Here is a 56,020-nt window from a genome sequence, read left to right on the forward strand (position 1 = left end):
TCCCGCAATGCCTCTCTTGCCGTCATCCTCCCGCAGGAATCCCCTACTACCCTGTCATACGGGGCCGGCGCACAATCCTTCCAGCAAGGCTGATGCATGCCCCCGTCCATCACGAGACCTCAAGGAGACAACTCATGGCAGGCAAGAAAATCCTGATGATTTGCGGCGATTATTGCGAAGACTACGAAACCATGGTGCCGTTCCAGACACTGCTGGCGGTGGGCCATGAGGTGCTTGCCGCCTGCCCCGGCAAGAAGGCGGGCGAGCAGATCAAGACGGCGATCCACGATTTCGAAGGCGCGCAAACCTATAGCGAAAAACCCGGCCACAATTTCACGCTCAATGGCAGCTTCGATAGCCTGGATCCCGCTGATTTCGATGCCCTGGTGATTCCCGGCGGCCGCGGCCCCGAGTATCTGCGCCTGAATGCCAAGGTGATCGCTGCCGTGCGCCATTTCTTCGAGGCCGACAAGCCGGTGGCGGCGGTCTGCCACGGCGCGCAATTGCTGGCCGGCGCTGGCGTGCTGAAAGGTCGTTCGTGCTCCGCCTACCCGGCCTGCCAACCGGATGTGGAAACGGCCGGCGGCACCTATATGAATATTCCGGTAGACCAGGCCCACACCGACGGCAATCTGGTGACGGCCCCCGCCTGGCCGGCACACCCGGCCTGGATGGCACAATTCCTGAAGGTGCTGGGCACGCGCATCAGCCACGACTGACTGCAACGCTGACCTGCAGGGCCGGGCGCATGCGCCCGGCACGCATGACGCGCCTGGCTCTACAATTGCGCCATGAATACCGTCAGCAAAACCCCAACTCCCATTCAGTATCGTATCGAACCCTTCGACCCGGCCGGGCACCGTTTCCGCGTGCACCTGAAGGTCGAGCAGCCGGATGCCGGTGGCCAGTGCTTTGCGCTGCCCGCCTGGATTCCCGGCAGTTACCTGATCCGCGATTTCGCGCGCCAGATCGAAACCATTTCTGCCCGTTGCCACGGCGCTGCCGTCGCACTGCGCAAGCTGGATGATCACCGCTGGCAAGCCGATGCGGCCGAGGGCCCGCTGGAACTGGAATACACCGTTTATGCCTGGGATCTGTCCGTGCGCGGCGCGCACCTGGATGAAAGCCACGGCTTTTTCAATGGCACCAGCGTGTTCCTGCAAGTCGTCGGCCAGGAAGACCGCCCCTGCCTGGTTGATATTGCTGCCCCCGCCGGCATCAACGGCTGGAAGGTACACACCAGCCTGCCCGAAGCCCGCGGCCTGCCCGGCTGCGCTCGCCGCCATGGTTTTGGCTGCTATCTTGCGCCCGACTACGACGCACTTATCGACCACCCGGTGGAAATGGGCACGCCGATGGTGGCCCGCTTCGACGCCTATGGCGCCGAGCACGAGATTGTCTTTACCGGCCTGGTTCCACAGCTGGACCTGTCCCGCATCATTGACGATGTGCGCCGCATCTGCGAAACGCAGATTGCGTTTTTCGAGCCTGAAACCCGCCGCGCGCCGTTTCTGGACAGCGCCCGCCGCTACGTGTTCCTGGTCCAGGTGACCGGCGACGGTTATGGTGGCCTGGAGCACCGCGCCAGCACGGCGCTGCTGGTGTCGCGCAATGACCTGCCCGTGCTGGGCGAGACCGAACAGAGCGACGGCTACCGCAGTTTCCTGGGGTTGGTCAGCCACGAATATTTCCACACCTGGCACGTCAAGCGCATCAAGCCCGCCGCCTTCGTGCCCTATGTGCTGGACCGCCCCGCACACACGCGCCTGCTTTGGGTCTTCGAGGGTTTTACGTCCTACTACGACGACCTGATGCTGTTGCGTGCCGGGGTCATCAGTGAGACCAATTACTTCAAGCTGCTGGGCAAGACGCTGCATGTGGTGCACAACGGCACCGGCCGCTTCAAGCAATCCGTCGCACAAAGCAGTTTCGATGCCTGGACGCGCTACTACAAGCAAGACGAGAACTCGGTCAATGCGATTTCCAGCTACTACACCAAGGGTTCTCTGGTGGCGCTCGCCCTGGACCTGCACCTGCGCAACGCCAGCGGCGGCAAGAAATCGCTGGACGATGTGATGCGCCTGCTGTGGAAGCGCTATGGCCGGGAGTTCTATCGCGGCCTGGCGCGCGGCATTCCCGAAGATGCCATGCCGGCATTGGTACAGGAAGCCACCGGCATCGACGCGACGGCTGAAATCGCGGCATGGACCGAAGGCACCGAAGACCTGCCATTGCCGCAACTGTTCGCCGCGCAAGGGTTCCAGGCCGGACCGGCAGCCGCCGGCAGCGCTCCGTCGCTGGATATCCGCACCCGTGTCGCCAGCGACGGCGCGGGCATCGCCGCCGTGCAGGAAGGCGGCGCGGCACACCATGGCGGCCTGTCCGCACAAGACCTAATCATTGCCGCCGATGGCCTGCGCATCGCGTCCGTGGATGCGCTCAATGCAATGCTGGCCCGCCGCCGCGCAGGCGATGTCGTACGCTTCCACGTGTTCCGCCGCGACGAACTGCGCCAGTTCACCGTCACGCTGAACCCGGCCCAGCCCGGCAACTGGACCATCAGCAAACTGGCAGGCCCTGCCGCGTAAGCGGCCGGGCGCGGCAGCAGGGCTCGCGCCCGCATGCCGCCCCGCGCTTGTCCGGCACGCATTTGCCCGGTGCCGATCTCCGGCCACCGGAGATCGGCCGGACCAAGCAGGTCAACCCGCAAGACAAGCCGACGGGCATCGGAATGCCCTAAAATCCGGCGCATGAACCAGAGTTCCTTTTCTTCCGGCATTCGCCGCGCCGTCCTCATCACCGGCGCCGCCCGGCGCATGGGCAGCGCCATCGCCCTGGGTTTTGCACAACGCGGCTGGGATGTCGTCATTCATCACCGCGCCAGCCCGGACGAAGCGCATGCCACGGCAGACGCCGTACGGGCCTGTGGCGCGCAGGCAGCCATCATTGCGGCCGACCTCGCCGAAGACGGCGCAGCCGGCCAGCTGTTCCAGGAAGCACTGGCCGCATTCGGCCATCTGGATGCCGTGGTCAACAACGCCTCTCGTTTTGACTACGACGATGCCGACAGCTTCGACACCAGCCTGCTGTTCGGCCACATGCGGCCCAACCTGGTGGCGCCCGTCGCGCTGGCGCGCGATCTGGCCCGCCATGTGCGCGAGCGCCAGGCCCGGGGCGTGGTGATCAACCTGCTGGACCAGAAACTCTGGAACTACAACCCGGATTTCTTCAGCTATACCCTGAGCAAGGCCGCGCTGGAATCTGCCACCACCATGCTGGCACAGGCGCTGGCGCCGCACGTGCGCGTGGTCGGCATCGCACCAGGGCTGACCCTGCCCAGCCATCTGCAAACGCCTGAAGCCTTCGAGCAAACGCACCGCCTGGCCCCCCTGGGGCAGGCCAGCACCGCTGCCGATATCGCCGACGCTGCGGTTTTCATGGCGCACAACCCTGCCATCACCGGCACCACGCTGCTGGTCGATGGCGGCCAGCATCTGGTGGGCTTTGCACGTGACTTCAGCATGATGCCCTCCGGCCCTGACAGCTGAGCCGGCCCGCCGCCCCAACGGAGTTGTCCCTCCTGAAGCCACGCCGCGACCGCCCTTCTTTTTTCGACACCCAATCATCATGTACCTACGCCGCGTTTTCTTTTCCCGCCTGGCGGTGGACGCCAACATCGGCATCCTGGCCCACGAACTGCGCACCACCCAGCCCTTGCACATAGACGCGGAATTCGACGTCATCATCCGCCAGCCCGTCAACGACCACGATATCCGCAGCGTGCTGGATTACCGTCAGCTGCGCGACGCCATCATCGCCGAATGCACGCGCGGCCACGTCAACCTGATCGAGACCCTGTGCGAAAAGGTGGGCCTGCGCCTGCTGGCCGATTTCAACGATATACAGGCCGTCAAGCTGCGCATCAGCAAACCGACGGTTTTCTCCGATTGCGCCGCTGTCGGCGTAGAAGTCACCATGGACCGGAATACGACGCTATGAGTATCGCCACCCCGGATACCGCCGCCACGCCCTTGAGCGCGAAAGCCCAGGCCCGCGAACGCCTGGAAAACAACAAGCTGGCCAAGCGCCTGGCCAGGGAAACCACCCGCGCCATTTCCGACTACAACATGATCGAGGCAGGCGACCGCGTCATGGTCTGCCTGTCGGGCGGCAAGGATTCCTATGGCCTGCTGGACATCCTGATGCGGCTGCGTGTAAGAGCGCCCTTTCATTTCGACATCGTAGCGGTCAACCTGGACCAGAAGCAGCCCGGTTTCCCCGACCACATCCTGCCCGAGTATCTTCGCAGCCTGGACGTACCGTTCCACATCGAAACGCAGGACACCTATTCGATCGTGACCCGCCTGGTGCCCGAAGGCAAGACCATGTGCTCGCTTTGCTCGCGCCTGCGGCGCGGCATTCTGTACCGCGTGGCCGATGAACTGGGCGCAACCAAGATTGCGCTGGGCCACCATCGCGACGATATCCTGGCCACTTTTTTCCTGAACCTGTTCTATGGCGGCAAAATGAAGGGCATGCCGCCCAAGCTGGTATCCGACGACGGCCGCCATACGGTCATCCGCCCGCTGGCCTACGTGCCCGAGCGCGACCTGATCGCCTATGCCCGCCACATGCAGTTCCCCATCATCCCCTGTAATCTGTGCGGCAGCCAGGAGAACCTGAAACGCCAGGAAGTCGGCCGCATGATCGCGCAGTGGGACAAGGAACAGCCAGGACGCGCCTGGAACATCTTCAATGCGCTGTCGCGCGTCGTGCCGTCACACCTGATGGACCGCGAGTTGTTCGATTTCGCCGGTCTCAAGCCCACTGGCATCCCGGATGCCGAAGGCGACAAGGCCTTCGATGGCGACGAATTCCAGGGCCCGGAATCGCACCAGAAACATGACGAGACAGACAACACCAGCCCGGCAGCCGCCCAGGAAGCCGTGATGGCAGCCACGCCCGCCACACCGGCCGTCGGCGCAGCCGTCCCGCTGAAAGAAACCACGCTGACCTTCGTCCGCCCGGCCGGCAGCCAGAAAGCATAACTGGCCCGCAAACCGGACTGGTCAAGCAGGCACATCCTTGCGGGCTGGCACTCAGGCGACGACCTTCACCTTGGCCGAAGCCTGTTTTGCCTTGATGCGCGCAGCCTCGGCATCGTCAGCCACCGCCAGCGCCACACCCATGCGGCGTTTGACGAAGGATTCCGGCTTGCCAAACAGGCGCAAGTCCACGCCGGGTTCGGCCAGGGCCTGCGCCACTCCGTCGAACGACACGGCCCCGGCATCCACCCCGCCATAGATCACGCTGCTGGCGCCCGGCTGGCGTAGCGCAGTATCCACCGGCAGCCCCAGCAATGCACGCGCATGCAGCACAAACTCGCTCTGCGCCTGGGTCACCATGGTGACCATGCCAGTATCATGCGGGCGCGGGCTGACCTCCGAGAACCACACCTGGTCGCCCGCCACGAACAATTCGACCCCGAATACGCCCCAGCCGCCCAGCGCGCCAGTCACGGCTTCGGCAATTTCCCGGGCGCGCGCCAGCGCCTTGTCCGACATGGGGTGCGGCTGCCAGCTTTCGACGTAATCGCCGTCCACCTGCCGGTGGCCGATGGGCGCGCAGAAGCCGGTGCGCGTCGTGCCGTCCGCAGCGCGGGAGCGCACGGTCAGCAGTGTGATTTCATAATCGAAATTGATAAAGCCCTCGACGATGGCACGGCCCCCGCCGACACGTCCGCCTTCCTGCGCAACGCGCCAGGCTTCGGCCACGTCTTCCGGCGTGCGAATGACCGATTGCCCCTTGCCCGACGACGACATGACGGGCTTGATCACGCAGGGATAACCGATGCCGCCGTCAATCGCCGCCTGCAACTCCGCCAGGCTGTCGATAAAACGATAGGGTGACGTCGACAGGCCCAGCTCTTCGGCCGCCAGACGCCGGATACCCTCGCGGTTCATGGTCAGGCGCGCGGCCCGGGCCGTCGGTGTTACCCGCGCCACCCCGGCCTGCTCCAGCTCCACCAGCAGGTCGGTCGCGATGGCCTCGATTTCTGGCACGATAATGTGCGGGCGCTCCTGCTCGATGACGCGGCGCAGCGCGTCGCGATCCGTCATCGGAATAACATGCGCACGGTGGGCCACCTGCTGGCCCGGCGCATTTTCATAGCGGTCGACGGCAATGACCTCCGCCCCCAGTTGCTGCAAGGCAATCACCACTTCCTTGCCCAGTTCCCCCGCGCCCAACAACATGACACGCACTGCGCGGTCGGACAAAGGGGTTCCCAACATAACGGGGGCATTGGCGGTCGGCATGAGCCTGCTCCATAAAGAATGACAAGACAAAAGGATAAAAGCCGCGAACGACCGGTCTGGTGCGCCATAATTCAGCCAGAGGCGCGCCGCCAGGCGGCTACGCCCGCCAGATTGCCATGCGCATGCCGGCTTTGCAAATCCCGTATGCGCCGGCACCGGCAGCACTGCACTAAAATCCCGCAATGGACTCCACGACCGCATTCAACCCCGAACTCGCGCTGGCCAGCGCATTCCGCACCCTGGAAACCGAAGCACAGGCGATCCTGGCGCTGCGCGAATCCCTGCGCAACGCCTTTCCCCAGGCCGTCGAACGCATCCTGGCCTGCAAAGGGCGGGTGATTGTCAGCGGCCTGGGCAAGACCGGCCACATCGCCACCAAGATCGCCGCTACCTTCGCCTCCACCGGCACGCCATCTTTTTTCCTGCATGCCGCCGAAGCAGTGCATGGCGACCTGGGCATGGTGACCAGCAATGACATCCTGATCGCCCTGTCACAATCCGGCGGCAGCCAGGAATTGCTGACCATCCTGCCGGCCGTGCGCCGGCTGGGCGTACCGGTGATCGCCATCAGCGGCAACCCGCAGTCGGAACTTGCGCGCAATGCGGATATCTATCTCAGTAGCGCCGTCGCGCAGGAAGCCTGCCCGCTTAACCTGGCACCGACTGCCAGCACCACGGCAGCCCTGGCCCTGGGCGATGCGCTGGCTGTCGCCTGCCTGGAAGCCCGAGGCTTCAATGCAGAGGATTTCGCCCGTTCGCATCCGGGTGGCGCATTGGGCCGACGCTTGCTGACCCTCGTGCGTGACATCATGCGCCAGGGGGAACAATTGCCCACCGTGCCGGCCCAGGCTGGCATGATCCAGGCACTGGAGGAAATTTCGCGCAAAGGCATGGGCATGACCGCCGTGCTGGATGCCGACGGACGGCCCTGCGGCATTTTTACCGATGGCGACTTGCGCCGCCTGCTGGAAAAACGTGGCAGCATTACCGGCCTGAGCGTCAGCGACGGCATGACGCGCCAGCCCCATTCGATCAACCCCGAAGCAATGGCCGTCGACGCCGCTGCCCGCATGGACGAAATGCGAGTCAGCCAATTGCTCGTTACCGACAGCCAGGGCAAGCTGGTGGGCGCCCTGCACATGCATGACCTGATGGCCGCCAAGGTTATCTGAGCCCCCGACCGCCATCCCTGCCGCACCAAGGAAACCAATGACTACGCCATCCTCCCTCAGTTCCACGCCGCACCCCATCGACGCGCTCGTCCTGTCGGGCCTGCCCGAAACGACCCGCGAGCGCGCCGCTGCCGTGCGCCTGCTGGCGCTGGATGTGGATGGCGTACTGACCGATGGCAGCCTGATCTACGGCGAACAGGGCGAAGCGCTCAAACGCTTCAATGTCCTGGATGGCTACGGCCTGCAAATGCTGCGCGACAACGGCATCGTCGTCGCACTGGTCACCGGCCGCAAAGGCCTGATCCTGGAACGGCGCGCAGCCGACCTGGGCATAGGTATCGTCCTGCAGGGGGTGCGCGACAAATGCGGCGCCCTGCAGGAACTGGCCCGCGAACATGGCCTCCTGCTGTCGCAGACCGCCTTCATGGGCGACGACCTGATCGACGTGCCGGCCATGCTGCGTGCCGGCCTGGCCGCCAGCGTTCCCAATGCGCCCGCCTATGTACGCCAGGCCGCCCATTGGATATCCGGCCTGAAAGGCGGCCATGGCGCCGTGCGTGAATGCAGCGACCTGATCCTCGCGGCGCAAGGCAAGCTGGGGCAACGCGTGCAATCCGGCGGCGCAGGCGCGCCCGTCGTCCAGTAGCGAGGCTCCCATGCGCGACCGCATGCCCTCTCTCACTGCCCTGATCCTGCTGCTGGCACTGGTAGCCGGCACCTGGTGGGCGGCCGATTATGCGCAGCGTTCGATTCCCATCGACCCGCCGCCACGCATGACCCACGAACCCGACGCCTGGGCAGAGGAATTCGCACTCATGCAGACCAGCCCGGACGGACGCCCCACCAGCCGGCTGGAAGGCCGCCGCATGGAACATTTCCCGGATGACGACTCCTATGCCGTGGACGCACCGCGCGCCATCAGCCAGCAAGCCGCCAATCCGGTTACCATAGGCACCGCCAATACCGGCATCCTGGATCAGGACGGCAAGCGCATCACCCTGCAAGGCCAGGCGCGGCTGCTCCGGAAAGCAGATGCAGACCGCCCCGAACTGGAAGTGCGCAGCGAAGAAATCATCATCCTGCCAGACGACGACCTGGCCTATACGGACCAGCCTGCCACCGTCACCCATGGGAAATCACGCATGCAAGGCACTGGTATGCGCTATGACAATTCCACCCGGCAGTTGAAGGTCCAGTCTTCCACGCAAGTCCATATCGACGGCGAAAACCAGCCTGCGCTCCGATCCCCTAGTTCACGACAGCCATGACTCCATTCTTTCTTGCCCGTCCCATCCTCCTGTTGAGCGCCTGCGCGGCGCTGCTGTGCGGCACTGCGCAGGCCCAGCAAGCGGACGCAGCCGACCCCAGCACGCAAATCCTGTCCGTGTCGCTGGAGTATGACGACCTCAACCGCAGCAGCATCTTCACCGGCGACGTCATCATGACGCGCGGCATGATGACGCTCAATGCCGATCGCCTGGAAATGCGCGAAGACAAGGACGGCTTCCAGTACGGCACGGCCACGGCCAACACCGGCAAACAGGTGCGCATCCGCCAGGAACGCCCGGAAAATGCAGAGATCTTCGAGGCGCGCGGGCAGCGCGCCGACTACGACAGCAAGGCGGAAACCATCGTCCTCAACGGCAATGCCAGCATCGTACGCATGATCTGCGGCAAGCCCTACGACCGCATCCACGGCGACCGCATTGTCTACAACCAAAAGAACGACACCTATTCGGCCAGCAGCGAATCCGGCCGCGTCCGCTCCGTGGCCCAGCCGCGCAACAAGACCGAGGCTGCCGCAGCCGAGTGTCTTGGCCGCCCCGCCGCCAAGCAGGAATAAGGCTCACGATGGCAAATATCTCTTCCTCCGCGCTGGGCAGCAAAACTCCCGGCAGCCTGCGCGCCACCGGCCTGCGCAAGACCTACAACAAGCGCACCGTGGTCCAGGACGTTTCCGTCTCCGTCGACAGCGGCGAAGTCGTCGGCCTGCTGGGCCCCAACGGGGCAGGCAAAACCACCAGCTTCTACATGATCGTCGGCCTGGTACCGGCCGACGCCGGCCGCATCGAGATCGACGGCCGTGACGCCACGGCGCTGCCCATCCACCGCCGCGCGCGCCTGGGCCTGTCCTACCTGCCGCAGGACGCTTCCGTCTTCCGCCGCCTGACGGTAGAGCAGAATATCCGTGCCGTCCTGGAACTGCAGATCGACGCCAATGGCAAAACCCTGCCCAAGCAGGCTGTCGACGAACAGCTCGAAGGCCTGCTGGATGAATTGCAGATCGACCATATCCGCGAAAGCATGGCGATTTCGCTGTCTGGCGGCGAACGCCGCCGCGTGGAAATCGCCCGGGCGCTGGCCACTCGGCCACGCTTCATCCTGCTCGACGAGCCCTTTGCCGGCGTCGACCCGATCGCCGTGATCGAAATCCAGCGCATCGTGCGTTTTCTCAAGGGGCGAGGCATAGGTGTGCTCATTACCGATCACAATGTGCGTGAAACCCTGGGCATCTGCGACCGCGCCTACATCATCAGCGAAGGCAAGGTACTGACCGACGGCCACCCCGACGAAATCGTTGGCGATCCGGCAGTACGGCGCGTCTACCTGGGTGAGCATTTCCGCATGTAGCCAGGCGCTGCGCGCCGTGGCCGCGACATTTCAAGGACAATTCACACCCGGGTTTGTCCTGCCTCATGGACAGTGACAATCACCCTGCCGGCGGGCTTGCTTTCGGCGCTCATCCCGATACACTGGGAACATACGACGGGAAAATATCCCGTCAGGCACCGGGGCTCAGGCCATCTGGCAGGCGCCCCGGGTTCATCACCCCGGAGGGAGCAATATGAATCTGAATATCAGCGGTCACCACCTGGAAGTCACCCCTGCCATCCGCGACTACGTCACATCCAAGCTCTCCCGCGCCCTGGGCCGATTCGACAGCGTCATAGACGCCCAGGTCATCCTGTCGGTCGAGAAGCTGCGCCACAAGGCCGAAGTCACGGTCCGCGTACCCGGCAAGGACCTGCACAGCGAAGCCGTTGAGGAAACCCTCTACGCCGCCATCGACCTGCTGGCCGACAAGCTCGACAGGCAAGTCACCGACCACAAGAATCGTGTCCGTGACCACGCCCACGAATCCGCCAAGCGCCAGGTCATTGAATAACAAGGCAACACCCGCATACCGCCCGCTCAGCCGGGCGGTATGCATTTCCGGCCCCCGCACAAGCGAAAAGATTTTTGCATTGCGGCATAAGTCCCTATAATGCGAAACCATGAACCATTTGTCGCGCATTCTGCCTGCCGGCAATGTCGTGCTCGACCTGCCCGTCACCAGCAAGAAACGGGCATTCGAGCAGGCCGGCCTGCTATTTGAAAACCATCACGGCCTGGCTCGCTCCACCGTGTTTGACAGCCTGTTCTCCCGGGAACGGCTGGGTTCCACCGCACTCGGCCACGGCGTTGCCGTTCCCCATGGCCGCGTCAAGGGCCTGACGCACGCGCTCTCCGCGTTCTATCGCCTGGCGCAACCCATTCCCTTCGATGCCCCCGACGGCCAGCCCGTCAGCCTGCTGATGTTCCTGCTGGTGCCGGAAACCGCCACCCAGCAGCACCTGGACATCCTGGCCGAACTGGCACAACTGCTTTCCGACAAGTCCTTGCGCGAGCGCCTGATGACGGAAACAGACCCGGGCATCGTGCATCAACTCCTGACCCAATACGCGCCTTCCGGGGCGTCCGGGGAATAGGGTCGTCCGCCATGGTGACGATCCGCAACCTGGTCGAGGACAACGCCCCCCTCGTCCCGTTTACCTGGATCGCCAGCGAGGCCGCCGCCGATCGCGAGATCCCCAATGACGGCGATTCCGCCGCCGATCTCATCGGCCACCTGAACCTGATACACCCTGGACGCATCCAGGTCTTCGGCGATCAGGAAATTGACTTCTACTGCCGCCTGGAGCGGCGCCGCCGCGGCCAACATCTGGCCGAACTGCTGGCGGCCGGCGTACCGGCCATGATCCTCGCCGAAGACGCCATCAGCCGCACTCCGCCAGACCTGATCCAGGCCTGCGAAAGCCAGCAGGTGCCGCTGCTGGCCACCCCCATGCCCGCAGCCCGTGTCATCGACCTGCTGCGCAATTACATCGGCAAGCGCATGGCACCCACCACGACGGTGCATGGCGTGTTCATGGACGTACTGGGGCTGGGCGTGCTGATCACCGGAGAATCCGGGCTGGGCAAAAGCGAACTGGCACTGGAACTGATTTCCCGGGGCCATGGCCTGGTGGCCGACGATGCCGTCGATTTCGCCCGCACCGCGCCCACCCTGGTGGAAGGCTATTGCCCACCGCTGTTGCAGAACCTGCTGGAAGTACGCGGCCTGGGCCTGCTGGATATCCGCACTATCTTCGGCGAAACCTCGGTGCGGCGCAAAATGCCGCTCAAGCTCATCGTCCACCTGGTGCGTTCCAGCGCTACGGAAAAATTCGAGCGACTGCCGCTGCAGGACCTCAGCCAGGATGTGCTCGGCCTGCCCATACGCAAAGTCATGCTGCAGGTTGCGGCTGGCCGCAACCTGGCCGTTTTGGTCGAGGCCGCCGTGCGCAATACCATCCTCAAACTGCGCGGCATAGATACACTGGGAGAGTTCATGAGCCGTCAATCCCAGGCCATCATGCAGGGAATCGACAAGCCATGAATCACGCGGTTCAGGATATCGTCATCATCACCGGCATATCCGGCTCCGGCAAATCCGTCGCGCTGCGCATGCTGGAGGATTCAGGCTACACCTGTATCGACAACCTGCCCATCCGTTATCTGCAGGATTTCTGCGTCGACCTGAATTCACAGCCTCCCAGCCATGCCGCCGTCGCCATCGACGCACGCACGCCTGGTGAAATCGAAGACCTGCCGCAGGTGCTTACCGCCATCCGCGCCATGGGCATCCCCTTGCGCGTGATCTTCCTGGATGCCAGCACCGAAGCGCTGGTGCAGCGCTACTCGGAATCGCGCCGGCGCCACCCGCTGACCGACAGGCTGTCGGCCTACGGCAAAACGCTCACCCTGACGGAATGCATCCAGCAGGAACGTGAACTGCTGGCGCCATTGCGCGAGCAGGAACACATCATCGACACCTCCTATCTCAGCCCCGCGCAACTACGCCACTGGATAGGCCAGGTCGTGCAGGTCGAACGCCTGCCGCTGCTGCTGACTTTCGAATCCTTCGCCTACAAGATCGGCGTACCCAGTGACGCCGATCTGGTCTTCGATGCCCGCTGCCTGCCCAATCCGCACTACGACGCGGCATTGCGGCCGCTGACCGGCAAGGATGCACCCGTGGCCAAATGGCTGGAAGGCTACGCCCAGGTTGGCGAAATGATCGACGACATCTATGGCCTGGTGCGCAAGTGGCTGCCCCGCTACATGCAGGACACCCGCAGCTACCTGACGGTTGCGGTCGGCTGTACCGGGGGCCAGCACCGTTCCGTGTATGTCGTCGAACAACTGGCCCGGCGCTTCGCTTCGCATTCCCCCTTGCTGGTACGCCACCGCTCGCCCATCCATATTCCGCGCGCATGATGTACCGGTCGTCCATCATCCTGCCTGGCGCCTGCTCACCAGGCCAGACATCCGGCTCCTCGTTCCTGACGCCGCGTCCGGCCCGCCGCTGGGCCTGGATGGCACTGGCCATGCTGCTGGTATTGCTGCTGGCCGCCTGCGGCGGTTCCCCCAAGCGCGGCGGCTACTACAAGGATGATGGCCCGCATGCCCGCGTACCTGCCGATCTGGACAAGGTCCCGGATGCCGTGCCGCGCGTGGAACCGTATGCCAGCGGCCCGAACCGGCCCTATAGCGTTTTCGGCAAGAAGTACGTACCGGACACCAGCGGTCGCGCCTACCGTAACCGTGGCACTGCCTCGTGGTATGGCAAGAAATTTCATGGCCAGCCGACGTCCAACGGCGAAACCTACGACATGTACAAGATGACGGCCGCGCACCCCACGCTGCCCATTCCCAGCTACGCGAAGGTGACCCGCACTGCCAATGGCCGCAGCGTCATTGTCCGCATCAACGACCGCGGCCCCTTCCATGATGGCCGCATCATCGACCTTTCCTACGCCGCCGCCCACCGGCTGGACATCATCGCCCCCGGCAGTGGCGAAGTGATCGTCGAATGGATCAGCCCGGATGACATCCGGGGCAACCGGGTACCGCAACCCTCAGGCCCGTCACCCGCCGCGGTAGCCGCCGCCGTACCTGCCAGCCCGTCACCATCCACGCCGGCAATTTCTGCCGCCATGCCTGGCATCTTCCTGCAACTGGGCGCTTTCGGCTCGGCAGACAACGCCAATGCCTTCCTGGCACACATGCGCAGCGAACTCGACGATGACCCCCGCCTGAGGCTGGAACAAGGCGGCAATGGCATCTACCGTGTCCGGCTGGGCCCCTACCCCGACCGCAGCAGCGCGGAAGACGCAGCCAGCCGTATCGGCCGCCAGCTGGGCATTTCACCCTCCATTGCCCTGCAGCCCTGAGCCGGCCGCCCATGAAGCCCGTACGCCGGTTCCGGCAACGCCTGTTGCCCTGCCTGATCCTGATCGCCCTGCTGGTGCTGGCCGCATTCGGCTATACGCGCATCATGGGCCGGGTCGCGCCCGGCATGCCCCCTGTTGCCGAACAAGGCACTCCGAAAGCCGATCTGGTACGTGTCTATAAGTCCGCCAGGCGCCTGGAGCTCTGGCAGGGCGCTACCTTGCTCGCCAGCTACCGCATCGCGCTTGGCGGCGCGCCTGACGCCGGACACAAGCAGCAGGAAGGCGACCAGCGCACGCCAGAAGGCAGATATGTGATCGACTGGCGCAACCCGCGCTCGCGCGCTTACCTGAGCCTGCACATTTCCTACCCCAACGCACAGGATCGCCAGGCTGCGGCTGCCGCTGGCTACCCGCCTGGCGGCGATATCATGATCCACGGCCTGCCCAACGGCTGGGGCGCTCTCGGCCCCATTCATCATTGGTGGGACTGGACGGACGGCTGCATCGGCGTCAGCAACAACGACATGCGGGAAATCTGGTCCCTGGTTCCCAACGGCACCGTCATCGAAATCGAAGCCTGAGCGCAGGCCAGGGTGGACAATTCCGGCACTTGCCGGCTTCCCTGGCCACCCGGAGCGCGTCACACTCGCGCCATGGCCTCAATCCGCTTCGTTCTTGCGCTGCAAGGCGCGACGATAAATCGCGTCGCGGTCGCCCCCTGTCACCTTCTGCGCCACCTTCACCGCGTCGCGCAGCGACAGGCTCTCCAGCAATGCATCCAGCAGCGTATCCAGGGCAGGGTCGCCCGCCTCGGCCGCCTCGTCGTCGTCATCCACAGTGGCTGCCGCACTTTCATGCAGGATCAGCACGAACTCACCCTGGCCGCGATGCGGCTGGGCTTCCAGCCAGGCCTGTGCATCGGCAGCCGGCACCGTCGCCACTTCCTCGAAACGCTTGCTCAATTCGCGGGCAATCGTTACCCGCCGTTGCGGGCCGGCGATCTCCAGCACATCGGCCAGGGTCGCCTTGAGCCGGTGCGGCGACTCGAAAAACACCACGGGCGCGGCCAGTGCGGCCCAGCGGCGCAGCCAGCGCTGGCGCGCCATGCTTTTGTGCGGGGCAAAGCCGGCGAAAGCAAACGCCGGGTTTTCATCCGACGTCGCGCCGCTGGCCATCAAGGCGGCAATCACTGCGCTCGGGCCCGGCACCGGCACCACCTGATAACCCGCTTCCCGCACGGCCCGCACCACGCGCGCGCCGGGGTCGCTGACCGCTGGCGCACCCGCATCGGATACCAGGGCAACCCGCTGCCCGGCCGCCAAGCGTTCCAGAATATCCTGTGCAGCGCTGGCTTCATTGTGGCGATGCGCCGCCATCAGGGGCGTGGACAGGCCCCAGGCGTCAAACAGGGTGCGGGTCACGCGGGTATCCTCGGCCGCCACCACATCGACCTTGGCCAGCGTCTGCCAGGCCCGCACGCTCAAATCGCCCAGATTACCGATGGGCGTGGCCACCACGTACAGGGCGGAAGCAGGCCAATGCTGCGCCATCACCTTCTCGGCGGCACGCAGCCAGGCCGAAGGCGCGGATAGGGAAATATCGGATGTCTCGTTCATCCCGCGAGGATACTATTTTCAGCGATGCTGCGTATGCGCCGCTCTGGCAACAGCTGGAGAAAGCCCAGGGCCGTGCGCGGCGCAACCGCAAGCGGCGGCTGGCACGGCAACACGCTGCACGCCTTGAGGCCATCTCGGACCCCACGCCGCCCCCGGCGCCACGCCATGCCCGGCACGGCAGCCCCGCCCGCCAGCGCGGCAACCGCGCGGAAGACCGCGCCCTGGCACACCTGCAAGCGGCCGGGCTGGTACTGCTGGCGCGCAACCTGCAATGCCGCGCCGGAGAAATCGACCTCGTCATGCGCGACGGCCAGGAACTGGTCTTCGTGGAAGTCCGCCAGCGCAGTCATAGCCGCCATGGCGGCGCGGCGGCCAGCGTGGATGCTGGCAAGCAAAGGCGTCTGCTGGCCACCGCAGCGTGGTTTCTCCCGCAGATCAGACGCGCTCATTTCCCTGGCCGTGAACCAGGCTGCCGCTTTGATGTGCTGGCTGTGGACGGCCACACCATCCACTGGCTGAAAAGCGCCTTCCTCAGCTGACTCCTAGTGCAAGCGCAGCCCCCAGGCATGTCCACCGGCACTCAGGTTCATGGACCTGAACCATTACGCGCGCCACGAACACGACAATATTTTCCGGAAATTGACAAAAATCATCGGCCAGAACCGTAACAGATTTGAGAATTGCACTCATTCTCCGATTGGGAATTGCCTGATTTGAAAGCTTGGGCGTGGTGGTGACCGCTTTTCCACGCTCCCGCCACACCCCCCGATTCCGCGCCCGTTTGATCGACTTCCAATCATCGCGGGACAACACCAGATAGAACATGTCTTCAGAACATTGCTCCCCGCCCAAACTCCTGGCCCTTCTCATTGCCGGCCTCGGCTGCGTATCCGGTGGTTTGCCAGCCGTTTCCGCCCAGCCATTGGCTGCGGAAATCCAGACGGCTGAACAGCACAATCCGCCACCGGCGCCCGAAAAGCCCATTCAGCCCCATCAGGATCACCAGGAACCCTCGGACGGCGTTACCCAGCTACATGCTGTCGAAGTCGTCGCCCCCGAACGCACGGACGACGAAAAGGGCGCGGACGATGTCTTCCACAAGAACGTCTCGAACGTTTACATGGGCAAGGAAGAAATCGAACGCTACCGCATCGACGCGGCTGGAGACGTGCTCAAGGGCCTCAACGGCGTTTACAACATGAACACCCGCACCGCGGGAGGCGCCATCACGCCGAATATCCGCGGCATTTCCGGAAAGGGACGCATCCCCGTCACCATAGACGGCACGGAACAAACCGTGGATGTCTGGCAGAACAACTATGGCGTCGGTGACCGCAACTACGTCGATCCCGCCCTGTTCCGCAGCATCGCCGTCGATAAGAGCCCGGATCTCAGCCGCAACATGAAGCCGGGCGTCGGCGGCTCCATCGCCATTCGCACCATTGAAGCCAGTGACATCGTCAAGAACGGCGACACCTGGGCACTGCAGCTCAAGCTGGAAGGTGCAAACAATACGATCAAGCCACAGAACAAGCTTGACCAATTCCTGGGCAAGGACTATCGCCGCGTCGGCGGCACCGCCGATGGCGCCGGTGGCGGTTTCCAGAACGGTGAGCTCAGCCCTTACGCCTTGCTCATGGATGACGTCGAAGCCCCCAGAGACAAGGGCAGCGCCGACAATTGGCGTTTCGGTGGCGACAAGTCGGCCATGCTTACAGCAGCATTCCAGACGGACATCACCGATGGTCTGCTGAGTTACGCCTACCGCAACAAGGGCAATTATTTCGCCGGCAAGAATGGCGTGGACGATTATCTGGACAATCCGATCTACGACATGGACAACTGCGGTATCGACTGCAAAAGTTCAGCGGCCTTTGTCCCCAACATGGGAGAGATGTATCCGGCCGGTGCAGAAGTCTTCAACAGCAATACCCGTACCGAAACACTGCTGGCCAAGAACAACTGGCACTTCGGCGACAACCAGAAACTCAGCCTGCAATACATGCGCACGGATGTGCGATTCGGCGAGATCAATCCATTCCAGTCCACCTGGGCGCTGAATTTCTATGAGTTGAACCCTGACTTCATCGACCAGCCCAAACCGCCACAAACCCAGAACATTGACTCCAAGATCCGCTCGGATACCTGGAAGCTAGGGTACGAATTCAAACCCGAAGACAACCGCTGGGTAGATCTTGAGGCCAGTCTCTGGCGCGTCAAAACCGACAGCGTCCGTCATCAGAGTGGCGGCATGTCCCTGGCGGTCAATACGCCCGACACCATGCACGATGCCTGGTACTGGTGCAATGTACGCAATACGACGCCATGGAGTATGGCGGAATCTACTTGCGAAGAACTGGGCGATATGTGGGGCTTCGACAAAAGCACCACGCTGGACGAAATCATCGCTGAATCCGATGCCATCTTCGGCACCGAAGGCAAGAAGATCATTTCCGGCGCACAGCAAACCACCCAGGTGACGCGCAACGGCGCCAATCTCAGCAATCGCTTCAAGTTGGCGCCCAACTTCAATTTGACCCTGGGCGCAGACATCCAGCGCGAGAAACTCGGGGAAGAAAGCACCATCATCAACAGTGACGACCTTTTCAACATCTACGGCACTGTCACCGGACTGGCCAAACTTGCCGGGCCGCGCAGCGGCAAAAGGCAGGAATGGGGCATGACCATGACGACGGACTGGCAGCCAGTTTCCTGGCTCAATGTCCAGGCTGGCGTGCGCTATACCCGCTTCAAGGGCGAAGACACGGCAATGTCCGAAGAACGGCAACAACGCAACGAACAGTTCGCCTGGGGCGGGGGCTTCAACGAATATATCGACGCCTACTCCCTGCCGTATTGGGAAATCGGCTCTGCGGAGTTCAAGGCGGATTATGAAAACCATATGGATCTCTTTGACCAATGGGCGAACACTATCGGAAAAGATAGCCCTTTAGGCGATCCCGCAGCCGCCCAACGCCTTCAGGAGTCACATAATGCGTTCTACAAGCAATATGGGGCAAGTACTTCTTCCGTCCGGTCAAGCTCGCAGAACGGACAGACGATTTACTACCAGTTCCGCCCCGACATCATCATTCCATTTCGCAACGGGAAACCGGATAGTTCGGCGTCAACTTTGACGCCAGGCATGTTCGATGAGAAAGTCAGCACGCCTCAGGCAACGGAAGGCGAATACTACAAATACCTGATGGGCGGCCAACAGCCTGTATCCATCACCTACGAAGAATGGAAGCTGCTCCCTAGCACTACCCGCCAAGTCACGACCGCCGCAGGGGAGTTCGACCCTAACGGAGCTCACTCCGGAGCGTTGAAAGCCATCACCCGACCCATCACCGACGACCAGAAGTGGGCCCGGCCAGAAAAACTGAAAGGCGATGCCTGGGCACCCATGCTGGCGCTGACCGTTTCGCTCAGCCCACAACAACGCCTGTTTGCCCGCTATGCGGAAATGACGCGTTTTCCGAGTATTTACGAGGCCACGTCCACTGCCATCGACGGGCTGGTCAGCATGCCTACTGCGCCTGGCTTCGACCTCAAGCCGGAACGCAGCCAGAACTGGGAAATAGGCTATGCCTTCGATTTCACCCCGTACTGGGACAAGCTGGATTATGGCGACATCCGCCTGAGCTACTTCAGCAATACGATCAGAAATGTCATTGATACGACCGAGGCGCGGCGCATCACGCAATATGACAAGAAGATTGTCAAAGGGCTGGAGTTTCAAAGCCGTATCGACACTGGCGGCTTCTTTGCTTCTGCCGGTGTCACCTACCGCCTGAAAAATGTCACCTGCGATGCCGATACCGCATTTGCCTTTGATATGTACCTGCGCCGTATTCCCGAATGCATAGAGGGCGGATTTGGCGTCACGCGTTTCTACCAGTCCCAGCAGCCCAAGTATTCGATCAATGTGGATCTGGGTACGCGCCTGCTGGATCGCAAGCTTGAACTGGGCGTGCGCGGCATTTATCACAGCGATGTCAAAACCAGCCAGTACGACCGCCTGCTGCAACAGGGGCTGGCCGACATCTTCACCTTCACTGGCAAGCCTTACCACTGGCGTCCCACGCTGCTGCTGGATGCCTATGGCCGTTATCGGATCAACGACACCCTGTCGGTCAATGCCAGTGTCACCAACCTGACCAACCGCTACTACCTGGACCCGATGTCCAACGTCGCTGCGCCTGGTCCTGGCCGCACCGTCATGCTGGGCATGCAAGCCCTGTTCTGAACCGCCTTTTGCCGGTTTTCAAACGCAAAACCGGATGCTTACCCACTCTCACAAGGAAGCCTGTCATGATGTCCAAAACCATCCTGTCCGTCGTTCTGCTCGGTGCCTTTGTGCCTGCCCATGCGGCGGTCACCGGTGGCACCAGCAATGCCGCCCATGTTGCCCCGCAAGCCTCGACCGCACTCCCCTTCGGCGCCAATAAGCCGGGGCTCTCGCTCAATGGATCTTCACTGGTCATCAACCTGAAAGACGGCCCGATTTATCACATTGCCAAGAAGTACAGCAACGCGCCCATCAATAGCTCGCTGAGTGCCAGCGTGGACGGATTGGCCAACCCGAAGTACCTGACGCTCAAGGATGTCAACGCCGTCGCCGGCCTGTTCACCAACCCGACCCTGGGCCAGATCTGGTACGAACAGCGCAGCCCGAATGAAGCCGTGGCAGGACAACAAACGGCCATCTTCGGGGTGTACAGCATCCGCCAGATCGCCAACCCGGCCCTGCCAGCCGCACCGAAATTCGGCGGTCTGGTGATCGCCGAGGTTCCCAACCTGCCTGCAGGCACGGCCGTCTATTTCGGCGAATGGGGGCCGCGTGCGGGCAACCCCAGCACGGGCTCCGATACCAATCTCAACCTGAATACGGCAGACCACACGGTGTGGTACGTCGGTGAAAACGCAACGGGCAACACCAAGCACCTCAGCACCGCAAGCTATGCCGTACTGGGGGTCAATCAGCACGTTCCCGGCCAGAATGATTTCTTCCAGGGGCAGCTGAACGCCACCTTCGGCAATCAAGACAAGGGCAGCCTGAATGGCGCACTGACCCGGGTGTCCAACACCAGCGATGTGGTCGCATTCGATAACGTCACCATCGACAACAACGACGGGACTTTCTTCAAGGACGCCGCCGGCAACCGGATCATTTCCGGCCAATTCTTCGGGCCTAATGCCGACGCGTTGGCAGGCTATGCCACCCGCGGCACCAGCAACCCTGCCGATGATGTCGCCTTCGGCGGCAACAGGGTCCAATAAACCGGGCCTGCCCAAGCCACACAGGTCCCACCAACATGGCGGGGCCTGTCCCGACTCAGGAAAGCGGCACCCGCCGCAGCCGCCCTCTTTGCCTCGCTGATGACCCGTCCGCTCCCCAAGCTGTTCCTGGCCTGCATTCTCGCCTGCCCTTATTTTTCCGCCTGCGCCGACGACGACGATACCCGCTTCCTGCTGAACACCACGCAACAGCAACTGCGTGTCGAACAGCAACGGGACTGGGTGCACGCCGATACGCCGGCAGGGGAAAGACGCCTGGTCATCGAAGGCCAGGAATATCGTGTCGCAGAAGATGCCGCCGGCCTGGCATTGGGTATCTTCTATGCCATCAACCTGCAGCAGTGGGATAAAGTCGAGGAATTCCTTTCGAAGTACCGTCTGTTGGCAGCCAGCCGGACAGAAGTGATCCTGCTGGCCGAAGGCCTGCATGCCCGTGCACGAGGCGATACCGCAACTGCGCTGGAGCGCCTGCGGCGCGCCAAGCTTGCCGCCCCCGGCGACACCCGTATCCGCCTGGAACTTGCGCGGCTTTATGCCGAGGACTATCAGAGCCACGAAGCCATCGAACAATTCGAAGCCGTGAGGGCCGAGGACATTCCGCCTGAAACCCGCAGCACCATCGACACCTACATTGCCGCCGTCGCTCAACGCAACCGCTGGCACGGCTCACTCAGCATCGGTGGCGGCTACAGCAACAACATCAACCAGGCCAATGGTGCGCAACGCTGCGTCGTCCAGATCCTGCAGCAATGCTTCGTCACCGAGTCCCTGCCCGCACCGGTGGCGTCGTCCTTCCTGAACTACCAGCTTTCCCTGCAGAAACGCATTGCGCTGGGCGGCCATCACAACCTGCTGCTCCGCCCGCTGCTCTACGGCACCCGATATCACAAAGAAGACAACCAAAGTACTTTTCTCAAGGACAGCAGCGACAACACCACCGTGCTCTATGCCGGCTACAACTACAAAAACGCCAGCACGGAGTTTTCCGTCTCCCCCTACTTCGAGCACTATTACCGGGGCACGCACACCCATTACACAACACCCGGCCTGGAACTCAGTTTGTCGCATGACCTGAACCGCCGCTGGACACTGAATGCCCAGGCCAACAGCAAGCGCTACCATTACTCGGACGCGGAAAAGTTGTACTTCTCGGACTACACGCAGTCCTCGGCCGGCCTGGGAGCCAGCTTTCAATTGTCTGCCACGGGGTCCCTGTTCGCAGGGGTCGATTGGACCCGCCGCCGCTACCCCTGGGCGGCCGCCAGCAGCAAGGACCAGGCCTGGCGCATCGGCCTGTTCAAATATTTCGACAGCGGCTTTTACCTCAATGCCATGGCGCTCTATCGTGACAGCCGCTATGACGAGCGCACCTTCCTGTCGGACAACCCGCGCAAGGACATTCAGAAAATGCTGATCGCCACGCTGGGCATGCCACGCTGGCGCATCGGCAGCATTTATCCGGAAATCCGCTTCAAAAGGCTCATCAACGATAGCAACATCATCCACTATCAATATCGCCAAAGCGAAGCATCGCTCAATTTCAAGTACATCTTCTGAGCCCTGGCAGGCCTGGCAAACCGGCCTTCGACTGCACACCCAACAGCACCCACGACAGCGGGAATGATAATTGTCATTGTCTTTCACGCCATGACGCGCCACACTGCGACGCATCAAGGCTTTCCATCCAGACATCATGCATCGCCCGTTTCCACACCCGCAACGCCGCCGTTTGCTGCTGTCCCTGGCATTGGCGCCTGCTGCGACAGCACTGCCCTGGCATACTCATGCCTCGGAAGCCGCTGCACCTGCCCGCTACCCTATCCTGACCCTCTCCGGCCCGCCCGCGACTGTCACCCTGCCGTTGCTGCACATGCTGGAAACCAATCCGCTGGCCGATGTTGCCGAAAAACTGGTGTTCAAGCCCTGGCGCGATCCCGACCAGCTGCGTGTCATCGCCATCGAGCAAAGCGCGGATTTCATTGCGGCGCCTTCCAATGTGGCGGCCAATCTGTATAACCGCGGCGTGCCGCTGCAACTGCTGAATGTGTCCGTCTGGGGCATGCTGGCGCTGGTGTCGCGCACGCCAGGCCGCCATACGCTGGCAGACTTCAAGGGCGAAGAAATCGCCATGCCGTTTCGCGCCGACATGCCCGATATCCTGTTCCAGCTCCTGGCACGCGCGCAGGGGCTGGACCCGCAGCGCGATTTCAAGCTGCGTTATGTGGCCTCGCCCATGGATGCAGCGCAATTGCTGATCACTCGCCGGGTCGATCATGCACTGCTGGCCGAGCCTGCCGTTTCCATGGTGCTGGCGAAGTCGCAGTCTTTTCCTGCCAATGTCATTGCGCCCGACCTGTACCGCAGCGTGGATTTGCAGCAGGAATGGGGCCGGCTGTTGCATCGCGAACCCCGTATTCCGCAAGCCGGTATCGCCGTGCTGGGCCAGGCCGCGCAGGACCCGGCCCTGCTGACGCGTTTTAACGCCGCCCATGCCGATTCGCACGCCTGGTGCATCGCCAACCCGGACGCCTGCGGCGAGCTGGCGGAAAAGTATATCGACCTGCTGCGCGCCGATGCCGTCGCGGACGCCCTGCGCCATACCCCCGGCTATCTGACCAGCGCCGCCCAGGCGCGCCCGGAACTGGAGTTCTTTTACCAGGCGCTGCTGGAACAGAATCCGCAAATGGTGGGCGGCAAATTGCCCGACGACGGCTTCTATTACACGCCGTAAACCCCCCATCCAAACTCGGGCGCAGTACTGACACCCAGCCGGGCGCCATGCCGCCTGGCCACCGCCCTGGCATGCCGGACGTCCTCGGGATGGGGCCTGCCATATGACCGGCTTGTATGGCCATGCGACAAGGGGCAGGCCCATCGTCCGGGATACGTGAACAAGGCCGCTCGCATCCAGCAGCCCTGCCCGGGCCCCGCAAAAAATAGTCGGCCACGGCCCGGCCAATGATAATTATCATTGGCTTTGCATGCCCGATCTGGTGACATGGCAGGTTGACTTCCCTGCCCCGTATTTTCCCTGCGCCACCCCTGTGTCCATGTTTTCATGTCAGACCCCTACATGCCAGGCTTTCCTTAGCGTCAACAGGCCGTCCACGTCATGACTCTATTCCGCCGTCTGCTGGCCGCTGTGCTGGCCTATCTCTGGAGTGGCTGGGGCGCCATCGCCAGCCTGTGCCTGTTCGCCGCCGCCTGGGAATGGGCAGCGCTGGCCTATGGCCCCCTGATCCTGCCCACGCCGGGTGCAGTGCTGGCCTCGCTGGCCCGGCTGCTGGATACTTTTCCGGCTTGGGAAACACTGGCCATCTCGGCGCGCCGCGCCATGGCAGGCTTCGCGCTGGCCCTGGTGGCGGGCAGCCTGCTGGGTCTGCTGGCCGGGTTGTCCATGACCGCCGCCATGGCCTCGCGGCCGCTGATCACGCTACTGGTCGGCATGCCGCCCATCGCCTGGCTGGTGCTGGCCATGCTGTGGTTCGGCAGCGGCGACCTCACCCCTATTTTCACGGTGTTCATCGCCTGCGTGCCCATCGTGTTCGCCGCCGCCATGCAGGGCGCGCGCACCTTGGGCAATGAACTGAAGGACATGGCACGGGCCTATCGCATGCCCTGGCACATGATGCTCACCGATCTGTACCTGCCGCACATGCTGTCCTACCTGTTCCCTGCCTGGATCACGGCGCTGGGCTCCTCCTGGAAAGTCGTGGTGATGGCAGAGCTGCTGAGTTCGTCCGACGGCGTTGGCGCGGCACTGGCCGCCGCACGCTCCCATCTGGATACCGTCGCAACACTGTCCTGGATCACCGCCATCCTGGGCCTGCTGCTGGCCGTGGAATACCTGCTGCTGGAACCCATCAAGCGCCAGGTGGAACGCTGGAGGCCGCAAGCATGAACTGTTCCTGTCAGGTGCCAGCAGAAACAACCACCATGCCGCCCGCCGCTGCGCCTTTGCTGCATCTGCAGGGCATCCATCACCGCTATGCGCTCACCGACGCGCTGGTGGGCGTGGATTTCGCCATGCAGGCCAGCGAAACCGTTGCGCTGATCGGCCCATCCGGCTGCGGCAAGAGCACGATGATGCATATCGTGGCCGGCCTGCTGCAAGCCTCGCACGGCAAGGTCGTCAATCGTGCCATCAGCATCGGCTGCGTCTTCCAGGATGCCCGTCTCCTGCCCTGGAAACGCGTACTGGAAAATATCGCGCTGGGCCTGCGTGCCCGTGGCGTATCACGGGTCGCCAGGATGCGGCATGCCGCTGCGCTGGCCGCCCGGATGGAGCTGTCGGTCAACGATTACCGCAAGTTTCCGCACGAACTGTCCGGCGGCATGCAAAGCCGCGTCGCCCTGGCCCGCGCGCTGGCCATAGACCCGGATCTGCTGCTGCTAGACGAACCGTTTTCGGCGCTGGATATCGGCCTGAAAACCGAGATGTACCGGCTGCTGCGCGAATATGTGGATGAACGCGGCTGCGCGGTGCTGATGATTACCCACGACCTGATGGAAGCCGTCCGGCTGGCCGACCGCATCATCATGATGGCACCTTCGCCCGGCCGCATCGTTTATTCACATGCCATCGCCACCCCGCGCACGCAGCGCGACGACGCCTGGATTTACCAAACCGCCGGCGCCTTGATGCAGCTGCCCGAGGTTCGCCAGGGCTTCGAGCTGGAGCCCGCAACCGACCTGCCGCCCATCGTTCACCAGGGACACTCATGCGCCTGAACCCGCCTCAGGCCCTGCTCGCCCGCTGCCTCCGGCCGATGCTGGCCCACCCGGTGCTGACCTGCGCCTTCCGGCCGTTTTTCCTTTTGACCGCCATCAGCGGCGCCCTGCTGCTGCTTCTTTGGCTGGCATCGGCCACCCCATTGCCGCTGTTCGCCTGGCTGCGCCAGACCATGCCCGGCGGCGGCACGGCCTGGCATGCCCATGAGCTGATCTACGGCTATGGCATGGCTGCCGTCGCCGGTTTCCTGCTGGTGGCCGTGCCCGAATTCACGCAAACACCGGCATTCTCACGCGCCAGGGCTGCCACCCTGGCCCTGCTCTGGCTGCTGGCCCGGCTGGCCTACCTGGCCGCACCCATCTGGCCCTTCGGCCTGGGGCTGTGGCCCGCCTTGCTGTGCAATCTGGCCCTGGAGCTGCTGCTTGCCGCGACGGTCCTGCCGCCGCTGCTGCGTGCGTCCGGGCGCGGCCAGTCCGGCTTTGCCTGGGGCTTGATCTGCCTGCTGCCGCTACAGGCCGGCTTCTTTGCCGCGTCGCTCATGCATGGCGATGGCATGCGCTGGCTGCATGCCGCTGTCGGCGCGTTGATGGCCCTGATCATTGTGGCGGCCAGCCGCATTTCCATGCGCATCGTCAATAGCCGTATCCATGAAGGCCGGCTGCTGGACCCCTTGCCGGAAACACCGTTGTACCTGGCCCGGCCGCCACGCCGCAATTTTGCCATTTTCACCATCGCGCTGTGCGCAGCGCTGGAATTCCTGCAAGTCGCGCCCACGGTGCTGGGCTGGTGCGCGCTGGCCGCCTGCGCCGCCATGCTGAACCTGCTCAACGACTGGCATGTCGGCCGGCCCTTGCTGACCCGCTGGGCGCTGATGCTGTACGCCTGCTACTGGCTGATGGCGCTGGGCTACGGCCTGATGGGCGCGCACTGGCTGGGACTGCCGGGCGCCTTGTCGGCCGGGCGTCATCTGCTGATGATAGGCGGCATGGGGCTGTCCATTTTCGCGGTCATGTGCATCGCCGGGCGTTTCCACAGCGGGCATTGGCTGGATCAACGGCACTGGATACCGCTGAGCGCCATCGCCTTGTGCGCTGCCGCCCTGCTGCGGGCCTGGGCCGGCCTGACGGCCTCGCCGCTGGTGCAGCACCTGACACTGGCTGCGTCCGGCCTGCTTTGGGTGGCCGTGTTCTCCGCCTATGCGGTGTACTTCTGGCCCATCCTGACGCGCCCCCGCACAGACGGTCTGGAAGGCTGCGCCGAACCACTCAGTGATGGGCACGGCGGCGCTTCGCACCAATGCGGATAACGTTCCCGCCGGGATGGCGCTCAGGCGGCACCTGCTGCGCCTGCAGAAGTTGCCACCCCGGCAACAAGCACTGGCGGCGAACCATCACTTTCAATGAATAGTTCTTATTTCCTACCCAAGCCACGCTATTCATGCCAAAATCAACGTCCCACCAGGCATCCCTAGCGCAGCCACGCCAACCAGGCCGGGCAGCGCCCTCGCCACCGCGATACGGACATGGCCTTGATTGACGACACCTCGTTTGCCACACTGACTGCCCATCCCTTGTTCCGGCCACTGGCGGAAGAAGGGTGCCGGCAGCTGGCGGCAGAAGCCTCCACCTTCCGTTTCGATACGGGCGAGCATGTTTTCCATACCGGCGGCCCGGCGGAATCCTTCTATCTGATCAAGGAAGGCAGCATACGGCTGTACCGACCCAACCACGAAGGCAACGAGAAAGTCTTCCAGATCCTCCATGGCGGCGACCTGGTTGCCGAAACTGCCATGTTCGCCGAGCCCTGCCTGTACCCGCTGTCGGCGCAGGCGGAAAGCGCCGCCACGCTCTACCGCTTCTCCCGCGACGGACTGCTGGCGCTGGCACGACACCACAGCGAGTTCTGCATGCATCTGCTGGCCACGATGTCCGCCCGCATCTACCAGGCAGTCAACCGCATCGACCACCTCACCGTCGGCAATGCCAGCCAGCGCCTGGTCATGTATCTGCTGGATCTCTGCCGTGAACAACGCAGCCGGCGCATCCACTTTCCAGTCTCAAACCACGCACTGGCGCGCCAGCTCAATATCACGCCCGAAACGCTATCGCGCCAACTCAATCATTTCAAGCGCACCGGCCTGATGGATGGCAAGAATCGCGACTGGGTCCTGCTCGACCTCGACGCCCTGCACCTGGCCGTCGGACTGCCTTCGCCGGGAAAAGCCATGCGCGAACAATTCCAGGTCACCGACCTTGGCGGCAATCTGTTCGGCTGCTGCAATTTCCGCTGAAGCCCGGCCCACAGCTATGCCTGACGTGGTTTTCCGCACAAACTTTACGCAATGCTCACCAACAGACACAGCCGGGTTGTAGTACATTGGCTCCCTGATGTGCCGCATCGTCCGCGCCAGGCGCGTGGCCTGCCGCACGCACCGGTTTTTGCATTGGAAGTCGCCACATGAACATGAGCTCGCGCGTCCGTGCGCATTTCGAGGCCAATATCGCCGCCACCCAGGCCAGCATGGATGTGCTGACCGACCCGCTGGCGCTGGGCGTCGATATCCTCTTCAACGCACTGGTCAACAACAGCAAGATCCTGGCCTGCGGCAATGGTGGTTCAGCCGCCGATGCCCAGCACTTCATCGCCGAGCTGGTGGGACGGTTCGAGCGGGAACGCCTGCCTCTGGCCGGTGTCGCACTCAATACCGATACTTCCATCATGACCGCGGTTGGCAACGACTACGGCTATGAACATGTCTTCGAACGCCAGGTGCAGGCCCTGGGCCAGCCCGGTGATGTGCTGGTCGCCATTACCACCAGCGGCAATTCAGCCAACGTGCTGCTGGCCGTCGAGGCGGCGCGCGAACGCGACATGCGCGTCATCGCACTGACCGGCAAGGATGGCGGCTCCATGCCAGACCTGCTGTCCACCGAAGACGTCCACCTGTGCGTGCCCCATGACCGCACCATGCGCATCCAGGAAGTCCACATCCTGCTGCTGCATGCACTGTGCGACGGTATCGACGCACTGCTGCTCGGAGACCCTGAATGAAACAGACACTGCTACGTACCAGTATTTGCGCACTCCTGCTGAGCACCACGCTGCTGTCGGCCTGCGCGCCGCTGATCATCGGCGGTGCTGCGGCAGGAACGGCATTGGTCGCCACCGACCGCCGCACCGCAGGCACGCAGCTGGAAGACAAGAACATCGACCTGAAGGTCGACCAGGTGCTGGTCAAGGAATTCGACAACGACACCGTGCGCGTGGTCAGCACGGTATACATGGGCAAGGTCCTGCTGACGGGAGAAGTGCCCGACGCCGCCACCCGGGCGAAGATCGTCGAACGCGTGGGCAAGGTGGAAAATGTCCGCGGCGTACTCGACTACATGGTGATCGCGGAACCCATGACACTGGGCCAGCGCACCGATGACAACTGGCTGGGCTCCAAGGTTCGCACGGCCCTGCTGCGCACCAAGGGCGTGCCGTCGCGCACCATCGTCAGCACGACGGAACGCGGCGTGGTCTACCTGTTGGGGCGCGTCACCCAGACCGAAGGCGCCTACGCGGCGGCCGCTGCTGCGCGCGTGAGCGGCGTGCAGCAGGTCATCAAGCTGTTCGACTACGTCACGCCGGAAGAGGCGCTCGCGCTGGATAGCGCCAATGGTTCGCCCGACGCCGACAAGCAGCCGCCGGCAGGCACGCCGGCACCGACGGCCGAACCCGCGGCTTCCTCTGGATCGTCGTTGCCTGCTCCCATCAACGACGGCCCTGAAGTCATGGCCATAGACTGAACGCCGGCGCTGCGTCGTCTGCTGCAAATAGGCCCGCTGGCATGATGCCAGCGGGCCTTTTCATCATGGGAGGCAAGGGCCTGGCTTCAGGCCCTTGCCTTCATGCCTCTGCGATCAGAATGCGGGAACGACCGCACCCTTGTACTTTTCCAGCAGGAACGCCTTCACTTCCGGCGTCTGCAACGTTTCCACCAGTTTCACCACATCCGGGTTGCTGGCGTTTTCAGGACGCACGGCAACCAGGTTGGCATAGGGGGAATCCTTGTCTTCCAGGAACAGGGCGTCCTCAAGAGGATTCAGTCCGGCTTCCAGCGCGTAGTTGGTGTTGATCAGCGCCAGATCGACGTCGGGCAGCACACGCGCCAGGGTGGCGGCTTCCAGCTCACGGAACTTCAGTTTCTTGGGGTTCTCGACGACATCACGGGCAGTAGCCAGGATGTTCGACGGGTCTTTCAGCTTGATCAGGCCTTGCTGCTGCAGCAGCACCAGCGCCCGGCCGCCATTGGACGGATCATTGGGCAACGCGATCGTGGCGCCGTCACGCAGCTCGCTCAGGCTCTTGATCTTGCTGGAATAGCCGCCAAAAGGCTCGACGTGCACCAGCGCCACGGAGATCAGGTCGGTACCATGATCCTTGTTGAAGCTGTCCAGGTAGGGCTTGTGCTGGAAGTAGTTGGCGTCGATGTTCTTTTCGAAGACCTGCTGGTTGGGCTGGATGTAATCGGTGAACACCTTGATGTCCAGGTCCACGCCTTGCTGGGCCAGGGTAGGCTTGATGAATTCCAGCACTTCGGCGTGCGGCGTCGGGGTAGCGGCGATGGACAGCTTGCCGGCATGGGCAGCACCCGCAGCCACGGAGAAAATGGCAGCCAGCAGGGCGGAACGAATCAGGGTCGATTTCATGATGAAGCTCCTTGAAAACCAGATTAAGGGTACGCGTATAAGACAGCCTTGCAAATTCAACGGCGCTGCAAGCGCCGCACCAGGCCATCGCCAAAAACCTGCATGGCCTGCACCAGGACAACGAGAATGATGACTGTGGCCCACATCACGTCGCTCTGGTAGCGCTGGTAGCCGAAACGCAATGCCAGGTCACCCAGGCCGCCGCCACCAATCACGCCGGACATGGCAGAGTAACCAACCAGCGTAATCGCAGTCACCACAATGGCAGCCACAATCCCGGTACGCGCTTCTGGCAGCAGCACCCAGAACACGGTTTCCCGGGTGTTGGCGCCCATGGAGCGGCTGGCTTCCAGCACACCCGGGTCCAGTTCACGCAACACGTTTTCCACCAACCGCCCGAAAAACGGCGCAGCACTGAGCACCAGCGGCGGAATCACTCCTGGCACGCCCAGCGCGGACCCCATGATGATGCGCGTCAGCGGAATCATCAGGATCAGCAGGATCAGGAACGGCACGGAACGCAGCACGTTCACCACCAGCGACAGCACCTGATAGGTGCCGCGCTGCTCCAGCATCTGCCCCGGGCTCAGCAGGAACAGCAGCACGCCCAGCGGCAGGCCCAGCAGTACGGTAAAGACCAGCGATGCGCCCGTCATCATGAGCGTCTCGACGGTCGCCCAGCCGATCAGCTCCCAATCCAGTCCAGCCAGCAATGACCAGAAGCCTTGCACATCCGCTCCGCTCATCGCAGCACCTCGTATTCAATCCCGGTTTGTTCCAGCTTGCCGGCCAGCGCGTGCCAGCCGGCTTCGGCGCCATTCACCGCCAGCACCAGTTGCCCGTAGGGCTCGTCCTTGATGCGGCCCACCGTCCCTTGCAGAATGGACAGGTCCAGCGCCAATTCCCGGCTGACCTGGCTCAAGAACGGCGTCAGGGTGGCGTCCCCGCGGAAACTCAGGCGCACCACGCGGCTACCGTCCGCAGCCTGCTGCACCAGTTCACGCCAGCCATCGGCGTCCTGGCCGCTTTCGGCCAGCAGCGAACGCGTCACGTCATGCTGGGGATGCAGGAATACATCCAGCACATCGCCCTGCTCGACCACCTGACCAACTTCCAGCACCGCCACGCGGTTGCACACGGCCCGGATCACATCCATGCCATGGGTGATCAGGACAATGGTCAGGCCCAGCTGACGGTTGATATCCGTCAGCAGCCGCAGGATGGACTGCGTGGTTTCAGGGTCGAGCGCAGAAGTCGCTTCATCGCACAGCAGCAGTTCCGGCCGGTTGGCCAATGCGCGGGCAATGCCCACGCGCTGGCGCTGTCCGCCGGACAACTGCGCGGGAAATTTATCGCGGTGGCTTTCCAGGCCAACCAGCGCCAGCACTTCATCGGCACGTTGTTCGCGCTCGGCCCGCGGCATGCCGGCCAGGCGCAGCGGAAAGCAGACATTTTCCAGCACTGTGCTGGATGCCAGCAGGTTGAAATGCTGGAATACCATGCCGATACGCTGGCGCAGCTGACGCAGGCCCACGCCTTGCAGATCGGTAATGTCACGGCCATCAAGAATGACCTTGCCGGCGCTGGGCCGCTCCAGCAGGTTGAGCAGGCGTATCAGCGTGCTCTTGCCCGCGCCCGATCGCCCGATAATGCCGAAAACCTCGCCCCGGCGAATGTGCAGGTTTATCCCGCGCAGGGCATGATAGCCTCCCGCGCCGGTCTGCCGGCCAGGTGCCGGCGGGTAAACCTTTTCAATATTTTCTAGATGGATCACAACAGTAATAGCATCAAAAGGCATAAAGGGGCTTTTGACCCCCGCATTTGCCTTATTTGGGAAGCAGAAACGCAGATTACCTGAAAAGCCGGGCAAACCCCAAAACACATCTGGTTGTTAGCTAAGAACCAAAAAAGTAATAAGGACCGACGTAAACCCGTTCATCCACGCATAACAAGATGGCCATGCCACGCCAATTCCAGCCCCGGCCCGGGATGCCCTGGCGCCAGGCGCCGCACGCAAAAAGAAACGGCTGGCCCGCCGCTCGCAGCAGCAGGCCAGCCGGCCGAATCATAAACCCTGTCGTGAACGTGGGAAATACGCTACAGGTCCAATACCAGCCGCGGCGACTTGGCTCGCGACACACACACCATCATCACCTGGTTGGAAGCTTTCTCGACACTGCTCAGGATGCCGTCGAAATGTTCCACTTCGCCATCCAGCACCCGGACTTCGCACGAGCCACAGACGCCCTCCTTGCAGGAATGGTCGCACTCGACGCCGGCATCCAGCAAGGCATCGAGCAGGCTCTTGCCCGCCGGCACCTGGAGCGTCTGGCCGGATTGCTCCAGATAGACTTCGAAAGCGCCGTCCTGGGCATCTGGCGGCAGCTCCACCGCCGCGAAACGTTCGATATGCGCATGCGGATATGCCAGTTGCCCGCACGCCGCCTCGAATGCGGCCAGCATCGGTGTCGGCCCGCAGCAGTAATAGTGCGTCTCCGCGCCTTTACCTGACAGCAGCCCGGCAAGGTCCGGCGGACATCCGGCCTCCTGGTCGATATGCCAGGAAACCGGCACGCCCTCGGCGCGGGCAAGGTCTTCGATTGCTTCGACGAAGGCCGCCTCGCGCCGGCTGCGCGCACAATAAACCAGCTCCACACTGGCCTGGCGCGCCGTCAGGTGCCGCAACATGCACAGCAGGGGCGTGATGCCTATGCCGCCGGCCACCAGCACCGTATGCGGCGCGCCTTCGTCCAGGGCGAAATTGTTGCGCGGCGCGGAAATCGTCAGCCGCTGGCCAACCCGTAAATGCTCATGCACCCAGCGGGAACCGCCACGGCTACCCTTGTCGTTGAGCACGGCCACCCGGTAGCTGGTATGCCGGGCATCTGCCAGGCAGGCGGGCTGGCACAGCGAGTAACTGCGCACCAGCCCGTTGCCCAGGTGCAGGTCGATATGTGAGCCCGGCTCATAGGCGGGGAAACGCATGTCTTCCTGCGCTGGCCGCAATTCGATGCTGACGATGCCCTCGGCCTCGTAGCGGATGGAATGAACCAGGGCATTCAGTATTTTTTCTGTGCTCATACGAAGGCTTCTTCATCAATGTTCCGGGGGTGTGCCGCCCCTGCCCGTCATCGCTGCGGACAAGGCGGCAAACTCAGGCCACGCTGGCGGAGCGCACGGCTGGCTTGGCCTGCGCCGCTTCCCTGGCCTGGATCTGTTGCTTGGCCTGGCTGCGCAGATAGCGCCGCAGGCGCACCAGCCCCATGTCGTGCTGGTACAGGGACTCACGCTGATTGGCGTCCGCCTCCATGTGCTCGACCAGCACGCGGTCCTGCTCCAGCACCGCCCAGTGGCGCGCTTCCAGGCGATTGCGATACAGGAAGCGCCAGGTGTCGCGCTGCCAGCCGGGCGCAAGCTTGCGCACCCGCCAGAAGAACACCGCCGACAGGGTCGGGCTGATGGGCGAAACGCCGTAGACAATGGTGAAGTTGCCACCAGGGCCGCCAGTCTTGGGATACGGAATTTCCAGGCGCATCCAGTGCGTCCCGGTATCGCCCCACTCCGTCCAGTCGAAATTGACGTTGCGCTGGCCTTCCTTTTCAAAGACGAATCCATGCTCGGTATCGCGGATGGCGAACTTGGCCTTGGTATCGCCTTCGAACATGGTGTGCGATTGCTTGTGCAGGAAGGTGCCATGCATAGGGTCCATGACGTTATCGCTCACATAGCGCCAGTCTCCCTTCCATTCCACGTAGCAAAGAAAGCGCGAATAGGTTTCGTCGTCCGTCAGTTCCTCGGGCAGCACCAGTTCCGGCGGCGTCTGGCAATCCGGTTCAAAGGCGTTGTAGACCCACACCGCACCCGCCACTTCGCGGACATGGAACGTGCGCGTCGCGCGTGACCCTTCCAGCTTGCAGCCCGGGCTGCCCGGCACCTTGGTCACTACGCCATCGCTACGCACTTCCACCCCGTGGTAGGGACAGGCAATCGTGTCGCCCAGCACCACGCCCAGCGACAGGGGCGCCCCCCGGTGGGGGCAGTGATCTTCCAGCACGTGCAGCTTGCCGGTCGTGGCATCGCGCCAAAGCACCAGCTTGCGGCCCAGGCGGCGCAGCGAAACCGGGGTTTCCTTCACGAAGCCGGACGGGCAGATGGGATACCAGAGATCCTTCAGGCCTTGCTCCAGCAATTGCTCGACAGGGTCGATCTGAGTCAGGGTTTGCATGATTCAATTCCTTATTGCAGGCGCCGGCATGCCGACGCGATGGGCGGGCAGGCTGCCGCACTGCGCAGCCGCGCTGGCAATTACTGGGCCAGCGTCTTGATTTCGGCCTGATAGCTGTCGGGCGTCCACGGCTTGCCGCTGGGGCTGACCGGGCCAGTACGGTTCAGGTACTCGACCAGGCCCTCCAGATCATGGATGCCCATGGCAAAGGCCCGTTCGAGCGCATCGCCCAGCAGGTCCTCATAAGTCGTGGCCGGACGCGTGCGGGCCTGGTTCGGGTCTAGGTAACGATCATTGGCTTGCATGCTGTATTCCTTTGCTTTCCGTTTGCTGGTGGCGCCGCCCCGCAAGGCAGGGCGACGGACGATCAGGCCGTGACGCGGTCGTGATCCAACGGCGTGGTCCAGGCGTCATAGCCATAGACCCAGTCGGCGTTGCCGCCCTCGCGCAGCCAGTTGTTGCCGCGCGAGCCCAGCTGCACCCGGCTGGTACGCGCCTGGCGCGCCTGTTCGAACTGTTGCAGCGCACGGGCTACGGCGCCGGCATCCGCGCTCTCCACGTCCGCCAGGCAGCGCGCCAGCACCACGCCATCTTCGATGGCCATGCCCGCCCCCTGCGCCATGAACGGCAGCATCGGATGGGCGGCGTCCCCCATGAGAGTGACGCAATCCAGTGACCAGGCCGGCAAGGGATCGCGCTCGTACAGCGCCGTCTTCAACACCTCGTCGCAGGCTTGCAGCAAGGCCCGCGCATCTGCGTGAAAACCGGCATAGGCCGCGCGCAGCTCATCGACATGGCCCGGGGTGGTCCAGGATTCCTGCTGCCAGGAATCCTGGGCAGTGGTGGCGAAAATGAAAATGTCCTCGCCGCGATTGAGCGGGAAGGTCACGATCTGGGTGTAATGGTCCGGCCCCCACCACTTGGTGAACGCCCCCAGGTTGGGCACGCCCTGCAGGCGTGCGGCCGGCACAACGGCACGGTAGGCGACAAACCCGGTAAAGCGCGGCTGGTCCGGGCCGAACATGGCATTGCGAACGGCGGAGTGGATGCCGTCGGCGCCGACCAGCGCCGCCGCCTGCAACTGGCGGCCATCGGCAAGCTGCACCTGAACGCCCGCCGCATCCTGGACAAAGGACTGCACCTTCGCGCCCAGCAGCACGTTTTCGGCGGGCAGGGCCTGGGCCAGCGCCGCCAGCAGGTCTGCACGATGTATCGTCAGCTGCGGCGCGCCATAGGCGCGCTCCGCCTGGTCTGACATCTCCAGGCGCGAGGTTTCCTCACCTGTGTCCCAGGTACGGCTGATGCGGTGGGTAGGCCGGGCAGCGCTGGCGCGAATGGCCTGCCGAAGCGCCGCGTCGCCCAGGCCGTCGAGCGCCCGCACAGCGTTGGGTGTCAGGTTGATATCCGCTCCAACCCGCATGAATTGCCGGGTCTGTTCCAGCACCAGCACTTCGTGGCCCAGCCGCCGCAGGGCAATGGCTGCCGTCAGGCCGCCAATACCGGCGCCGGCGATAACGATGGGCCTGGCAGGTGCGTTGTTATGGTTCGTCATGATGGTTCTCGTGGTGGTGCACTGCTTGGCATGCGGCGTCTGAGGATGCGCGCCTTGCATGCAGCTCAGGATTTTTCGGTCAGGAACTTGCCCTGCGGGCCATCAGCGTTCTTCTGCCGCCGGGTATTACCGTCAATGCCGCCGTCGATGGCCCATTCGGCAAAAACCGTGGGACCGGGCTCGAAATCACGCGGCTCCCAATCGGCGGTCAGGTGGTCCTCATCCGCGTAATACTCGATCAAGGCGCCTGCCGGATTGCGGAAATACCAGAAATAGGCCGACGACACCGGATGGCGGCCAGGGCCAAGCTGTGTTTCCCAACCGCAGCGCGAGATATGCATGCCGCCGCCGAAGACCTCGTGAATATCCCGGACGGTGAATGCGACATGATTCAGGCCGCGCTTGCCGGTCGGCAATTGCAGCAGGAACAGGTCATGGTGGCCGCCGTCTGCCGAACAGCGCATGAAGGCGCCGCGGCCCGGATAGCGGTCCGAGGCGCTGAAACCCAGCTGGCTGGCATAGAACGCTTCGGTACGGGCCACGTCGGCCACGAAAAAGACCACGTGCCCGACTTCGATCGGCGTGGCGCGGTCGTAGATAGGCGCCGGCTGGTTGACGCGCGGCTGATCCTGCCAGGTGTTCATCGCCGCGCAGGGCAGCGCCACTTCATGCTTGCGCGTGACCTGCAGGCGCACTGCCAGCCCGTTGGGGTCGGTGCAACCGATGCGGCGCGCCCCGTCCACCATGCCATCGACAAAACCCGGTTCAGCAGCAATGCGCGCGGCAATCGCGTCCAGGTCGGCCGGACTCTCCACTCCCCAGACCACTTCACGCAGGGTCGGTCCGGCCTCTATCCCGTCCGGCAAGCCTGGCTTGGCCGCATCGGCCACTACCACGCGGCAGCCGTTAAGGCACTCGAATACCAGCTCGTCGGATGATTCGCCCGCCAGCGCCAGCCCCCAATCCAGCATGAAACGTCGGCAGGTGTCGAGGTCGTCTACGCCATAAGTGATCTGGTCTATGCCCAATATGCTCATGTTCTGCTCCTTGCTGATTCAGTGGGACGGATTGGCCCAGGCGAGGGGCAATTCATTCGTGCCCCAGTACATGCTTTTCTGCTCCATGTACTGGACGATCCCCGCCCGGCCCTTCTCGCGGCCCAGGCCGGAATCGCGCCAACCGCCGAAGGGAGTCGAAATGGAAAACTGCTTGTAGGTGTTGACCCACACCGTGCCCGCCTGCACGGCCCGGCCCAGGCGCCAGGCACGCTTGAAATCACGGCTCCAGACACCTGCTGCCAGCGCGTAGATGCTGTCGTTGGCCTGTTCGACCAGCGCTTCTTCGTCATCGAACGGCATGGCCACCAGCACCGGCCCGAAGATTTCCTCGCGCGTGATGCGCGCCTGATTGTCCAGGCCTTCGATGATGGTGGGGGTGTAGAACCAGCCGCGCTCGAACTGGCTGCCTGCCGGGCGCACGCCGCCCGTACGGATTTGCCCGCCTTCGGACACGCCCAGTTCCACGTAGCGTTCAATGCTTTCCCGATGGCGCGCCGTGATCAGCGGCCCCATCTGCGTCTTTTCATCGGCCGGATCGCCAACACGCAGTGCCTGCGCTCCCGCCACCAGGCGTTGCATGAATTCGTCATAGATGCCGCGCGCCACGAAAAGCCGCGACCCGGCGATGCAGGATTCTCCCGAACTGCTGAAGATGCCGTACAGCACCCCATTGACGGCGTGATCCAGGTCCGCGTCGTCCAGCACCATGGTGGCAGACTTGCCACCCAGCTCCATGGACACCGGCATCATCTTCTGCGCGGCGATACCGGCGATGTGCTTGCCGGTCGATGTACCGCCGGTAAACGACACGCGCCGTACCAGGGGATGGCGTGTGATCACATCACCGATCACCGAGCCCTTGCCCGGCAGCACGCTGATCATGCCCCTGGGCACCCCGGCCTCCTCGCACAGCCGCGCCAGTTCCAGCGCCAAGAGCGGCGTGACCTCCGCCGGCTTGAGAATCACGGCATTGCCGGCAGCCAGGGCCGGCGCCAGCTTCTGCGCATCACTGGCAATCGGAGAGTTCCATGGAGTGATGGCCGCAACCACGCCCATGGGCTCGTGTACGCTCATGGTGACGTACTCACCGCGAGACGGTGTGATGATGTCTTCCATGGTTTCGCAGGCAGCGCCGAAGAACTGGAAGGTGGCGGCGGCGCTGGCGACCAGCGCACGTGTTTCCTGAATCGGCTTGCCGTTATCCTGGCGCTGCAACTGCGCCAGCATTTCCGCCCGCTGGCGGATGAGCGCAGCCACCCGGTACAGGACTTCGGCACGCTGATGCGGCAACCGCCGCGCCCAGTCTGTGCTGAGGAATGCCGCATGGGCGCGTTCAATCGCCTCTTCGGCATCAGCGGCGCTGGCGGCATTCAGGCGCGCCACTTCCTCGCCCGTCGCCGGGTAGATGCTGGCGTACTCCTCGCCACTGCCTGGCCGCCATTCACCGGCAATATTGATGGGCAAAAGCGCTGGATACATGATGAGTCTTCCTGGTCCGTTTCGTGTCGCCACAGCGCTAGATCGCCACTGAGGCGACCCGGTTGTGTATCGCCCGCGCCAGGCTGTAGACAGTCTGCGCAGAGGTTTTGGGATTGCTGGCAAGCGGCAGATTGCGCATGCTCAGCTCAAAGCTGCCGAATGCACCCTCGGCCTCGACGGTATGGATGTTGTCGCGCACGCCGGGATCTGCCACCAGGCGCACCTGTGTCGCATCCAGGCCCAGACCAGCCAGCGCCACCGTGGCCGCGACGTTTGCATTGCGCGGATACTGCCTGGCCGCTTCGCGCGCCGTCCCTTCGAAAATCACCTGAGGCTGCGCCAGGCCAGCCAGGTCTGCCACCTGCTCGGCCGGGGTATCGCGCCAGGCCTGGGGCGGCTTGCGGCCGGTGTAACGCACCTGTGCCAGCCCACCCAGGCGCGCTGCCGCCAGCACATCTATGGCGCCGATAGCGCCAGCGACGAATTCAGCCTGCGTGCCGCCAGCCTCGGCTGCCTGTTCGATCTGCTCGACCATGCCGGGCTCGGCCATGGCGCCCATGGACGCCACGATGCAGGGCACGCCGGCGCGCAGGGCCGGCAACACATGCTGCACCACCGCCCCATGGCCTGCCGCCTCGACCACCAGATCGACATCCGCCAGCGGCACCTGGCGCATTGCCTGCGCCTGCGGCAGCACGGCCGCCACCCGCTCATCCAGCGTGTTGTCAGGCGTAACCACCACCGTTATCCGGGCTGCCGGTTCCTGCTCCAGCAACTCCACCAACGCGCTGCCTATGGCGCCAAAACCGATCAAGGCGATGCGTAGCATATCCATGCGCTCCTGCTCACAGCGTGGCCGGCTGCAGCGCCGGAATCTGGTTCAGCTGGTTGACCGGCGGGCCGGCAAATACCGACTTGAACTGACCGATGGAAAGCATGTCGACTTCCAGCATGAATGGCCCGGGCCGGTTGCCGGCCTCCTGCAGCAGGCCGGGCAATTGCGCCAGGTCCGTCATCCTGGCGTGCGCCAGCCCCATGCTCTGGCACAGCTGCGCATAGTCCGGCGTATGCAGGTCCACATAGCAACGGCGGCTGCCATACTGGGCATCCTGGATATTCTTGATAACGCCATAACCCTTGTCGTTCATCAGCACGATCAGGACATCGCAGGCTTCCTGCACCAGCGTCGCCAATTCACCCAGGTTGAGGATGAAGCCGCCATCACCTGCCAGACAGAGAGTCTTGCGGCCAGACCCGGTAACGGCCGCACCGACCGCCGCGCCAATGGCCATGGGCATGCCCTGACCAATGCCACCACCCGTGGCATGCACGCCCTGGTTGGGTTCGAAGATGCGCAATTCGCGGTTGCCCCAGGTGCTGTTCGACACCGTCACATCGCGGACCCAGTTGAAATTGCGGCCATAGGCCTGCTGCAATTGCGCCACCAGCGCCTGGTAGGGCCCCAGGCCGTCGCGCAAGGCAGCCACGGCTTGCGCCTTGGTGGCCTCGAGATCGTCGATCAAAGCGGCATCAGCGCGCCAGCCACGTTGTTCCAGACGATCGGCCAGGCCTTCCAGCACCAGTCGGGCATCGCCCCAGACAAACAGGTCGTTGGCATAGCAGCGGCCCGCCGCTGCGGCATCGGCATCCACCCGGAACAGCGGCCGGGGCAGTTTCAGCTCATACTTCAGCGTCTCGTTGCTGCGCAGGCGCGAGCCCACCACCAGCATGGCGTCGCAGCGCTGGTAAAAGTCCTCCACCGGTTTCTGCAGGTTGTAGGCTCCCAGGGAACCGCGTTCGTCTTCCGGCACGATGCCCCGGCCCTGCACACTGGCCACCACGCCAAAGCCCAGGCGGCGCAGCCGCTGCACGGCAGCGCCGGCATGGCGCGCACCGCCTCCCAGCCACAGCAACGGCCGGCGCGCCGCCGCCAGTTGGGCCGCCAGCATATCCAGCTGCGCGGCATCCGGCGTGGCGCAGGGCACCGGCAAGGGCGCCAGCGCCAGCTCGTCGGGCATGGGAATCAGGCTTTGCTGCACGTCGATGGGAATTTCGATACTGACCGGGCCGGACGGCGCCGCCAAGGCAAGCTGCACCGCCTTTTTCAGCACGCCCAGCACGTTCTCGGGGCTGTAGGCGCGAAAGGCCGCTTTCGAGACGGCTTCCAGCATCTTCAGCTGCGCGGGCGCCTCGTGGATATAGGACATGCCCCGGTCCAGATAGGGCACTTCGATCTGGCCGGTGATATGCAGCACCGGCGCGCCGGCGGTCAAGGCCTCGACCATGCTGCCTGCGATGTTGCCCGCAGCCGGTCCGGTACTGGTAATGCAGACGCCCAGGCGCGACGTCGAGCGAGCATAGGCATCCGCCATGTTCCCGGCCCCGGCTTCACCACGCGCCGGTACGAAACGCACCACGCCGCGCTGCGCGAACGCATCGAGAATAGGCATGTTGTGGATCGAAATGACGCCGAATGCGGCGCGAACACCGCACTTTTCAAGAAAGGCGGCGACGACTGCACCTACGGTCACCAGCGGTTGTTGGTTATGTTCAGGCATTGCGCGAATGACCTCCAGAAATATCTATGTGGCTGCCCGTCGTATAGCTGGACAGGGGAGAAGCAAGAAAAACCACGGCCTGCGCAGCCTCGTCGGGCCGGCCCAGGCGGCCCAGGGGAATATGTTTGGTACGCGCCAGTTCGCGGGTCCAGGCCGTCCAATCGAGTTCAGATTCACTGCGGGCCTCGAAGCGGCGGCGCCACTGGCCGGACTCGATCAGGCCGATAAGGATGCCGTTCACACGTATCCCTTGCGGCGCGAACTCCGTCGCCAGCGAGCGCACCAGATTGAGCAGCCCCGCTCGTGCCGCCGAAGTCGCCACCATGTGCGGCTCAGGCTGGCGCGCCAGCAGTGAGTTGGAGCAAACGATGGCGGCGTCACCCAGCTCGCTGGCGCTTTGCGCCAGTTGCGGCAGGAAGGCGCGCGTGGGGTAGATCACGGAAAAGAACTTCAGGTGCAGCTCTTCGCTCCAGGCGGCATCGCCAGTGCTCGCGAAGGTGGAGACGCGCCCCTGCCCGGCGTTGTTGATCAACATGGCGGCGGGCCCCAGCTCACGCTCGACCTGCCCGGCGAAGTCGCCCACGCTGGATTCGTCCAGCACATTGCAGGTCCTGGCCAGCAGGCGGGCGTCGGGATGGCGCTGCCGCAGCCCCTGTGCCGCCGCATCGAGCCGCACGGTGTCCCGGCCGCAGATCGCCACAGCGGCGCCACAGGCCAGCAGCAGGTCTGCCGTCGCCAGGCCGATGCCCGAACTGCCGCCGGTCACCACTGCCGTCCTGCCGGCCAGCGCATCATGGCGCCAGCCAGCCTGCCCGGGCGTCCGGGCCAAGGCAGCCGCTGCCGTGGCGATGCCGGTGTCTTGGCGCATGGTCATCATGCAGCTCCTTTCATGATGTACGGCGCCTTGCGGCGCTGCTGTGCCGGTGCGTAGTCGAGCAGGCCCGACAACTCATTGGCCACCTGGCACACGCTGTCGATGAGCATCAGCTTCTGCGCCTGGTCTATCTGCCGCATACCCAGCGTGACGCCCAGCGCCGCAACGATCTGTCCCTGGTGGTTGTAGACCGGTGCCGCCACGGTGGAGATATGCAATTCGTAGAACCCTTCGGCCGCCACATACCCGCGTTCGCGTATCCGCACGGCGGATTCGTACAGCTCATTGACGTCCTTGGGAGTCTGAGGCGAAAACACTTCCAGGCTGTGTTCCGGATACAGTTCCTTGAGCTGCGCCAGCGTCAGGCCACCCAGCAGCACGTGCCCAAGAGCCGTCGCATGCGCAGGCAGACGGGTGCCCACCGAGACGGAGCCGATGAACGGCGTGTTCGAGGTCGTGGTCTTGGCGACATACACGATGTTCTGCCCGTCGCGTACCACCAGATTGGCGGCATGGCCGACCTCATGGCACAGGCGGTTGATCAGCGGCGTGCCCAGTTCGGTCAGGTCCAGGGAGGCCAGGTATTCGAAGCCCAGGCGCAGCACGCCCAGGCCCAGCTTGTATTCCCGACCATTCTCCGAACGCTCCAGATAGCCCATGTACTCCAGCGTGTTGAGCAGACGGAACACAGTGGAACGCGGCAACTGCAGGCGCTGCGTCAATTCCGGCGCGCCGATCTGGCGCTTCTCGCGGCTGAACTGGCTCAGTATCAGCAGGCCGCGCTCCAGCGCTGGCACGATGTATCGGAGCGCCTCATCGTCCTGGTTGTTGATAGCGGTTTGCTCGTTCATCCGTTGACTCCTTGATCGGGTTGGGCAGGCAGGCCCAGCAATACCTGCGTCAACAGGGCAGCCAGCACTGCCGGCTGCTCCACATAACAGGCGTGCCCGGCGCCCTCGATGGGCTGCAAGGACACGTCCAGTGCGGCCGCCACCTCCGCACAGGCGGCGGGCGGGGTGACAATATCCTCGGTGCCGCACCACACCTGCACGGGCACCGGCCCCTGGGCCACGGCAATACGCCTGCAGTCGGCCAGCAGATCCCCGCCACACAGCAGTTCCACCGCCTGGGCATAGCCCGGCCCCTGCAGGCGTGCCATATTCCAGTACACCCATGCCTGCGCACGGCGGTCTGCGCCAGGCCCCAACAGGCGCAGGTAGCGGCGCGCCGCCATCGCCGGCATGCCGCCTTCCCGGGTCACTTCGGCCAGACGCTGCTGCCGTACTTCCCGGCCCCGTGCTTCGCGGGCCAGGGCGCCATAGCCCTGCGCCGGGCTGATCAGCACCAACGCACGCGGTCGACAGCCTGGCCAGCGGTGTGCGGTGTAGGCAGCAGCCACCAGAGCGCCCAGCGAGTGCCCCACCAGCACGAAATCGTCAATGGAAAGCGACACCAGCACGCGGTGCAGCGCCTCGGCATAATCCAGTGCCGAGGGCGCGGCGCCGGGCAATGGCGTGGATTCGCCATAGCCAGGCGCATCCCAGGCCAGCACGCGGTGCCGCAGGTTGAAGATGCGCGCCAGTTCCAGCCACGACGCCGCCCCCGAGCCAATGCCGTGCAAACAGACCAGGACAGGCTTGCGGACGTCGCCCGCCACGGTGTCCCGCACGGAAACGACCGTGCCATCCGCCAGGCGGATGTTGAACAGGCCGAACGTGGCTTCCAGGTCCGCGAGTTGCTCGGCGGTAATGGCCGGAGGGGCAGTAAGGATCTCAGTCATGGTGCATGGGCCGATTGCAGGGAAAACACTTCCAGCGGCGCTTACTTGGGCGTCCGCTTGATATGAGCCAGCGGGTGATCCTCGGGATAAGTCGGCGTCACCGGTTTCTTCGCGCCGAGCATCACGCACATCAGCGCGTCCTCGTCGCCGATATTGATTTCTTCGCGGTAGACGCCGGGCGGCACCGAGACCAGGTCACGATCGGTCAGGATGGTTTCGTAGCGTTGGTCGCCCTGCGTAATGACCAGTTTGAGCTTGCCGCGGATGACGAAGAACACTTCCTCGACATCCACGTGGATGTGCGGCGGGCCTTCATGGCCAGCCGGAATCACCATGGTGGAGAAGGTGAAATGCTCGCTGGGCACGGTATTGTTGTCGGTCGAAACACCGGTGCCGCCGGTGCCGACGTAGCGCATCTGCGCACGGCGGTACTTGGGGTCGTAATCCGCCTGGAACTTCAGTGCGTCCCAGTCATATTTACGGGTCGAGAAACGGGCGATGCGGCTATTGATCCAATCCTCGAACGATGCGCCTTCGGGGCGGGCCCAGCTGGGCTCGTTCTGGATGGACTTATCAGCAACTTCAGACATGGCGGACTCCTGCTTGTGATCAGTGTGGATTGCGGTGGAAATGACGGCGAAGTGCCAGGGGCGCGCGTGCGCCCGTTCTTCAATGCATGACGAAACCGCCGTTGACCGGCAGTACCTGCCCGGTGACGAAACGCGACAGATCGGACAGCGCGAACAGCACCGCGCCGCAAACATCGGCAGCTTGCTGCTCGCGCGGCAACGCCCTGCCGTCGAGATACTTCTGATGGCGCGCCTGAGGCACGTACTCCGTGGCTTCGACCAGCGTCAGGCCAGGCGCCACGGCGTTGACGGTGATGCCATCCCCACCCCATTCACGCGCCAGCGCATGCGTCATGGCAGACACAGCGCCCTTGCTGGCGACGTAGGCCAGCAGATTGGGTGCACCCCACAGCGCCGTATCGGAAGACAGGTTGACGATCGCCCCACGGCCGCTGGCCTTGAGCGCCCCATGGCAGGCGCGGCTCATCAGCCAGGTGCCGCGCACGTTTACATCCATCACCTGGTCCCAGGTGGCGACGCTCAGCGCGTGGGCATCCTTGCCGCCGGAATTGGTGATCGCGGCGTTGTTGACCAGGCCGTCCAGCCCGCCCAGGCGCTGCCCCGCTTCTTCGGCGGCGCGCTCCACGCTGGCCGGATCGACCAGATCCAGCGTCACGGTGTGCACCTCTGCACCGGTGGCGCGCAGCGCCACGCCCGCCTGTTGCAGCAGCGCTTCGAGCCGGTCGGCCATCACCAGGCTGGCGCCCGCCCTGGCGATGCAATGGGAAAACGCCAGGCCCAGGCCGCGCGCCGCGCCTGTCACCAACACCCGGCGGCCACGCAGCAGGCCGGCAGGAATGGCATCCATCAAAGCCTGCAGGCTGGTGGCATCGACTGCCCCAAGCGACTGCACGTGATCGTTCTGCTTGTCCATGTTGCGCATCCTCCGGGCTCAGTGCGTCGTGACCGAAGCACGCGGCAGGTAATGCAACACCCGCCGTTCCAGCCAGACCACCGCCCAGTAAGCCAACAGCCCAACCAGCGTAAGCGCGGCGATGGCAACGAATACGGCAGCCGTGTTGCCCTGCCCTTCGCCGTCCACCAGCAGATAGCCCAGCCCCTTGTTGCCGCCCACCAGTTCCCCCACCGTGACGCCGATCACTGCCAGCGTCGCGGCAATGCGCAGGCCGGAAAACAGCGAGGGCAAGGCGGACGGAAATTCCACCAGGCGGAAGATCTGCACGCGGCCGGCATTGAGCGTGCGGACCAGATTCACCATATCCGGGTCCACGGTGCGAACTGCCGACAGCACATTGATCATGACCGGGAAAAAGACGATCAGGATGGCCACCAGAATCTTGGGATAAATGGTGTAGCCCAGCCACATCACGAAGAGCGGCGCGAAGGCAACCTTGGGCGCAATCTGCAGGGCCAGGATGTAGGGCGACAGGACGGATTCCGCCTTGGGCGACAGGCCCAGCACCACGCCGAACATGATGCCCAGCAGGGACCCCAGCAGAAAACCCAGCACGACTTCCAGCATGGTGATCCAGAAGTGCGAGACCAGGTCGCTGTTGTGCCACATGTGCACTGCTTCGCTCATGACCCGCGTGAATTTCGGGAACACGTATTCGGGCATGCCGAACAGGCCCGGCCCCCATTGCCACAGTGCCAGGAAAACCAGCAGCACTGCGACACTGCTGAGGTAGGTGGAAAAATCTTTCTTCATTGCGCGATTGCCTTGTGGTTATCTGCTGCGCGGCCGGGCTCAGCGGCTCTCGACGAATTCGTTGGTGTAGAGCTCATCGAGCGGCTGCGCACGCGGCACGATGCCCTGGGAGACATAGAACGCCTGAACTTCTTCCAGGCGCGCCGGGTCCATGCGACCCAGCACCTCCTGGTCCGCGTACACGTATTCGCGGTACAGGTCGAAAATGCGTTCGATCATGGCTTCCTGCCCCTGGTACGACGGCACCGCCTGGACATAGGCGACAGCAGCGGCCTTGGGGTCGCGGATGATGTCCGCCATGCCGCGCAACGTAGCCTGCACCAGCTTGCGCACCAGTTCCGGGTTCTCCTTGATGGTCTGCTCGGACGCCAGGATGGCCTGTGCCATGCTCTGGAAGGTTTCATCCTTGGGCAGGATGCGCACCTTGGTGCCGGTCTGCTCGACGTTGGCGATCCAGTCGGGCACGGCTGCCATGGCATCCGCGCGCCCGGCGTTGAACAACTGCCAGACACCGGCAGGCCCGGCGGCCTGGGCATCGACGTCACGACGGCTCAGCCCGGCCTGTTCGAGCGAGCCCAAAAACGCATAGAAAGTCGTGTCGCTGTAGGCCATGACGGTCACCGTCTTGTCCTTGAGATCCTTGACATGCCGGATGTCACCGTCCTCCTTGGCGGCCAGCAGCGTCAGTGAGCCGCTGCCCAGCACCGCCACGGCCTTCACCGGAATCCCATTGGCACGCACGATGATGGGCGTATCGCCGATCGCACCGCCGACCGGTGCGTTGCCCGCGCCCACCTGCTTGGCCACGTCCACACCGCCCCGAGCCGCCACGAACTTGACGTCCAGGCCTTCCTCTTCGTAATAGCCGCGCTGCTTGGCAAGCATCCAGGGCGCGAACGCTGTCAACGTCGCCGGGGCCGGCAGCAGATAGGTCACCTCCTGCAGGGCCTGCGTCTGCGCCCCGGCGGGCGCAGACAGGGCACAGACCAGCGTCAGCGGCGCCAACCATTTGCGTACTGCCGATATGCCGTTCAGATTCATCACATCGTTTCCTAAAGTGGGTGGGACGACAGTTGTGGCGCAAGGCCGCCGCGAGGCAACCGGCCACGCAGATCCTGCTTCAGTGCAATGCTTCCTGCCCGACCTTGAGCAGTTCCATCAGTCGGCCCTGGATCGGTGCGACCTCAGGCATCTTGCGGCGCTGCATCGGATTGTTGCGATGCGGCAGATCCACAATGATTTCTTCGATGATCCGGCCCGGCCGTTCACTCATCACCAGAATCCGGTCCGACAGCGCAATGGCTTCGATCAGGTCGTGGGTAATGAACAGCGCTGTTTTCTTCTCTTCATGCAGGGTGGCGGCCAGGTCCTGCTGCAACACCATCTTGGTCTGCGCATCCAGCGCGGAAAACGGCTCGTCAAGCAGAAGGACTTCGGGGTTGACCGCCAGCGTGCGCGCCAACGCTGCGCGCTGGCGCATGCCGCCCGAGAGCTGGTAGGGATAGTGGTTCTCGAAACCACCCAGGTGACAGCGGTTCAGCAGTTCTTCAGCAATGGGACGGCGCCTGGCGCGCGGCACCGAGTCGATCTCCAGACCCAGCTCGACGTTCTCGCAAATCGTGCGCCAGGGCATGAGCAGGTCCTTCTGCAGCATGAACGCCACCTGCCGCACCGGGCCGGTCACCGGCTGGCCGTCGATCAGCACTTGCCCTTCCGTCGGCAGGTACAGGCCCGAGCCCATGTTGAGCAGCGTACTTTTGCCACAGCCCGACGGGCCGATAACCGAAACGACTTCGCCCCGTCCGATCTGCAGGCTCAGGTGCTGCACGGCATACGGAGGTTCGGCCTGCGTGCGCGTCGGAAAACGCTTGGCGACACGATTGAATTCGATATGGTGGTGCATTTCCGCCCTTTGTTTCATCTGTAAAACAACAATTCACCAATGGAATTTGAATGAATTAAATCAACATCCCCATTAGCCCGATATCAGTGAAAACACTGCCTCCGCCGGCAATATCAGCCATGCAAATTCCGTGCCAGTTTCCAATAGATGAATCCGTGTCTCACAAACAAATCAACGTATTTCACATATGAAATAACAACACCAAATAAACACTTGCATAACAGATGAAAAATGTTTTTTCATTCAGGGACTTATTAAATTTGCACCGGCTTAATACACATATCTCCAGAACGTTGCATCCTTGCATCAGAATGGTGCAACGCATCACATCCACATTCATTGCGTCAATTCGAAAACCGATCCAAAAACATCTGCATCATTTAATTAAGAAATTTCAAAATCAAATCAAATGTGAAAGCAATCCGAACGGCTGCATGGCAGGAATCATGGCGAATCCCATCAAGCCATCCATGACCAGATACAACGCCTGCCCAGCCAGCCGCAGCCCTGGATCGCCTTGGCCCCGACTGACGCCTTCCCCAATGCCCTGCCACCCGGGCCGCCCTAACCACCGTCTGCCCCAGGTCACGCCCCAAGGACGCCGCCATGGGGCCGAATCCCCTGGCGGGCGCGATACAATGCCGCGCAGATGGTCTGCACCGCTGCAGCCGAACCGCTACCGAACGAGACCCGATCGCCATGTCTGATTCCCCTTCCATTACCGCCGCGCAACTGCCTTCGGATATCAAGGCCGAGGTACTGTCCGAGGCCCTGCCCTATATCCGCCGCTTCCACGGCAAAACCATCGTGGTCAAGTACGGCGGCAATGCCATGACCGAGGAACGTCTGCAGCGCAGCTTTGCCCACGATGTGGTGCTGCTGAAACTGGTCGGCCTGAACCCCATCGTCGTGCACGGCGGCGGCCCGCAGATCGACAATGCACTGCAACGCCTGGGCAAGCAGGGCAAGTTCATCCAGGGCATGCGCGTGACCGACGAAGAAACCATGGAAGTGGTGGAGTGGGTGCTGGGCGGCCAGGTGCAGCAGGACATCGTGATGATGATCAATGCTGCCGGCGGCAAGGCCGTGGGCCTGACGGGCAAGGATGGCGGTCTGATCCAGGCCACGCACAAGCTGATGGACGACCGTGAGCATCCGGGCGAGAAAATTGACCTGGGCTTTGTCGGCGATATCGCGCGCATCGAACCCGCCGTAGTCAAGGCGCTGCAGGACGATCAGTTCATCCCGGTGATTTCGTCAATCGGCTACGGCGAAGACGGCAATGCCTACAACATCAACGCCGATGTAGTGGCAGGCAAAATGGCAGAAGTGCTGGGCGCCGAAAAGCTGGTGATGATGACCAACACCCCGGGCGTGCTGGACAAGGACGGCAAGCTGCTGACGCGCCTGTCGGCCGCGACGATCGACGCCATGTTCGATGACGGCACGATTTCCGGCGGCATGCTGCCCAAGATTTCCTCGGCGCTGGATGCCGCGCGCAACGGCGTAAATTCGGTACACGTGGTGGACGGCCGCGTGCCGCACTGCCTGTTGCTGGAAATCCTGACGGACAAGGGTGTAGGAACGATGATCCAGGGCGCCTGAACCTGCCCCTGTCCTGCATCACAGGCGAAGCGTCCCATGCGGCGCTTCGCGCCATGAATGCCAACGCCCATCCCGGCTCGGAATGGGCGTTTTTTTATCCAGGACGTCGATACCGAGCGCGGTATGGGCGGCAGCCCGGCGGCAATTGAGGCAGACGCAATGAGCCGACGTCAGCCGTGCCGCGTGCCACAGACAGGGCAGCCCGGGTCACGCACGACCTTGACGCTGCGCCACTGCATGCCCAGCGCCTCCAGGCGCAAGAGCCTGCCTGTCAGCGGCTGGCCTATCCCTGCCAATACCTTGAGCGCCTCGGCCGCCTGCATGGCGCCTATGATGCCCACGACCGGCCCGAAGACCCCCGAGGTCGCACAGGTCATGGTGTCCGGCTCATCGGATTCCGGGAACAGGCAGTGATAACAGGGTGAACTTTCCTGGCGGGTATCGAAAACGCTCACCTGCCCGTCGAAGCGTATCCCGGCTCCCATGACCAGCGGTTTCCCCAGGCGTACGCAGACCCGGTTGATGGCGTGGCGCGTCTCGAAATTATCGGTGCAGTCCAGCACGATATCCGCGTCCGCCGCCAGCCGCTCCAGCCCGGCCTCGTCCAGGCGTTGGCAGACGGCCTCGACCTGTACCTCGGGATTCAGGCGCGCCAGCGCCTGACGGCCGGACTCGGCCTTGTAGGCGCCCACGGTTCCTGTGTCGTGCAGCACCTGGCGTTGCAGATTGCTGAGTTCCACGCGATCGTCATCCACCAGGATGAGACGGCCGACGCCAGCCGCCGCCAGATACAACGCGGCAGGCGAACCCAGGCCGCCTGCCCCGACCATCAGCACTGTGCTTTCCAGCCAGCGCTGCTGAGCTTCTATGCCCGCCTCATCCAGCAGGATGTGGCGGGCATAGCGCAACAACTGGTCGTCATTCATGACTGCAGGTCGTTCATTTCTGGCTGGATTCGACGCCATCGACAGTGATGCGCTGGCGTGCGGCAGGCGCCGCCTCGACCACCGTCGTGCCGCCCGGACCGCCGGTTTCGACAGGCCGGCCCTGCAGCAGGTTGATCGCCTGGCGCAGTTGGAAGTCGTCGTCACCGCCGAACTCGAACATCTTGAAGTCCTTCAACTCTTCCTTGTCGATTTCATTGGAGCGGACTTCCTCTTCCGGCGTCTGCTTGTTCGACAGGTGGCGCTGCAGGTCGGCCTCGCGCGGCAGGCGGAACAGATCGCCCTTTTCGGTATCGGACACCACGATATCCGGCTCGATGCCCTTGGCCTGGATAGAACTGCCGTTGGGCGTGTAGTAGCGTGAGGTCGTGAGCTTGATGCCGGTGTTCTCGGACAGCGGCAGGATGACCTGCACCGAGCCCTTGCCGAAGGTGCGGTTGCCCATGACCTTGGCGCGGCCATGATCCTGCAGCGCGCCGGCCACGATTTCCGAAGCCGAGGCCGAGCCCGCGTTCACCAGCACAACCAGCGGCACCGTCTTGGCCCATTCAGGCAGATCGCGCATGTAGTTGCTTTCGCCACGCGCGAAATCCACCGGGTTGGCCAGATAGCGATGGCGCGATTCCGGGGCACGTCCGTCGGTGGAAACCACCAGCACGTCCGGCGGCAGGAATGCGGCGGACACGCCGATGGCGCCGGTCAGCAGGCCACCCGGGTCATTGCGCAGGTCAAGCACCACGCCCTTGGGCACGCCGTTGCGGCCAAGTTCGCGCAGGTGCTGTACCAGGTCGGCGCCAGTGCGCTCCTGGAATTGCGACACACGCACGTAGCCGTAGCCGTCATCCAGCATCTTGCTGCGCACGCTGCGCACCTTGATGACGTCGCGCACGATGTCGATGACAATGGGCTGGTCCACACCGTCGCGCACAATGGTCAGGCGGATCGGGGTCTTGGGCGCGCCGCGCATGAGCTTGACCGCATCCGTCAGCGTCATGCCTTTGGTCGGCGTGTCGTCGATCTTGATGATCAGGTCGCCGGCCAGCACGCCGCCGCGCGCGGCAGGAGTGTCTTCGATGGGCGAAATGACCTTGACGAAACCGTCCTCGGCGCCGACTTCGATGCCCAGCCCGCCGAATTCACCCTGGGTGGCGGTCTGCATGTCCTCGAAGGCTTCCGCATCCAGGTAGGCCGAATGCGGATCCAGGCTCGACAGCATGCCGGAAATGGCGCCGTTGATGAGATTGGTATCGGTGACGGGCTCGACGTAATTGTTCTTGATGGCGCCAAAGACGCTGGTGAACTGGCGCAGTTCATCAAGAGGCAGCGGCGTGCCGCTGCGCTCTGCCACCGCGCTGATCCCGATACTGGTCAATACGCCAGCCACAGCGCCCAAGGCAACCAGGCCGAAACTCCGCGTTTTACGAGTGCTCATGCACATTCCCGTATGAAGGCCGGCAGTGAAAACGCCGGCGATAAATTGCCGCCTTGCCAGAACACCGCGCCGCCGGATTCAACGCGCCATGAAGCGCGCCGGATCGACAGGCGTCCCACGATGCCTGACCTCGAAGTATAGGCCCGAATCCACCTGTCCGCCTGTCGCTCCAGCCAGCGCAATGGCTTCCTGGCGGGCCACTGCATCACCAACCTGTTTCAGCAGGCTCTGGTTGTGGGCATAAACAGACAGGTAATCCTTGCCGTGATCCACGATGATGATGTTACCGAAACCACGCAGCCAATTCGCGTACACCACCGTGCCTGATTCGATGACGCGCACCGGCGTCCCCTCCGGCGCTGCGATCAATTGACCCCGCCAGGCCCCGCCATCGGGTTTCTGCGTGCCATAACGGGCCAACACCTGTCCCGTCAGCGGCGCCTTCAAACCCGTGCGCAAGCCATTGCTCAAACCCGCCTGCCCCTGCCCGCCCGGCGCCACGGAGACTCGCGGCGCGGGTGAAGTTGGCGGTGCTTGCGCGACAGACACTTCGACCGGCGCGGACGCGGGCGGTTCCACCGGACTCACATCTACGGTTTCGACCGGTTCCTGGCGCGCCAGTTCCGTCGGCGCCGGGGTCGATTCCGGCGCGCTCAGGCGCGGCCCTTCAACCTGACGCAACGAAGATACCGGCCCGCCTTGCGACGTGGCATCACGAGCGGCCAATACACGTTCGCGTTCCTGTTCACGCGCACGTGCCGCCGCCGCACGATCAGCCGCGGCTTTTTCGGCAGCGGCCTGCTGGGCCGCTGCACGTGCCGCCGCCAGGCGCGCCTGGCGTTCGGCTTCGGCCTTGGCCCGGGCCTGACGCAATTCTTCCTGACGCCGCAGCTCCGCCTGGCGACGCACTTCCGCCGCACGCCTGGCGGCCTCCAACTGCTTGCCCAGGTCATCGACCAACTGGCCCAGGCGCTCATCGTCGCGGCTCAGGCGGCTGGCTTCGACGCGCTGGGCGCGTATACGGTCTTCCAGGCGGGCCAGTACGGCCGCCCGCTCTCGCTGCTGGACCTCGCGCTGGCGCCGCTGCGCCTCGGCATCCTGATTCAACGCCGCCAGCCGCTCGCTGCCGGCGCGCTGCTCGGCCTGCAGGGTTTCCAGGCGCCTGACTTCCGCATCCAGGCCGCGCACGGTTTGCGCGCGCGCCTGGGCGACATAATCCAGATAGGCCAAATTGCGGCCATTGTCCTGTGGGTCGCCTCCCGACAGCCAGATGCTCCAGGGCGACAATTCATTGACATACTGTTCGTGCAATTGCTGCGCCAGGATCTCGCGGCGCTGCGCGAGATCCTGCTGCACGGCCGCGACCTCGCTTTCCAGCCGTGCCAGTTCAGCCTGCTGCTGACGCTCCTGCGCCGCCAGTTCGTGCAGGCGCCGTGTGCTTTCGGACAGCGCCTGTTCCGACTGGCGCAGCGCATCCGCCGCTTCTTTGCGTTCGCTTTCGCGCAGTTCCAATTCTTGCTGCACGGTGCGGATGCGTTGCTGCAGTTCCTTGCGGCGCTCCTGAGCCTCACGCTGGCTGTCGCTCACCTGCTGCGCATCCGGCGCTGCGCCGGCCAGCGGCGGCGCCAACAGCGCCAACCAGAGCAGGCACAACCGGCACAGCACGCCCGGACGGAGATTCATGATCGACAGCCTCTGTGAGTGCCAGCCTTACTTGCCGGCCTTGCCTTGCGCAGCCACTGCCGCTACGGCCGCAGCGATGGCTTCCGGATCGCCCAGGTAGTAATGGCGGATCGGGCGCAGGTTTTCGTCCAGTTCGTAGACCAGCGGCTGGCCGGTGGGAATATTCAGGTTGACGATTTCCTCTTCGGATACGTCGTCCAGGTACTTGATCAGTGCGCGCAGGCTATTGCCGTGCGCGGCAACCAGCACCTTGCGGCCGGCGCGGATAGCCGGCGCAATGGATTCGTTCCAGAACGGCACGACACGTTCCACCGTATCCTTCAGGCATTCAGTGGCCGGCAGGTTTTCCGCAGCAACGCGGGCATAGCGCGGATCGAAACGGGGATGGCGCGGGTCGTCGAGATCCAGCGGATTCGGTGCGATGGCATAGGCACGGCGCCAGACCAGCACTTGCTCGTCACCATACTGGGCGGCGGTTTCCGCCTTATTCAAGCCCTGCAGAGCGCCGTAGTGACGCTCATTGAGGCGCCAGCTCAGGCCCAGCGGCACGTACATGGCATCCATCGCATCCAGCGCGATCCAGGCGGTGCGGATGGCGCGCTTGAGCACCGACGAAAACGCGACGTCGAAGGTGTAGCCTTCGCGCTTGAGCAGCTCGCCGGCCTGCCGCGCCTGTTCGCGGCCGGTTTCCGTGAGGTCGACATCGGTCCAGCCGGTGAAGCGGTTTTCAAGGTTCCACTGGCTTTCGCCGTGACGCATCAGCACTAATTTATACATGGCGGGCTTTCAAAAAGAGTTGTAGAACCCGGCCATTTTAATGGCTTCGGCAACGCTTGGCGGGCCCAGACACGTTCTGACGCCATTCGTGCTGCCATTCGCCATGACGGCAGCACTGCCGGCACGGCCCGACTGCGGTAATATCTGCTATTCAGATCAATCCGGGCCGCATCCCTGCCGCCCGCGCCAGCCCGCAGGAAATACGAAGTGGACTTCATTTATTCGCCTGAAAATCTCATGCTCATCGCCGTGGTGCTGCTGTCCGGCATCATGCTCGCGTGGCCAGCCATCACCCGCAGCCGCATGGGCACCAGCCTGGTGCCTGCCGCTGCCGTCCAGTACATCAACCACAAGAACGCGCTGGTCATCGACGTGCGCGCCAGCGAAGCCTTCCAGAAAGGCCACATCGCCCAGGCACGCCACATCGGCGCCGACGAAGTCGAGCAGAAGGCCGACGCCCTGCCGAAGAACCGGCCACTGCTGGTCGTCAGCGAAACCGGGCGCGACACGGCCCGCGTCATCGCCACGCTGAAGGCCAAGGGCCACGCCGAAGTCGCCAACCTGGAAGGTGGGCTGCGTGCCTGGAACCAGGCAGGCATGCCGCTGGCCAGCGGTAAACGCTGAGCATCCCGGGAGGTCTCGCCATGAATTCCGTACGCATGTATTGCACGGCAGTCTGTCCGTACTGTGTCCGTGCCGAAATGCTGCTGCGCCAGCGCGGTGTGGAGCAGATCGAAAAAATCCGCATCGACACCGACCCGTCACAGCGGGATGTCATGATCGCGGCCACAGGCCGGCGTACCGTGCCGCAGATCTACATCGGCGACACGCACGTGGGCGGCTTCGACGACCTGGCCGCGCTGGACCGCGCGGGCGGGCTGCAAGCGCTGCTCGCCGGCTGATCCCGGCGGCCTGAAACCCATTCTCTTATTGCAACCATTTTTCGCAGGAAGCACCATGTCCGACCAGGAACAACAAGCCAACGGCCAAGCCGCACCGTCCTTCAGCATGCAGCGCGTCTATCTCAAGGACCTGTCGGTCGAGATGCCCAACGCGCCGCAGATCTTCCTGGAACAGGAAGGCCCGAAGGTGGAAGTCAGCATCAACGTCGGTGGCCAGCGTCTGGCAGAAACCGTGTTCGAATCCACCGTGACCGCCACCGTCACCACGCGCATCAACGACAAGGTGCTGTACCTGGTTGAAGGCACGCAAGCCGGTATCTTCGAACTGGCCAATATTCCCGGCGAACAAATGGACCCGCTGCTGGGCATCGTCTGCCCGACCATGCTGTACCCCTACCTGCGCGCCAACATCGCCGACGCGATTACCCGTACCTCGCTGCCCACGCTGCACCTGGCCGAAGTCAACTTCCAGGCGCTATACGAACAGCGTATCGCCGAACTGCAGAAGCAGCAGGTGGAACAGGCCGACAGCGGCATCATCCTGCCCCCGGGCGCCACGCGTCAGTAAGCCGCATGTTCGCT

At 63.5% G+C, this 56,020-nt stretch carries 58 protein-coding genes (1 of these 58 cut by a window edge); 32 read left to right on the forward strand and 26 right to left on the reverse strand.

Annotation, left to right across the window (positions count from 1 at the left end; genetic code table 11):
- Positions 1–134: 134 nt before the first annotated feature.
- From EV679_RS14660 to ttcA, 5 genes are all read left to right on the forward strand, one after another.
- On the forward strand, positions 135–719 hold the full coding sequence (locus EV679_RS14660; protein WP_068371402.1) for a DJ-1/PfpI family protein: 585 nt from the start codon (positions 135–137) through the stop codon (positions 717–719).
- Between the two features lie 72 nt (positions 720–791).
- Positions 792–2,588, forward strand: a complete 1,797-nt coding sequence (locus EV679_RS14665; protein ID WP_130487607.1) for a M61 family metallopeptidase — start codon at positions 792–794, stop codon at positions 2,586–2,588.
- 162 nt (positions 2,589–2,750) lie between these two features.
- A complete protein-coding gene (locus EV679_RS14670; protein WP_130487608.1) occupies positions 2,751–3,548 on the forward strand; it encodes an SDR family oxidoreductase in 798 nt (265 codons plus the stop codon).
- A 79-nt stretch (positions 3,549–3,627) separates the two neighbouring features.
- On the forward strand, positions 3,628–3,999 hold the full coding sequence (locus tag EV679_RS14675; RefSeq protein WP_127773015.1) for a dihydroneopterin aldolase: 372 nt from the start codon (positions 3,628–3,630) through the stop codon (positions 3,997–3,999).
- On the forward strand, positions 3,996–5,048 hold the full coding sequence (ttcA, locus tag EV679_RS14680; protein WP_130487609.1) for a tRNA 2-thiocytidine(32) synthetase TtcA: 1,053 nt from the start codon (positions 3,996–3,998) through the stop codon (positions 5,046–5,048). Before EV679_RS14675 ends, ttcA begins: the two co-directional genes overlap by 4 nt.
- Positions 5,049–5,099: 51 nt before the next feature.
- On the opposite strand, the gene purT is transcribed toward ttcA, so the two are convergent.
- Positions 5,100–6,317, reverse strand: coding sequence for a formate-dependent phosphoribosylglycinamide formyltransferase (gene purT, locus EV679_RS14685; RefSeq protein WP_068371418.1), 1,218 nt, complete (start codon positions 6,315–6,317; stop codon positions 5,100–5,102).
- A 182-nt stretch (positions 6,318–6,499) separates the two neighbouring features.
- Here purT and EV679_RS14690 point away from each other — a divergent pair, with 182 nt between their 5' ends.
- From EV679_RS14690 to EV679_RS14740, 11 genes are all read left to right on the forward strand, one after another.
- Positions 6,500–7,489, forward strand: a complete 990-nt coding sequence (locus EV679_RS14690) for a KpsF/GutQ family sugar-phosphate isomerase (RefSeq protein WP_068371421.1) — start codon at positions 6,500–6,502, stop codon at positions 7,487–7,489.
- A 37-nt stretch (positions 7,490–7,526) separates the two neighbouring features.
- Positions 7,527–8,135, forward strand: a complete 609-nt coding sequence (locus EV679_RS14695; RefSeq protein ID WP_068371424.1) for a KdsC family phosphatase — start codon at positions 7,527–7,529, stop codon at positions 8,133–8,135.
- Positions 8,136–8,157: 22 nt separating this feature from the next.
- Positions 8,158–8,757 (forward strand): LPS export ABC transporter periplasmic protein LptC, encoded by a 600-nt coding sequence (lptC, locus tag EV679_RS14700; RefSeq protein ID WP_242611504.1) that lies wholly within the window; start codon positions 8,158–8,160, stop codon positions 8,755–8,757.
- The gene (lptA, locus tag EV679_RS14705; RefSeq protein ID WP_068371433.1) at positions 8,754–9,332 is read left to right on the forward strand and encodes a lipopolysaccharide transport periplasmic protein LptA; all 579 of its coding nucleotides are present in this window, start codon (positions 8,754–8,756) and stop codon (positions 9,330–9,332) included. The genes lptC and lptA overlap by 4 nt, the downstream gene beginning before the upstream one ends.
- A gap of 8 nt (positions 9,333–9,340) precedes the next feature.
- Entirely contained in the window at positions 9,341–10,120 is a 780-nt protein-coding gene (lptB, locus tag EV679_RS14710) for an LPS export ABC transporter ATP-binding protein (protein WP_068371434.1), read from the forward strand.
- 214 nt (positions 10,121–10,334) lie between these two features.
- Positions 10,335–10,655 (forward strand): ribosome hibernation-promoting factor, HPF/YfiA family, encoded by a 321-nt coding sequence (gene hpf, locus EV679_RS14715; RefSeq protein ID WP_068371443.1) that lies wholly within the window; start codon positions 10,335–10,337, stop codon positions 10,653–10,655.
- A 109-nt stretch (positions 10,656–10,764) separates the two neighbouring features.
- Entirely contained in the window at positions 10,765–11,238 is a 474-nt protein-coding gene (locus EV679_RS14720; protein WP_068371447.1) for a PTS sugar transporter subunit IIA, read from the forward strand.
- An 11-nt stretch (positions 11,239–11,249) separates the two neighbouring features.
- On the forward strand, positions 11,250–12,188 hold the full coding sequence (hprK, locus tag EV679_RS14725) for an HPr(Ser) kinase/phosphatase (RefSeq protein ID WP_068371450.1): 939 nt from the start codon (positions 11,250–11,252) through the stop codon (positions 12,186–12,188).
- Entirely contained in the window at positions 12,185–13,069 is an 885-nt protein-coding gene (gene rapZ, locus EV679_RS14730; RefSeq protein ID WP_068371453.1) for an RNase adapter RapZ, read from the forward strand. Before hprK ends, rapZ begins: the two co-directional genes overlap by 4 nt.
- Before the next feature lie 98 nt (positions 13,070–13,167).
- Positions 13,168–14,025, forward strand: coding sequence for a septal ring lytic transglycosylase RlpA family protein (locus EV679_RS14735; RefSeq protein WP_068371609.1), 858 nt, complete (start codon positions 13,168–13,170; stop codon positions 14,023–14,025).
- A gap of 11 nt (positions 14,026–14,036) precedes the next feature.
- The gene (locus EV679_RS14740; RefSeq protein WP_068371456.1) at positions 14,037–14,606 is read left to right on the forward strand and encodes a L,D-transpeptidase family protein; all 570 of its coding nucleotides are present in this window, start codon (positions 14,037–14,039) and stop codon (positions 14,604–14,606) included.
- A 78-nt stretch (positions 14,607–14,684) separates the two neighbouring features.
- On the opposite strand, the gene rsmI is transcribed toward EV679_RS14740, so the two are convergent.
- Positions 14,685–15,641, reverse strand: a complete 957-nt coding sequence (rsmI, locus tag EV679_RS14745) for a 16S rRNA (cytidine(1402)-2'-O)-methyltransferase (RefSeq protein WP_130487610.1) — start codon at positions 15,639–15,641, stop codon at positions 14,685–14,687.
- On the opposite strand from rsmI, the gene EV679_RS14750 reads away from it, so the two are divergent.
- On the forward strand, positions 15,629–16,180 hold the full coding sequence (locus EV679_RS14750) for a YraN family protein (RefSeq protein ID WP_083969610.1): 552 nt from the start codon (positions 15,629–15,631) through the stop codon (positions 16,178–16,180). The genes rsmI and EV679_RS14750 overlap by 13 nt on opposite strands.
- Here EV679_RS14750 and EV679_RS14755 read toward each other — a convergent pair.
- A complete protein-coding gene (locus EV679_RS14755; RefSeq protein WP_083969603.1) occupies positions 16,173–16,466 on the reverse strand; it encodes a hypothetical protein in 294 nt (97 codons plus the stop codon). The two genes, EV679_RS14750 and EV679_RS14755, sit on opposite strands and share 8 nt — an antisense overlap.
- Here EV679_RS14755 and EV679_RS14760 point away from each other — a divergent pair.
- The 10 genes from EV679_RS14760 to EV679_RS14805 all read left to right on the forward strand — a co-directional run bounded on the left by EV679_RS14760 (position 16,465) and on the right by EV679_RS14805 (position 29,465).
- Complete coding sequence (locus EV679_RS14760; RefSeq protein WP_130487611.1) at positions 16,465–19,890, forward strand: TonB-dependent receptor domain-containing protein; 3,426 nt, start codon at positions 16,465–16,467, stop codon at positions 19,888–19,890. The genes EV679_RS14755 and EV679_RS14760 overlap by 2 nt on opposite strands.
- A gap of 65 nt (positions 19,891–19,955) precedes the next feature.
- On the forward strand, positions 19,956–20,924 hold the full coding sequence (locus tag EV679_RS14765) for a Slam-dependent surface lipoprotein (protein WP_130487612.1): 969 nt from the start codon (positions 19,956–19,958) through the stop codon (positions 20,922–20,924).
- Between the two features lie 99 nt (positions 20,925–21,023).
- Complete coding sequence (locus tag EV679_RS14770; RefSeq protein ID WP_130487613.1) at positions 21,024–22,499, forward strand: surface lipoprotein assembly modifier; 1,476 nt, start codon at positions 21,024–21,026, stop codon at positions 22,497–22,499.
- A 136-nt stretch (positions 22,500–22,635) separates the two neighbouring features.
- Positions 22,636–23,673 (forward strand): ABC transporter substrate-binding protein, encoded by a 1,038-nt coding sequence (locus tag EV679_RS14775; protein WP_130487614.1) that lies wholly within the window; start codon positions 22,636–22,638, stop codon positions 23,671–23,673.
- Between the two features lie 381 nt (positions 23,674–24,054).
- On the forward strand, positions 24,055–24,843 hold the full coding sequence (locus tag EV679_RS14780) for an ABC transporter permease (protein ID WP_130487615.1): 789 nt from the start codon (positions 24,055–24,057) through the stop codon (positions 24,841–24,843).
- Positions 24,840–25,673, forward strand: coding sequence for an ABC transporter ATP-binding protein (locus tag EV679_RS14785; RefSeq protein ID WP_207224944.1), 834 nt, complete (start codon positions 24,840–24,842; stop codon positions 25,671–25,673). The genes EV679_RS14780 and EV679_RS14785 overlap by 4 nt, the downstream gene beginning before the upstream one ends.
- Positions 25,664–26,980, forward strand: coding sequence for an NnrS family protein (locus tag EV679_RS14790; protein ID WP_130487616.1), 1,317 nt, complete (start codon positions 25,664–25,666; stop codon positions 26,978–26,980). The genes EV679_RS14785 and EV679_RS14790 overlap by 10 nt, the downstream gene beginning before the upstream one ends.
- Before the next feature lie 216 nt (positions 26,981–27,196).
- Positions 27,197–27,964, forward strand: a complete 768-nt coding sequence (locus tag EV679_RS14795) for a Crp/Fnr family transcriptional regulator (protein WP_130487617.1) — start codon at positions 27,197–27,199, stop codon at positions 27,962–27,964.
- A gap of 167 nt (positions 27,965–28,131) precedes the next feature.
- The gene (locus EV679_RS14800; RefSeq protein ID WP_130487618.1) at positions 28,132–28,725 is read left to right on the forward strand and encodes a phosphoheptose isomerase; all 594 of its coding nucleotides are present in this window, start codon (positions 28,132–28,134) and stop codon (positions 28,723–28,725) included.
- Positions 28,722–29,465: a BON domain-containing protein gene (locus EV679_RS14805; protein WP_068371478.1), complete on the forward strand. Its 744-nt coding sequence runs from the start codon at positions 28,722–28,724 to the stop codon at positions 29,463–29,465. The genes EV679_RS14800 and EV679_RS14805 overlap by 4 nt, the downstream gene beginning before the upstream one ends.
- A 114-nt stretch (positions 29,466–29,579) precedes the next feature.
- Here the strand turns inward: EV679_RS14805 and EV679_RS14810 are convergent, their stop codons facing one another.
- From EV679_RS14810 to EV679_RS14900, 19 genes are all read right to left on the reverse strand, one after another.
- Positions 29,580–30,368 (reverse strand): MetQ/NlpA family ABC transporter substrate-binding protein, encoded by a 789-nt coding sequence (locus EV679_RS14810; RefSeq protein ID WP_068371481.1) that lies wholly within the window; start codon positions 30,366–30,368, stop codon positions 29,580–29,582.
- Positions 30,369–30,424: 56 nt separating this feature from the next.
- A complete protein-coding gene (locus EV679_RS14815) occupies positions 30,425–31,114 on the reverse strand; it encodes a methionine ABC transporter permease (protein WP_130487619.1) in 690 nt (229 codons plus the stop codon).
- Positions 31,111–32,142 (reverse strand): methionine ABC transporter ATP-binding protein, encoded by a 1,032-nt coding sequence (locus tag EV679_RS14820; RefSeq protein ID WP_130487620.1) that lies wholly within the window; start codon positions 32,140–32,142, stop codon positions 31,111–31,113. The genes EV679_RS14815 and EV679_RS14820 overlap by 4 nt, the downstream gene beginning before the upstream one ends.
- Before the next feature lie 323 nt (positions 32,143–32,465).
- Positions 32,466–33,449 carry a PDR/VanB family oxidoreductase gene (locus EV679_RS14825; RefSeq protein WP_068371483.1) on the reverse strand — a complete coding sequence of 328 codons (984 nt, stop codon included), beginning with the start codon at positions 33,447–33,449 and terminating at the stop codon, positions 32,466–32,468.
- 73 nt (positions 33,450–33,522) lie between these two features.
- Positions 33,523–34,593, reverse strand: a complete 1,071-nt coding sequence (locus EV679_RS14830; protein WP_068371486.1) for an aromatic ring-hydroxylating oxygenase subunit alpha — start codon at positions 34,591–34,593, stop codon at positions 33,523–33,525.
- Positions 34,594–34,673: 80 nt separating this feature from the next.
- A complete protein-coding gene (locus EV679_RS14835) occupies positions 34,674–34,898 on the reverse strand; it encodes a recombinase-like helix-turn-helix domain-containing protein (RefSeq protein WP_130487621.1) in 225 nt (74 codons plus the stop codon).
- 62 nt (positions 34,899–34,960) lie between these two features.
- Positions 34,961–36,145 (reverse strand): FAD-dependent monooxygenase, encoded by a 1,185-nt coding sequence (locus EV679_RS14840; RefSeq protein ID WP_130487622.1) that lies wholly within the window; start codon positions 36,143–36,145, stop codon positions 34,961–34,963.
- Positions 36,146–36,210: 65 nt separating this feature from the next.
- Entirely contained in the window at positions 36,211–37,182 is a 972-nt protein-coding gene (locus tag EV679_RS14845) for a VOC family protein (RefSeq protein WP_068371491.1), read from the reverse strand.
- An 18-nt stretch (positions 37,183–37,200) separates the two neighbouring features.
- Positions 37,201–38,682 carry an aldehyde dehydrogenase gene (locus EV679_RS14850; protein WP_068371494.1) on the reverse strand — a complete coding sequence of 494 codons (1,482 nt, stop codon included), beginning with the start codon at positions 38,680–38,682 and terminating at the stop codon, positions 37,201–37,203.
- A gap of 37 nt (positions 38,683–38,719) precedes the next feature.
- The gene (locus EV679_RS14855) at positions 38,720–39,511 is read right to left on the reverse strand and encodes an aspartate dehydrogenase (protein WP_068371635.1); all 792 of its coding nucleotides are present in this window, start codon (positions 39,509–39,511) and stop codon (positions 38,720–38,722) included.
- Between the two features lie 16 nt (positions 39,512–39,527).
- Complete coding sequence (locus EV679_RS14860; protein WP_068371496.1) at positions 39,528–41,240, reverse strand: thiamine pyrophosphate-binding protein; 1,713 nt, start codon at positions 41,238–41,240, stop codon at positions 39,528–39,530.
- On the reverse strand, positions 41,233–42,117 hold the full coding sequence (locus EV679_RS14865) for an SDR family oxidoreductase (RefSeq protein WP_242611505.1): 885 nt from the start codon (positions 42,115–42,117) through the stop codon (positions 41,233–41,235). The genes EV679_RS14860 and EV679_RS14865 overlap by 8 nt, the downstream gene beginning before the upstream one ends.
- Positions 42,114–42,965 carry an IclR family transcriptional regulator gene (locus EV679_RS14870; RefSeq protein WP_068371498.1) on the reverse strand — a complete coding sequence of 284 codons (852 nt, stop codon included), beginning with the start codon at positions 42,963–42,965 and terminating at the stop codon, positions 42,114–42,116. The genes EV679_RS14865 and EV679_RS14870 overlap by 4 nt, the downstream gene beginning before the upstream one ends.
- Positions 42,962–43,894, reverse strand: coding sequence for an alpha/beta fold hydrolase (locus EV679_RS14875; RefSeq protein WP_127772990.1), 933 nt, complete (start codon positions 43,892–43,894; stop codon positions 42,962–42,964). Before EV679_RS14875 ends, EV679_RS14870 begins: the two co-directional genes overlap by 4 nt.
- A gap of 41 nt (positions 43,895–43,935) precedes the next feature.
- The gene (locus tag EV679_RS14880; protein ID WP_130487623.1) at positions 43,936–44,484 is read right to left on the reverse strand and encodes a cupin domain-containing protein; all 549 of its coding nucleotides are present in this window, start codon (positions 44,482–44,484) and stop codon (positions 43,936–43,938) included.
- 79 nt (positions 44,485–44,563) lie between these two features.
- On the reverse strand, positions 44,564–45,331 hold the full coding sequence (locus EV679_RS14885; protein ID WP_205704156.1) for an SDR family oxidoreductase: 768 nt from the start codon (positions 45,329–45,331) through the stop codon (positions 44,564–44,566).
- 84 nt (positions 45,332–45,415) lie between these two features.
- Positions 45,416–46,192: an ABC transporter permease gene (locus EV679_RS14890; RefSeq protein ID WP_068371507.1), complete on the reverse strand. Its 777-nt coding sequence runs from the start codon at positions 46,190–46,192 to the stop codon at positions 45,416–45,418.
- Positions 46,193–46,231: 39 nt separating this feature from the next.
- A complete protein-coding gene (locus EV679_RS14895; RefSeq protein ID WP_130487642.1) occupies positions 46,232–47,233 on the reverse strand; it encodes an ABC transporter substrate-binding protein in 1,002 nt (333 codons plus the stop codon).
- A 79-nt stretch (positions 47,234–47,312) separates the two neighbouring features.
- Positions 47,313–48,095: an ABC transporter ATP-binding protein gene (locus EV679_RS14900; protein ID WP_083969606.1), complete on the reverse strand. Its 783-nt coding sequence runs from the start codon at positions 48,093–48,095 to the stop codon at positions 47,313–47,315.
- 699 nt (positions 48,096–48,794) lie between these two features.
- On the opposite strand from EV679_RS14900, the gene argB reads away from it, so the two are divergent.
- Positions 48,795–49,700: an acetylglutamate kinase gene (gene argB, locus EV679_RS14905; RefSeq protein ID WP_068371515.1), complete on the forward strand. Its 906-nt coding sequence runs from the start codon at positions 48,795–48,797 to the stop codon at positions 49,698–49,700.
- A 170-nt stretch (positions 49,701–49,870) separates the two neighbouring features.
- On the opposite strand, the gene EV679_RS14910 is transcribed toward argB, so the two are convergent.
- From EV679_RS14910 to gpmA, 4 genes are all read right to left on the reverse strand, one after another.
- Positions 49,871–50,626, reverse strand: coding sequence for a HesA/MoeB/ThiF family protein (locus tag EV679_RS14910; protein ID WP_068371518.1), 756 nt, complete (start codon positions 50,624–50,626; stop codon positions 49,871–49,873).
- Between the two features lie 13 nt (positions 50,627–50,639).
- Complete coding sequence (locus EV679_RS14915; RefSeq protein ID WP_165390062.1) at positions 50,640–52,076, reverse strand: S41 family peptidase; 1,437 nt, start codon at positions 52,074–52,076, stop codon at positions 50,640–50,642.
- A 78-nt stretch (positions 52,077–52,154) separates the two neighbouring features.
- On the reverse strand, positions 52,155–53,759 hold the full coding sequence (locus tag EV679_RS14920; RefSeq protein ID WP_130487626.1) for a peptidoglycan DD-metalloendopeptidase family protein: 1,605 nt from the start codon (positions 53,757–53,759) through the stop codon (positions 52,155–52,157).
- 27 nt (positions 53,760–53,786) lie between these two features.
- Positions 53,787–54,536, reverse strand: a complete 750-nt coding sequence (gene gpmA, locus EV679_RS14925) for a 2,3-diphosphoglycerate-dependent phosphoglycerate mutase (RefSeq protein ID WP_068371524.1) — start codon at positions 54,534–54,536, stop codon at positions 53,787–53,789.
- Between the two features lie 207 nt (positions 54,537–54,743).
- Here gpmA and EV679_RS14930 point away from each other — a divergent pair, with 207 nt between their 5' ends.
- The 4 genes in view from EV679_RS14930 to EV679_RS14945 are tightly spaced (at most 55 nt apart) and all read left to right on the forward strand, a layout consistent with a single transcriptional unit that may run on beyond the window.
- Positions 54,744–55,160 (forward strand): rhodanese-like domain-containing protein, encoded by a 417-nt coding sequence (locus tag EV679_RS14930; protein WP_238591384.1) that lies wholly within the window; start codon positions 54,744–54,746, stop codon positions 55,158–55,160.
- Between the two features lie 20 nt (positions 55,161–55,180).
- A complete protein-coding gene (gene grxC / locus EV679_RS14935; protein WP_068371526.1) occupies positions 55,181–55,438 on the forward strand; it encodes a glutaredoxin 3 in 258 nt (85 codons plus the stop codon).
- Between the two features lie 55 nt (positions 55,439–55,493).
- Entirely contained in the window at positions 55,494–56,006 is a 513-nt protein-coding gene (gene secB, locus EV679_RS14940) for a protein-export chaperone SecB (protein WP_068371528.1), read from the forward strand.
- A 5-nt stretch (positions 56,007–56,011) separates the two neighbouring features.
- Positions 56,012–56,020: the start of an NAD(P)H-dependent glycerol-3-phosphate dehydrogenase gene (locus EV679_RS14945; protein ID WP_130487627.1), read on the forward strand. The gene runs 1,056 nt beyond the window's last position; the window shows 9 of its 1,065 coding nt (coding positions 1–9); it begins with the start codon at positions 56,012–56,014; the stop codon falls past the right edge of the window.

It is taken from the genome of Kerstersia gyiorum, from assembly GCF_004216755.1.
In the GTDB taxonomy this organism is placed as follows: domain Bacteria; phylum Pseudomonadota; class Gammaproteobacteria; order Burkholderiales; family Burkholderiaceae_B; genus Kerstersia; species Kerstersia gyiorum.

What these genes read in the sequence shown, in the direction of transcription:
- EV679_RS14660 (WP_068371402.1), top strand. Translation starts at nt 135, where the DNA reads ATGGCAGGCAAGAAAATCCTGATGATTTGCGGCGATTATTGCGAAGAC.
- EV679_RS14665 (WP_130487607.1), top strand. Translation starts at nt 792, where the DNA reads ATGAATACCGTCAGCAAAACCCCAACTCCCATTCAGTATCGTATCGAA.
- EV679_RS14670 (WP_130487608.1), top strand. Translation starts at nt 2,751, where the DNA reads ATGAACCAGAGTTCCTTTTCTTCCGGCATTCGCCGCGCCGTCCTCATC.
- EV679_RS14675 (WP_127773015.1), top strand. Translation starts at nt 3,628, where the DNA reads ATGTACCTACGCCGCGTTTTCTTTTCCCGCCTGGCGGTGGACGCCAAC.
- ttcA (WP_130487609.1), top strand. Translation starts at nt 3,996, where the DNA reads ATGAGTATCGCCACCCCGGATACCGCCGCCACGCCCTTGAGCGCGAAA.
- purT (WP_068371418.1), bottom strand. Translation starts at nt 6,317, where the DNA reads ATGCCGACCGCCAATGCCCCCGTTATGTTGGGAACCCCTTTGTCCGAC.
- EV679_RS14690 (WP_068371421.1), top strand. Translation starts at nt 6,500, where the DNA reads ATGGACTCCACGACCGCATTCAACCCCGAACTCGCGCTGGCCAGCGCA.
- EV679_RS14695 (WP_068371424.1), top strand. Translation starts at nt 7,527, where the DNA reads ATGACTACGCCATCCTCCCTCAGTTCCACGCCGCACCCCATCGACGCG.
- lptC (WP_242611504.1), top strand. Translation starts at nt 8,158, where the DNA reads ATGCCCTCTCTCACTGCCCTGATCCTGCTGCTGGCACTGGTAGCCGGC.
- lptA (WP_068371433.1), top strand. Translation starts at nt 8,754, where the DNA reads ATGACTCCATTCTTTCTTGCCCGTCCCATCCTCCTGTTGAGCGCCTGC.
- lptB (WP_068371434.1), top strand. Translation starts at nt 9,341, where the DNA reads ATGGCAAATATCTCTTCCTCCGCGCTGGGCAGCAAAACTCCCGGCAGC.
- hpf (WP_068371443.1), top strand. Translation starts at nt 10,335, where the DNA reads ATGAATCTGAATATCAGCGGTCACCACCTGGAAGTCACCCCTGCCATC.
- EV679_RS14720 (WP_068371447.1), top strand. Translation starts at nt 10,765, where the DNA reads ATGAACCATTTGTCGCGCATTCTGCCTGCCGGCAATGTCGTGCTCGAC.
- hprK (WP_068371450.1), top strand. Translation starts at nt 11,250, where the DNA reads ATGGTGACGATCCGCAACCTGGTCGAGGACAACGCCCCCCTCGTCCCG.
- rapZ (WP_068371453.1), top strand. Translation starts at nt 12,185, where the DNA reads ATGAATCACGCGGTTCAGGATATCGTCATCATCACCGGCATATCCGGC.
- EV679_RS14735 (WP_068371609.1), top strand. Translation starts at nt 13,168, where the DNA reads ATGGCACTGGCCATGCTGCTGGTATTGCTGCTGGCCGCCTGCGGCGGT.
- EV679_RS14740 (WP_068371456.1), top strand. Translation starts at nt 14,037, where the DNA reads ATGAAGCCCGTACGCCGGTTCCGGCAACGCCTGTTGCCCTGCCTGATC.
- EV679_RS14750 (WP_083969610.1), top strand. Translation starts at nt 15,629, where the DNA reads ATGTCTCGTTCATCCCGCGAGGATACTATTTTCAGCGATGCTGCGTAT.
- rsmI (WP_130487610.1), bottom strand. Translation starts at nt 15,641, where the DNA reads ATGAACGAGACATCCGATATTTCCCTATCCGCGCCTTCGGCCTGGCTG.
- EV679_RS14760 (WP_130487611.1), top strand. Translation starts at nt 16,465, where the DNA reads ATGTCTTCAGAACATTGCTCCCCGCCCAAACTCCTGGCCCTTCTCATT.
- EV679_RS14755 (WP_083969603.1), bottom strand. Translation starts at nt 16,466, where the DNA reads ATGTTCTATCTGGTGTTGTCCCGCGATGATTGGAAGTCGATCAAACGG.
- EV679_RS14765 (WP_130487612.1), top strand. Translation starts at nt 19,956, where the DNA reads ATGATGTCCAAAACCATCCTGTCCGTCGTTCTGCTCGGTGCCTTTGTG.
- EV679_RS14770 (WP_130487613.1), top strand. Translation starts at nt 21,024, where the DNA reads ATGACCCGTCCGCTCCCCAAGCTGTTCCTGGCCTGCATTCTCGCCTGC.
- EV679_RS14775 (WP_130487614.1), top strand. Translation starts at nt 22,636, where the DNA reads ATGCATCGCCCGTTTCCACACCCGCAACGCCGCCGTTTGCTGCTGTCC.
- EV679_RS14780 (WP_130487615.1), top strand. Translation starts at nt 24,055, where the DNA reads ATGACTCTATTCCGCCGTCTGCTGGCCGCTGTGCTGGCCTATCTCTGG.
- EV679_RS14785 (WP_207224944.1), top strand. Translation starts at nt 24,840, where the DNA reads ATGAACTGTTCCTGTCAGGTGCCAGCAGAAACAACCACCATGCCGCCC.
- EV679_RS14790 (WP_130487616.1), top strand. Translation starts at nt 25,664, where the DNA reads ATGCGCCTGAACCCGCCTCAGGCCCTGCTCGCCCGCTGCCTCCGGCCG.
- EV679_RS14795 (WP_130487617.1), top strand. Translation starts at nt 27,197, where the DNA reads ATGGCCTTGATTGACGACACCTCGTTTGCCACACTGACTGCCCATCCC.
- EV679_RS14800 (WP_130487618.1), top strand. Translation starts at nt 28,132, where the DNA reads ATGAACATGAGCTCGCGCGTCCGTGCGCATTTCGAGGCCAATATCGCC.
- EV679_RS14805 (WP_068371478.1), top strand. Translation starts at nt 28,722, where the DNA reads ATGAAACAGACACTGCTACGTACCAGTATTTGCGCACTCCTGCTGAGC.
- EV679_RS14810 (WP_068371481.1), bottom strand. Translation starts at nt 30,368, where the DNA reads ATGAAATCGACCCTGATTCGTTCCGCCCTGCTGGCTGCCATTTTCTCC.
- EV679_RS14815 (WP_130487619.1), bottom strand. Translation starts at nt 31,114, where the DNA reads ATGAGCGGAGCGGATGTGCAAGGCTTCTGGTCATTGCTGGCTGGACTG.
- EV679_RS14825 (WP_068371483.1), bottom strand. Translation starts at nt 33,449, where the DNA reads ATGAGCACAGAAAAAATACTGAATGCCCTGGTTCATTCCATCCGCTAC.
- EV679_RS14830 (WP_068371486.1), bottom strand. Translation starts at nt 34,593, where the DNA reads ATGCAAACCCTGACTCAGATCGACCCTGTCGAGCAATTGCTGGAGCAA.
- EV679_RS14835 (WP_130487621.1), bottom strand. Translation starts at nt 34,898, where the DNA reads ATGCAAGCCAATGATCGTTACCTAGACCCGAACCAGGCCCGCACGCGT.
- EV679_RS14840 (WP_130487622.1), bottom strand. Translation starts at nt 36,145, where the DNA reads ATGACGAACCATAACAACGCACCTGCCAGGCCCATCGTTATCGCCGGC.
- EV679_RS14845 (WP_068371491.1), bottom strand. Translation starts at nt 37,182, where the DNA reads ATGAGCATATTGGGCATAGACCAGATCACTTATGGCGTAGACGACCTC.
- EV679_RS14850 (WP_068371494.1), bottom strand. Translation starts at nt 38,682, where the DNA reads ATGTATCCAGCGCTTTTGCCCATCAATATTGCCGGTGAATGGCGGCCA.
- EV679_RS14855 (WP_068371635.1), bottom strand. Translation starts at nt 39,511, where the DNA reads ATGCTACGCATCGCCTTGATCGGTTTTGGCGCCATAGGCAGCGCGTTG.
- EV679_RS14860 (WP_068371496.1), bottom strand. Translation starts at nt 41,240, where the DNA reads ATGCCTGAACATAACCAACAACCGCTGGTGACCGTAGGTGCAGTCGTC.
- EV679_RS14865 (WP_242611505.1), bottom strand. Translation starts at nt 42,117, where the DNA reads ATGATGACCATGCGCCAAGACACCGGCATCGCCACGGCAGCGGCTGCC.
- EV679_RS14870 (WP_068371498.1), bottom strand. Translation starts at nt 42,965, where the DNA reads ATGAACGAGCAAACCGCTATCAACAACCAGGACGATGAGGCGCTCCGA.
- EV679_RS14875 (WP_127772990.1), bottom strand. Translation starts at nt 43,894, where the DNA reads ATGACTGAGATCCTTACTGCCCCTCCGGCCATTACCGCCGAGCAACTC.
- EV679_RS14880 (WP_130487623.1), bottom strand. Translation starts at nt 44,484, where the DNA reads ATGTCTGAAGTTGCTGATAAGTCCATCCAGAACGAGCCCAGCTGGGCC.
- EV679_RS14885 (WP_205704156.1), bottom strand. Translation starts at nt 45,331, where the DNA reads ATGGATGCCATTCCTGCCGGCCTGCTGCGTGGCCGCCGGGTGTTGGTG.
- EV679_RS14890 (WP_068371507.1), bottom strand. Translation starts at nt 46,192, where the DNA reads ATGAAGAAAGATTTTTCCACCTACCTCAGCAGTGTCGCAGTGCTGCTG.
- EV679_RS14895 (WP_130487642.1), bottom strand. Translation starts at nt 47,233, where the DNA reads ATGAATCTGAACGGCATATCGGCAGTACGCAAATGGTTGGCGCCGCTG.
- EV679_RS14900 (WP_083969606.1), bottom strand. Translation starts at nt 48,095, where the DNA reads ATGCACCACCATATCGAATTCAATCGTGTCGCCAAGCGTTTTCCGACG.
- argB (WP_068371515.1), top strand. Translation starts at nt 48,795, where the DNA reads ATGTCTGATTCCCCTTCCATTACCGCCGCGCAACTGCCTTCGGATATC.
- EV679_RS14910 (WP_068371518.1), bottom strand. Translation starts at nt 50,626, where the DNA reads ATGAATGACGACCAGTTGTTGCGCTATGCCCGCCACATCCTGCTGGAT.
- EV679_RS14915 (WP_165390062.1), bottom strand. Translation starts at nt 52,076, where the DNA reads ATGAGCACTCGTAAAACGCGGAGTTTCGGCCTGGTTGCCTTGGGCGCT.
- EV679_RS14920 (WP_130487626.1), bottom strand. Translation starts at nt 53,759, where the DNA reads ATGAATCTCCGTCCGGGCGTGCTGTGCCGGTTGTGCCTGCTCTGGTTG.
- gpmA (WP_068371524.1), bottom strand. Translation starts at nt 54,536, where the DNA reads ATGTATAAATTAGTGCTGATGCGTCACGGCGAAAGCCAGTGGAACCTT.
- grxC (WP_068371526.1), top strand. Translation starts at nt 55,181, where the DNA reads ATGAATTCCGTACGCATGTATTGCACGGCAGTCTGTCCGTACTGTGTC.
- secB (WP_068371528.1), top strand. Translation starts at nt 55,494, where the DNA reads ATGTCCGACCAGGAACAACAAGCCAACGGCCAAGCCGCACCGTCCTTC.